The organism is Viridibacillus sp. FSL E2-0187 (assembly GCF_038006425.1).
Classification (GTDB): domain Bacteria; phylum Bacillota; class Bacilli; order Bacillales_A; family Planococcaceae; genus Viridibacillus; species Viridibacillus arvi.
The window spans coordinates 230687-288357 of sequence record NZ_JBBOVG010000002.1; the positions used below are offsets into that span (position 1 = coordinate 230687).

Annotated in this window: 57 protein-coding genes, 2 tRNA genes and 3 rRNA genes (2 of these 62 running past the window's edge); 58 read left to right on the forward strand and 4 right to left on the reverse strand. The window is 38.3% G+C overall.

Going from position 1 to position 57671, the window contains the following annotated elements:
- The 15 genes from recR to rsmI all read left to right on the forward strand — a co-directional run.
- Positions 1 to 515: the 3' portion of a recombination mediator RecR gene (gene recR, locus MHH85_RS20245; RefSeq protein ID WP_038181014.1), read on the forward strand. Its footprint begins 82 nt before the window's first position; the window shows 515 of its 597 coding nt (coding positions 83–597); the start codon falls outside the window, past its left edge; the stop codon is at positions 513 to 515.
- A 17-nt stretch (positions 516 to 532) separates the two neighbouring features.
- A complete protein-coding gene (locus MHH85_RS20250; protein WP_081730036.1) occupies positions 533 to 748 on the forward strand; it encodes a YaaL family protein in 216 nt (71 codons plus the stop codon).
- Positions 749 to 807: 59 nt separating this feature from the next.
- Positions 808 to 1086 carry a pro-sigmaK processing inhibitor BofA family protein gene (locus tag MHH85_RS20255; protein WP_038181008.1) on the forward strand — a complete coding sequence of 93 codons (279 nt, stop codon included), beginning with the start codon at positions 808 to 810 and terminating at the stop codon, positions 1084 to 1086.
- Positions 1087 to 1473: 387 nt separating this feature from the next.
- A 16S ribosomal RNA gene (locus tag MHH85_RS20260) occupies positions 1474 to 3026 on the forward strand.
- 184 nt (positions 3027 to 3210) lie between these two features.
- Positions 3211 to 6140 (forward strand): 23S ribosomal RNA (locus MHH85_RS20265).
- A gap of 63 nt (positions 6141 to 6203) precedes the next feature.
- Positions 6204 to 6319 (forward strand): 5S ribosomal RNA (gene rrf / locus MHH85_RS20270).
- The 16S, 23S and 5S rRNA genes sit together here, the layout of an rRNA operon.
- Positions 6320 to 7073: 754 nt before the next feature.
- Entirely contained in the window at positions 7074 to 7700 is a 627-nt protein-coding gene (gene tmk / locus MHH85_RS20275; RefSeq protein WP_193737873.1) for a dTMP kinase, read from the forward strand.
- Between the two features lie 72 nt (positions 7701 to 7772).
- The gene (locus MHH85_RS20280) at positions 7773 to 8102 is read left to right on the forward strand and encodes a cyclic-di-AMP receptor (protein WP_193737872.1); all 330 of its coding nucleotides are present in this window, start codon (positions 7773 to 7775) and stop codon (positions 8100 to 8102) included.
- 19 nt (positions 8103 to 8121) lie between these two features.
- On the forward strand, positions 8122 to 8559 hold the full coding sequence (locus MHH85_RS20285; RefSeq protein WP_053418393.1) for a YaaR family protein: 438 nt from the start codon (positions 8122 to 8124) through the stop codon (positions 8557 to 8559).
- Between the two features lie 67 nt (positions 8560 to 8626).
- Positions 8627 to 9631, forward strand: coding sequence for a DNA polymerase III subunit delta' (holB, locus tag MHH85_RS20290; RefSeq protein ID WP_340708534.1), 1005 nt, complete (start codon positions 8627 to 8629; stop codon positions 9629 to 9631).
- Positions 9624 to 10442: a PSP1 domain-containing protein gene (locus MHH85_RS20295; RefSeq protein WP_193737870.1), complete on the forward strand. Its 819-nt coding sequence runs from the start codon at positions 9624 to 9626 to the stop codon at positions 10440 to 10442. Before holB ends, MHH85_RS20295 begins: the two co-directional genes overlap by 8 nt.
- Positions 10443 to 10464: 22 nt before the next feature.
- On the forward strand, positions 10465 to 10830 hold the full coding sequence (yabA, locus tag MHH85_RS20300) for a DNA replication initiation control protein YabA (RefSeq protein WP_193737869.1): 366 nt from the start codon (positions 10465 to 10467) through the stop codon (positions 10828 to 10830).
- A 65-nt stretch (positions 10831 to 10895) separates the two neighbouring features.
- Complete coding sequence (locus MHH85_RS20305; RefSeq protein WP_340708323.1) at positions 10896 to 11645, forward strand: tRNA1(Val) (adenine(37)-N6)-methyltransferase; 750 nt, start codon at positions 10896 to 10898, stop codon at positions 11643 to 11645.
- Complete coding sequence (locus MHH85_RS20310; RefSeq protein ID WP_193737867.1) at positions 11629 to 11892, forward strand: GIY-YIG nuclease family protein; 264 nt, start codon at positions 11629 to 11631, stop codon at positions 11890 to 11892. Before MHH85_RS20305 ends, MHH85_RS20310 begins: the two co-directional genes overlap by 17 nt.
- Positions 11889 to 12761: a 16S rRNA (cytidine(1402)-2'-O)-methyltransferase gene (rsmI, locus tag MHH85_RS20315; protein WP_340708324.1), complete on the forward strand. Its 873-nt coding sequence runs from the start codon at positions 11889 to 11891 to the stop codon at positions 12759 to 12761. The genes MHH85_RS20310 and rsmI overlap by 4 nt, the downstream gene beginning before the upstream one ends.
- 145 nt (positions 12762 to 12906) lie before the next feature.
- On the opposite strand, the gene MHH85_RS20320 is transcribed toward rsmI, so the two are convergent.
- Positions 12907 to 13185, reverse strand: coding sequence for an AbrB/MazE/SpoVT family DNA-binding domain-containing protein (locus tag MHH85_RS20320; protein ID WP_038179230.1), 279 nt, complete (start codon positions 13183 to 13185; stop codon positions 12907 to 12909).
- A gap of 351 nt (positions 13186 to 13536) precedes the next feature.
- On the opposite strand from MHH85_RS20320, the gene metG reads away from it, so the two are divergent.
- The 23 genes from metG to spoVT all read left to right on the forward strand — a co-directional run bounded on the left by metG (position 13537) and on the right by spoVT (position 36407).
- A complete protein-coding gene (gene metG / locus MHH85_RS20325; protein ID WP_340708325.1) occupies positions 13537 to 15504 on the forward strand; it encodes a methionine--tRNA ligase in 1968 nt (655 codons plus the stop codon).
- A 341-nt stretch (positions 15505 to 15845) separates the two neighbouring features.
- Positions 15846 to 16616: a TatD family hydrolase gene (locus MHH85_RS20330; protein WP_340708326.1), complete on the forward strand. Its 771-nt coding sequence runs from the start codon at positions 15846 to 15848 to the stop codon at positions 16614 to 16616.
- 130 nt (positions 16617 to 16746) lie between these two features.
- Positions 16747 to 17796 carry a 3D domain-containing protein gene (locus MHH85_RS20335; RefSeq protein ID WP_340708327.1) on the forward strand — a complete coding sequence of 350 codons (1050 nt, stop codon included), beginning with the start codon at positions 16747 to 16749 and terminating at the stop codon, positions 17794 to 17796.
- 178 nt (positions 17797 to 17974) lie between these two features.
- The gene (rnmV, locus tag MHH85_RS20340) at positions 17975 to 18541 is read left to right on the forward strand and encodes a ribonuclease M5 (protein ID WP_340708328.1); all 567 of its coding nucleotides are present in this window, start codon (positions 17975 to 17977) and stop codon (positions 18539 to 18541) included.
- Positions 18534 to 19415: a 16S rRNA (adenine(1518)-N(6)/adenine(1519)-N(6))-dimethyltransferase RsmA gene (gene rsmA / locus MHH85_RS20345; protein ID WP_053418382.1), complete on the forward strand. Its 882-nt coding sequence runs from the start codon at positions 18534 to 18536 to the stop codon at positions 19413 to 19415. The genes rnmV and rsmA overlap by 8 nt, the downstream gene beginning before the upstream one ends.
- A 157-nt stretch (positions 19416 to 19572) precedes the next feature.
- Positions 19573 to 19836: a biofilm formation stimulator Veg gene (veg, locus tag MHH85_RS20350; protein WP_038179237.1), complete on the forward strand. Its 264-nt coding sequence runs from the start codon at positions 19573 to 19575 to the stop codon at positions 19834 to 19836.
- A 129-nt stretch (positions 19837 to 19965) separates the two neighbouring features.
- The gene (locus MHH85_RS20355) at positions 19966 to 20148 is read left to right on the forward strand and encodes a small, acid-soluble spore protein, alpha/beta type (RefSeq protein WP_053418381.1); all 183 of its coding nucleotides are present in this window, start codon (positions 19966 to 19968) and stop codon (positions 20146 to 20148) included.
- Between the two features lie 237 nt (positions 20149 to 20385).
- The gene (gene ispE, locus MHH85_RS20360) at positions 20386 to 21252 is read left to right on the forward strand and encodes a 4-(cytidine 5'-diphospho)-2-C-methyl-D-erythritol kinase (protein WP_193737860.1); all 867 of its coding nucleotides are present in this window, start codon (positions 20386 to 20388) and stop codon (positions 21250 to 21252) included.
- 56 nt (positions 21253 to 21308) lie between these two features.
- Positions 21309 to 22121, forward strand: a complete 813-nt coding sequence (purR, locus tag MHH85_RS20365) for a pur operon repressor (protein ID WP_038179243.1) — start codon at positions 21309 to 21311, stop codon at positions 22119 to 22121.
- 17 nt (positions 22122 to 22138) lie between these two features.
- On the forward strand, positions 22139 to 22513 hold the full coding sequence (locus MHH85_RS20370) for a RidA family protein (RefSeq protein WP_053418379.1): 375 nt from the start codon (positions 22139 to 22141) through the stop codon (positions 22511 to 22513).
- Positions 22514 to 22789: 276 nt separating this feature from the next.
- A complete protein-coding gene (spoVG, locus tag MHH85_RS20375) occupies positions 22790 to 23086 on the forward strand; it encodes a septation regulator SpoVG (protein WP_053418378.1) in 297 nt (98 codons plus the stop codon).
- A gap of 477 nt (positions 23087 to 23563) precedes the next feature.
- Positions 23564 to 24934, forward strand: a complete 1371-nt coding sequence (gene glmU, locus MHH85_RS20380) for a bifunctional UDP-N-acetylglucosamine diphosphorylase/glucosamine-1-phosphate N-acetyltransferase GlmU (protein ID WP_340708329.1) — start codon at positions 23564 to 23566, stop codon at positions 24932 to 24934.
- 22 nt (positions 24935 to 24956) lie between these two features.
- On the forward strand, positions 24957 to 25916 hold the full coding sequence (locus MHH85_RS20385) for a ribose-phosphate diphosphokinase (protein ID WP_038179251.1): 960 nt from the start codon (positions 24957 to 24959) through the stop codon (positions 25914 to 25916).
- An 84-nt stretch (positions 25917 to 26000) separates the two neighbouring features.
- Positions 26001 to 26612: a 50S ribosomal protein L25/general stress protein Ctc gene (locus MHH85_RS20390; RefSeq protein WP_340708330.1), complete on the forward strand. Its 612-nt coding sequence runs from the start codon at positions 26001 to 26003 to the stop codon at positions 26610 to 26612.
- Between the two features lie 232 nt (positions 26613 to 26844).
- A complete protein-coding gene (locus tag MHH85_RS20395) occupies positions 26845 to 26991 on the forward strand; it encodes a teichoic acid D-Ala incorporation-associated protein DltX (RefSeq protein WP_083446292.1) in 147 nt (48 codons plus the stop codon).
- Positions 26992 to 27008: 17 nt separating this feature from the next.
- A complete protein-coding gene (dltA, locus tag MHH85_RS20400; RefSeq protein WP_340708331.1) occupies positions 27009 to 28529 on the forward strand; it encodes a D-alanine--poly(phosphoribitol) ligase subunit DltA in 1521 nt (506 codons plus the stop codon).
- Entirely contained in the window at positions 28526 to 29695 is a 1170-nt protein-coding gene (gene dltB / locus MHH85_RS20405) for a D-alanyl-lipoteichoic acid biosynthesis protein DltB (RefSeq protein ID WP_340708332.1), read from the forward strand. The genes dltA and dltB overlap by 4 nt, the downstream gene beginning before the upstream one ends.
- 17 nt (positions 29696 to 29712) lie before the next feature.
- Positions 29713 to 29946, forward strand: coding sequence for a D-alanine--poly(phosphoribitol) ligase subunit 2 (gene dltC, locus MHH85_RS20410; protein ID WP_038179260.1), 234 nt, complete (start codon positions 29713 to 29715; stop codon positions 29944 to 29946).
- Positions 29943 to 31118 (forward strand): D-alanyl-lipoteichoic acid biosynthesis protein DltD, encoded by a 1176-nt coding sequence (gene dltD, locus MHH85_RS20415; RefSeq protein ID WP_340708333.1) that lies wholly within the window; start codon positions 29943 to 29945, stop codon positions 31116 to 31118. Before dltC ends, dltD begins: the two co-directional genes overlap by 4 nt.
- A 150-nt stretch (positions 31119 to 31268) precedes the next feature.
- Positions 31269 to 31826 carry an aminoacyl-tRNA hydrolase gene (gene pth, locus MHH85_RS20420; protein WP_053418372.1) on the forward strand — a complete coding sequence of 186 codons (558 nt, stop codon included), beginning with the start codon at positions 31269 to 31271 and terminating at the stop codon, positions 31824 to 31826.
- 61 nt (positions 31827 to 31887) lie between these two features.
- Positions 31888 to 32115 carry an anti-sigma-F factor Fin family protein gene (locus tag MHH85_RS20425; protein ID WP_053418371.1) on the forward strand — a complete coding sequence of 76 codons (228 nt, stop codon included), beginning with the start codon at positions 31888 to 31890 and terminating at the stop codon, positions 32113 to 32115.
- 145 nt (positions 32116 to 32260) lie between these two features.
- Positions 32261 to 35788: a transcription-repair coupling factor gene (gene mfd / locus MHH85_RS20430; RefSeq protein WP_340708334.1), complete on the forward strand. Its 3528-nt coding sequence runs from the start codon at positions 32261 to 32263 to the stop codon at positions 35786 to 35788.
- 82 nt (positions 35789 to 35870) lie between these two features.
- Positions 35871 to 36407 (forward strand): stage V sporulation protein T, encoded by a 537-nt coding sequence (gene spoVT / locus MHH85_RS20435; protein WP_038179271.1) that lies wholly within the window; start codon positions 35871 to 35873, stop codon positions 36405 to 36407.
- A gap of 40 nt (positions 36408 to 36447) precedes the next feature.
- On the opposite strand, the gene MHH85_RS20440 is transcribed toward spoVT, so the two are convergent.
- Positions 36448 to 36765, reverse strand: coding sequence for a hypothetical protein (locus tag MHH85_RS20440; RefSeq protein WP_193737853.1), 318 nt, complete (start codon positions 36763 to 36765; stop codon positions 36448 to 36450).
- A 236-nt stretch (positions 36766 to 37001) separates the two neighbouring features.
- On the opposite strand from MHH85_RS20440, the gene MHH85_RS20445 reads away from it, so the two are divergent.
- From MHH85_RS20445 to MHH85_RS20470, 7 genes are all read left to right on the forward strand, one after another.
- Complete coding sequence (locus MHH85_RS20445; protein WP_340708335.1) at positions 37002 to 38606, forward strand: putative polysaccharide biosynthesis protein; 1605 nt, start codon at positions 37002 to 37004, stop codon at positions 38604 to 38606.
- A 17-nt stretch (positions 38607 to 38623) separates the two neighbouring features.
- Positions 38624 to 40096 carry a nucleoside triphosphate pyrophosphohydrolase gene (gene mazG / locus MHH85_RS20450; protein ID WP_340708336.1) on the forward strand — a complete coding sequence of 491 codons (1473 nt, stop codon included), beginning with the start codon at positions 38624 to 38626 and terminating at the stop codon, positions 40094 to 40096.
- Entirely contained in the window at positions 40093 to 40383 is a 291-nt protein-coding gene (locus tag MHH85_RS20455; RefSeq protein WP_053418366.1) for an RNA-binding S4 domain-containing protein, read from the forward strand. The genes mazG and MHH85_RS20455 overlap by 4 nt, the downstream gene beginning before the upstream one ends.
- Positions 40384 to 40840: 457 nt before the next feature.
- The gene (yabP, locus tag MHH85_RS20460; protein WP_038179281.1) at positions 40841 to 41140 is read left to right on the forward strand and encodes a sporulation protein YabP; all 300 of its coding nucleotides are present in this window, start codon (positions 40841 to 40843) and stop codon (positions 41138 to 41140) included.
- Entirely contained in the window at positions 41137 to 41601 is a 465-nt protein-coding gene (gene yabQ / locus MHH85_RS22335) for a spore cortex biosynthesis protein YabQ (RefSeq protein WP_193737850.1), read from the forward strand. Before yabP ends, yabQ begins: the two co-directional genes overlap by 4 nt.
- Before the next feature lie 78 nt (positions 41602 to 41679).
- Positions 41680 to 42102: an FtsB family cell division protein gene (locus tag MHH85_RS20465; RefSeq protein ID WP_340708337.1), complete on the forward strand. Its 423-nt coding sequence runs from the start codon at positions 41680 to 41682 to the stop codon at positions 42100 to 42102.
- Positions 42103 to 42227: 125 nt separating this feature from the next.
- Positions 42228 to 42659, forward strand: a complete 432-nt coding sequence (locus MHH85_RS20470; protein ID WP_193737848.1) for a S1 domain-containing RNA-binding protein — start codon at positions 42228 to 42230, stop codon at positions 42657 to 42659.
- 243 nt (positions 42660 to 42902) lie between these two features.
- Here the strand turns inward: MHH85_RS20470 and MHH85_RS20475 are convergent.
- Together MHH85_RS20475 and MHH85_RS20480 are read right to left on the reverse strand one after the other, a co-directional pair.
- A tRNA-Glu gene (locus tag MHH85_RS20475) sits at positions 42903 to 42974 on the reverse strand.
- 40 nt (positions 42975 to 43014) lie between these two features.
- Positions 43015 to 43088 (reverse strand) — tRNA-Met (locus MHH85_RS20480).
- 183 nt (positions 43089 to 43271) lie between these two features.
- Here MHH85_RS20480 and MHH85_RS20485 point away from each other — a divergent pair.
- The 13 genes from MHH85_RS20485 to folK all read left to right on the forward strand — a co-directional run.
- Complete coding sequence (locus tag MHH85_RS20485) at positions 43272 to 45686, forward strand: SpoIIE family protein phosphatase (RefSeq protein ID WP_193737847.1); 2415 nt, start codon at positions 43272 to 43274, stop codon at positions 45684 to 45686.
- Between the two features lie 16 nt (positions 45687 to 45702).
- Complete coding sequence (tilS, locus tag MHH85_RS20490) at positions 45703 to 47115, forward strand: tRNA lysidine(34) synthetase TilS (RefSeq protein ID WP_340708338.1); 1413 nt, start codon at positions 45703 to 45705, stop codon at positions 47113 to 47115.
- A 29-nt stretch (positions 47116 to 47144) separates the two neighbouring features.
- Entirely contained in the window at positions 47145 to 47687 is a 543-nt protein-coding gene (gene hpt, locus MHH85_RS20495) for a hypoxanthine phosphoribosyltransferase (RefSeq protein WP_053418361.1), read from the forward strand.
- Positions 47688 to 47816: 129 nt separating this feature from the next.
- On the forward strand, positions 47817 to 49838 hold the full coding sequence (ftsH, locus tag MHH85_RS20500; RefSeq protein WP_053418360.1) for an ATP-dependent zinc metalloprotease FtsH: 2022 nt from the start codon (positions 47817 to 47819) through the stop codon (positions 49836 to 49838).
- Positions 49839 to 49958: 120 nt separating this feature from the next.
- A complete protein-coding gene (locus tag MHH85_RS20505) occupies positions 49959 to 50723 on the forward strand; it encodes a type III pantothenate kinase (protein WP_193737845.1) in 765 nt (254 codons plus the stop codon).
- 18 nt (positions 50724 to 50741) lie between these two features.
- A complete protein-coding gene (gene hslO, locus MHH85_RS20510; protein ID WP_193737844.1) occupies positions 50742 to 51623 on the forward strand; it encodes an Hsp33 family molecular chaperone HslO in 882 nt (293 codons plus the stop codon).
- A 364-nt stretch (positions 51624 to 51987) separates the two neighbouring features.
- Positions 51988 to 52917, forward strand: coding sequence for a cysteine synthase A (gene cysK, locus MHH85_RS20515; RefSeq protein WP_340708339.1), 930 nt, complete (start codon positions 51988 to 51990; stop codon positions 52915 to 52917).
- Positions 52918 to 53134: 217 nt separating this feature from the next.
- A complete protein-coding gene (locus MHH85_RS20520; protein WP_340708535.1) occupies positions 53135 to 54514 on the forward strand; it encodes an anthranilate synthase component I family protein in 1380 nt (459 codons plus the stop codon).
- Positions 54511 to 55104, forward strand: coding sequence for an aminodeoxychorismate/anthranilate synthase component II (pabA, locus tag MHH85_RS20525; protein ID WP_193737842.1), 594 nt, complete (start codon positions 54511 to 54513; stop codon positions 55102 to 55104). Before MHH85_RS20520 ends, pabA begins: the two co-directional genes overlap by 4 nt.
- A complete protein-coding gene (gene pabC, locus MHH85_RS20530; protein ID WP_340708340.1) occupies positions 55104 to 55940 on the forward strand; it encodes an aminodeoxychorismate lyase in 837 nt (278 codons plus the stop codon). The genes pabA and pabC overlap by 1 nt, the downstream gene beginning before the upstream one ends.
- Complete coding sequence (gene folP, locus MHH85_RS20535) at positions 55940 to 56791, forward strand: dihydropteroate synthase (protein WP_340708341.1); 852 nt, start codon at positions 55940 to 55942, stop codon at positions 56789 to 56791. Before pabC ends, folP begins: the two co-directional genes overlap by 1 nt.
- Before the next feature lie 50 nt (positions 56792 to 56841).
- Positions 56842 to 57210: a dihydroneopterin aldolase gene (gene folB / locus MHH85_RS20540; RefSeq protein WP_053418353.1), complete on the forward strand. Its 369-nt coding sequence runs from the start codon at positions 56842 to 56844 to the stop codon at positions 57208 to 57210.
- A protein-coding gene (gene folK, locus MHH85_RS20545) for a 2-amino-4-hydroxy-6-hydroxymethyldihydropteridine diphosphokinase (protein WP_340708342.1) crosses the window boundary here: on the forward strand, positions 57207 to 57671 show its 5' portion. Its footprint extends 57 nt past the window's final position; the window shows 465 of its 522 coding nt (coding positions 1–465); the start codon lies at positions 57207 to 57209; its stop codon lies beyond the right edge, outside the window. Before folB ends, folK begins: the two co-directional genes overlap by 4 nt.

Here is a 57671-nt window from a genome sequence, read left to right on the forward strand (position 1 = left end):
TGGCGTTTTTTGTGTTAACAATGAAAGAAGATACCGTTCTATCTTTTGCAAAGGCGTTAGTCGATGCTAAACGCAACTTAACTTATTGTTCAGTTTGTGGCCATATTACTGATGTGGATCCATGTCATATTTGTCAGGACAAACAACGTGATGCTTCGACTATCTGTGTTGTTCAAGATCCTAAAGATGTGATTGCCATGGAAAAAATGCGTGACTATCACGGTCTATATCATGTACTTCATGGTGCAATCTCACCGATGGATGGCATAGGCCCAGAAGACATTAATGTACCTACTTTATTGAAAAGATTGCAAGATGATCAAGTACAAGAATTGATTTTAGCTACAAACCCTACTATAGAAGGTGAAGCTACTGCAATGTACATTTCGCGCTTAGTGAAACCGTCGGGTATACGTACAACTCGTATAGCTCATGGTTTACCTGTAGGTGGCGATTTGGAATATGCGGATGAAGTAACTTTATCAAAAGCGTTAGAAGGAAGACGTGAACTGTAAAGTAAGGGGCGAACATGATGTTTTTTCGTAAACAAAAGCTACGTCAAGAGTTTGATGAGAAGTTAGTAGTTCTTATGAGAGAAACTAAAGAAGATTGGCAGCAGACGCAAGAAATTGAAGGTTTGCTAGATGATTATGATCTAGATACAATCGCGCAGCGTAAAATTGCCGAAAGTAAACACTTCTATCTATTTAAAGAAGCGCGTATTCGAAAAATCTTATTAAGAAAATGAATTAAAAACAGCATCCCAATCATATATTTCACTACTATCTTAAAAGGAGTTGGATATATATGATGTGGAAACCGATTGTTGGTTTCGTAGGGGTGTTGTTTTTTTTCTTCCTATTAATGAGAACGAGAAAACACTGGGGTAAAGCAATTGAGTGGTTATCAATTTTTTGGTTCCGTATAGCATTTTCTTTTGTACTATTGTTTGCGCTACACTATTTATTAGGTTTTGCAGGATTGTTTGTTCCTATTAACTTTTTCTCTAGCTTGTTGGTTGCGCTATTAGGTATACCAGGAGTAGCCTCTGTATTAGCAATTTCAATCTACTATAACTTTTTTTAAAAATGCACTTGCGCACGCTTCTAAAGCGTGTTATATTAGTTAGGTTGCTAATTTAAGTAACACATCAACTTTAAAACAACTTCAAAAAAGTTGTTGACACTGAGAAGTGAGGTTGATATAATATAAAGGTTGCTACAGAAATGAAGCGACTTATCAGGACAATAACTAAAAAGAAATTTTAAAAAGTTGTTGACAACGAAATGTTATCTTGATATAATATTATAAGTCGACTAGACGTCGGCACAACACAATGAACCTTGAAAACTGAACATGCAAGACGTTAATCAATAAGTGTTTTTGAACATCAACTCTGTTGGTGGATCAAAACAAAAATAGATATCATCTTCGGATGATACGCTAGCAAAGCTAATGAGCTTTCAAACTACTTTTATGGAGAGTTTGATCCTGGCTCAGGACGAACGCTGGCGGCGTGCCTAATACATGCAAGTCGAGCGAATGATGAAGAAGCTTGCTTCTTCTGATTTAGCGGCGGACGGGTGAGTAACACGTGGGCAACCTACCTAGTAGATTGGGATAACTCCGGGAAACCGGGGCTAATACCGAATAATCCATTTTGTCACATGGCAAAATGCTGAAAGGCGGTTTCGGCTGTCACTACTAGATGGGCCCGCGGTGCATTAGCTAGTTGGTGGGGTAATGGCCTACCAAGGCAACGATGCATAGCCGACCTGAGAGGGTGATCGGCCACATTGGGACTGAGACACGGCCCAAACTCCTACGGGAGGCAGCAGTAGGGAATCTTCCACAATGGACGAAAGTCTGATGGAGCAACGCCGCGTGAGTGATGAAGGTTTTCGGATCGTAAAACTCTGTTGTAAGGGAAGAACAAGTACGTTAGTAACTGAACGTACCTTGACGGTACCTTATTAGAAAGCCACGGCTAACTACGTGCCAGCAGCCGCGGTAATACGTAGGTGGCAAGCGTTGTCCGGATTTATTGGGCGTAAAGCGCGCGCAGGTGGTTTCTTAAGTCTGATGTGAAAGCCCACGGCTCAACCGTGGAGGGTCATTGGAAACTGGGAGACTTGAGTGCAGAAGAGGAAAGTGGAATTCCAAGTGTAGCGGTGAAATGCGTAGAGATTTGGAGGAACACCAGTGGCGAAGGCGACTTTCTGGTCTGTAACTGACACTGAGGCGCGAAAGCGTGGGGAGCAAACAGGATTAGATACCCTGGTAGTCCACGCCGTAAACGATGAGTGCTAAGTGTTAGGGGGTTTCCGCCCCTTAGTGCTGCAGCTAACGCATTAAGCACTCCGCCTGGGGAGTACGGCCGCAAGGTTGAAACTCAAAGGAATTGACGGGGGCCCGCACAAGCGGTGGAGCATGTGGTTTAATTCGAAGCAACGCGAAGAACCTTACCAGGTCTTGACATCCCAATGACCGCTCTAGAGATAGAGTTTTCCCTTCGGGGACATTGGTGACAGGTGGTGCATGGTTGTCGTCAGCTCGTGTCGTGAGATGTTGGGTTAAGTCCCGCAACGAGCGCAACCCTTGATCTTAGTTGCCATCATTTAGTTGGGCACTCTAAGGTGACTGCCGGTGACAAACCGGAGGAAGGTGGGGATGACGTCAAATCATCATGCCCCTTATGACCTGGGCTACACACGTGCTACAATGGACGATACAAAGAGTCGCTAACTCGCGAGGGTATGCTAATCTCATAAAATCGTTCTCAGTTCGGATTGTAGGCTGCAACTCGCCTACATGAAGCCGGAATCGCTAGTAATCGTGGATCAGCATGCCACGGTGAATACGTTCCCGGGCCTTGTACACACCGCCCGTCACACCACGAGAGTTTGTAACACCCGAAGTCGGTGAGGTAACCTTTATGGGGCCAGCCGCCGAAGGTGGGATAGATGATTGGGGTGAAGTCGTAACAAGGTAGCCGTATCGGAAGGTGCGGCTGGATCACCTCCTTTCTAAGGATAATTACGGAAACAGATCTTGGATCTGTCGATTAACGTCTTGCGTTCAGTTTTGAAGGCTCATTGTAAAATGATCTTCAAAACCTTGTTCTTTGAAAACTGGATAAAACGACATTGAAGCAAATTAAGTAACACATTTTTTATTATTAAGTTTTTTAGGCTTAATAACTAACTTTTAGGTTAAGTTATTAAGGGCGCATGGCGGATGCCTTGGCACTAGGAGCCGAAGAAGGACGGCACTAACACCGATATGCTTCGGGGAGCTGTAAGTGAGCTTTGATCCGGAGATTTCCGAATGGGGGAACCCACTGTTCGTAATGGAGCAGTATCTTGACGTGAATACATAGCGTCTTGATGGCAGACCCAGGGAACTGAAACATCTAAGTACCTGGAGGAAGAGAAAGAAAAATCGATTCCCTGAGTAGCGGCGAGCGAAACGGGAATAGCCCAAACCAAGAGGCTTGCCTCTTGGGGTTGTAGGACACTCTATATGGAGTTACAAAGGAATGAGTTAAACGAAGCGGTCTGGAAAGGCCCGCCAGAGCAGGTAACAGCCCTGTAGTTGAAAGTTCATTCTCTCTTGAGTGTATCCTGAGTACGGCGGAACACGTGAAATTCCGTCGGAATCTGGGAGGACCATCTCCCAAGGCTAAATACTACCTAGTGACCGATAGTGAACCAGTACCGTGAGGGAAAGGTGAAAAGCACCCCGGAAGGGGAGTGAAATAGATCCTGAAACCATGTGCCTACAAGTAGTTAGAGCCCGTTAATGGGTGATAGCGTGCCTTTTGTAGAATGAACCGGCGAGTTACGATTACATGCGAGGTTAAGTTTTAGAAGACGGAGCCGTAGCGAAAGCGAGTCTGAATAGGGCGAATGAGTATGTGGTTGTAGACCCGAAACCAGGTGATCTACCCATGTCCAGGGTGAAGGTAAGGTAACACTTACTGGAGGCCCGAACCCACGTACGTTGAAAAGTGCGGGGATGAGGTGTGGGTAGCGGAGAAATTCCAATCGAACCTGGAGATAGCTGGTTCTCTCCGAAATAGCTTTAGGGCTAGCCTCGTGATAGAGAATCCTGGAGGTAGAGCACTGTTTGAACTAGGGGTCCATCCCGGATTACCGAATTCAGACAAACTCCGAATGCCAGTGATTTATGCACGGGAGTCAGACTGCGAGTGATAAGATCCGTAGTCAAAAGGGAAACAGCCCAGACCACCAGCTAAGGTCCCAAAGTAATTGTTAAGTGGAAAAGGATGTGACGTTGCTTAGACAACCAGGATGTTGGCTCAGAAGCAGCCATCATTTAAAGAGTGCGTAATAGCTCACTGGTCGAGTGACGCTGCGCCGAAAATGTATCGGGGCTAAACAATTCACCGAAGCTGTGGATGGACATCTTAGATGTCCGTGGTAGGAGAGCGTTCTAAGTGCTGTGAAGTCAGACCGGAAGGACTGGTGGAGCGCTTAGAAGTGAGAATGCCGGTATGAGTAGCGAAAGACGGGTGAGAATCCCGTCCACCGAATGACTAAGGTTTCCTGAGGAAGGCTCGTCCGCTCAGGGTTAGTCGGGACCTAAGCCGAGGCCGATAGGCGTAGGCGATGGACAACAGGTTGATATTCCTGTACCACCTATTTACCATTTGAGCAATGGGGGGACGCAGTAGGATAGGGTAAGCATGCTGTTGGTTATGCATGTTCAAGCAGTGAGGCGTGAAATGAGGCAAATCCCATTTCTATAACGTTGAGCTGTGATGACGAGGACGTATGTCCGGAGTTCCTGATTTCACACTGCCAAGAAAAGCCTCTAGCGAGGTAAAAGGTGCCCGTACCGCAAACCGACACAGGTAGTCGAGGAGAGAATCCTAAGGTGTGCGAGAGAACTCTCGTTAAGGAACTCGGCAAAATGACCCCGTAACTTCGGGAGAAGGGGTGCTCTAGTAGGGTGAAAGCCCGAGAGAGCCGCAGTGAATAGGCCCAGGCGACTGTTTAGCAAAAACACAGGTCTCTGCAAAACCGTAAGGTGACGTATAGGGGCTGACGCCTGCCCGGTGCTGGAAGGTTAAGAGGAGTGCTTAGCGCAAGCGAAGGTGCGAATTGAAGCCCCAGTAAACGGCGGCCGTAACTATAACGGTCCTAAGGTAGCGAAATTCCTTGTCGGGTAAGTTCCGACCCGCACGAAAGGCGTAACGATCTGGGCACTGTCTCAACGAGAGACTCGGTGAAATTATAGTACCTGTGAAGATGCAGGTTACCCGCGACAGGACGGAAAGACCCCGTGGAGCTTTACTGTAGCCTGATATTGAATTTTGATACATCTTGTACAGGATAGGTAGGAGCCAGAGATTCCGGAGCGCCAGCTTCGGAGGAGGCGTTGGTGGGATACTACCCTAGATGTATTGAACTTCTAACCCATGCCCCTTAGCGGGGTAGGAGACAGTGTCAGGCGGGCAGTTTGACTGGGGCGGTCGCCTCCTAAAGAGTAACGGAGGCGCCCAAAGGTTCCCTCAGAATGGTTGGAAATCATTCGTAGAGTGTAAAGGCATAAGGGAGCTTGACTGCGAGACCTACAAGTCGAGCAGGGTCGAAAGACGGGCTTAGTGATCCGGTGGTTCCGCATGGAAGGGCCATCGCTCAACGGATAAAAGCTACCCCGGGGATAACAGGCTTATCTCCCCCAAGAGTCCACATCGACGGGGAGGTTTGGCACCTCGATGTCGGCTCATCGCATCCTGGGGCTGTAGTCGGTCCCAAGGGTTGGGCTGTTCGCCCATTAAAGCGGTACGCGAGCTGGGTTCAGAACGTCGTGAGACAGTTCGGTCCCTATCCGTCGTGGGCGTAGGAAATTTGAGAGGAGCTGTCCTTAGTACGAGAGGACCGGGATGGACACACCGCTGGTGTACCAGTTGTTCTGCCAAGGGCATCGCTGGGTAGCTATGTGTGGACGGGATAAGTGCTGAAAGCATCTAAGCATGAAGCCCCCCTCAAGATGAGATTTCCCATTACGCAAGTAAGTAAGATCCCTCAAAGACGATGAGGTAGATAGGTTCGAGGTGGAAGTGTGGCGACATACGGAGCTGACGAATACTAATAGATCGAGGACTTAACCAAATTTTACTTAACTAACTTCAATGTAATTTATCCAGTTTTGAGAGAACAAGTTCTCTAATATAGTCTAGTGATGATGGCAAAGAGGTCACACCCGTTCCCATGCCGAACACGGAAGTTAAGCTCTTTAGCGCCGATGGTAGTTGGGGGTTTCCCCCTGTGAGAGTAGGACGTTGCTAGGCACATTAAAGCACAGCTGATTTAATCAGTTGTGCTTTTTTGATTTTGAAAAATATAATAGATTTATCAAATAGACTGTTACGATAGCCTTAGCGATTTAATTAGAAGAAGTTTTGAATCTTCTAGTCCTACAGAAAAAATTAATGAACGAAAAAGAAATAAAGAACTTAGTATTATACATTACAGGTGAACCAACAATAGGTATGACAAGGTTCGCCGTTATTATTGATGGGGCTATACCACCCAGTAATATGTTAAAAGAGTAGCTTTAAGTCGATTATAAATTCGCTTAAAGCTTTTTTGTTTGTTTAAAACATTTCAATTAGTGGTATTGAGTCTTAAAAGACTAATATAATGCATTAGTGTAATATGTATAATTTGGTCGGGGGAATTGAATGGTTTCATCTTTAGAAAAAGATTAGTGATTTTGTCTATTTTAATTGAGAATAATAATTGCTTGTTTTAATACATTATATATAGAAGGTTATTAAAATACCCATTGCATTATGGATTAAACAATATGATAGTATTTGTATTATCTATGAGTAAAAGATTTTCATCTCCTTAAAAAATGAAGAGTAATTTATGGGCGTTCCAAAATATGGAACATCGTGTTTTTAAAATCTATCTAATGTTTAATTGGACTTTTTGATTGGTGAAATTACGAATGAGTGACGGGTTTTATGAATAGATATTGTATAATAGAGTAAATCGAAATTAATCGAAACTAATCCGTTATCGGAGGAACATATAATAATGAAGAAAAATTTATTTATAACATTTGAAGGACCAGAAGGAGCAGGGAAAACTACGGTTTTGAAAATGGTTGTTGAAAGGCTAGAAAGGGAGGGCAAGAAGTTCGTTGCAACCCGTGAACCTGGAGGCAACGAAATAGCTGAAAAGATTCGCGATATCATTTTAAATCCTGCCCATACAGCAATGGATGCACGTACGGAGGCTCTATTATATGCAGCTGCTCGCAGCCAGCATTTTGCGGAGAAGGTAGAACCAGCTTTAGCTTTAGGCATCCCGGTTTTATGTGATCGTTTTATTGATTCATCATTAGCTTATCAGGGACATGCTAGAGGTCTTGGGATGGAAGGGGTGCGTTCTATCAATGAGTTTGCTATTGGGGATAGAATGCCTGATCTGACGATATTATTTGATCTAGAACCAGAAGTGGGCCTTGCACGAATTAATGCGCATAGTGAACGTGAAATAAACCGTTTAGATGTGGAGAGTTTAGCATTCCATACAAAAGTTTGTGAAGCTTATAAAATATTAGCCGATCAAAATCCAGAACGTTTTCGTATAATAGATGCAAGTAAAAGTTTAGATGAAGTAGTGGAGAGTGTTTGGGAAATTTTGAAAAATGAATTATAAAGAAAATGAAGAAATTAGCTTGTTTGTGTTATAATTATTTAAAGAACCTATTTAATTAAGGGGTGAGTGCCGATGAAATTAGTTGTAGCAGTTGTACAAGATCAGGATAGTAACCGTCTTTCAAACGCTTTGACGAAAAATGAGTTTCGTGCAACAAAATTGGCAAGTACTGGAGGGTTCCTGCGCTCAGGAAATACAACATTCCTTATAGGTACTGACGATTCATTGGTTCCAAAAGCTTTAGATATCATTCGTGATAACTGTCGTGCTCGTGAGCAAATGGTAGCACCAATATCACCGATGGGTGGGAATGCGGATTCGTATATCCCATATCCTGTAGAAGTTGAGGTTGGGGGAGCTACAGTTTTCGTATTACCGATTGAACAGTTCCACCATTTCTAGTAATGGAGGCGACTGGTAATTGAAAATTAATCAAGACTTACGAACTGGCTTAGATCAATCACGTCAGCCGCTACAAAATCATCAACCTGTAACACGTTTTGGTGATGTGGTAGTGAAGCAGGGGCAGCGATTGCAAACAGAGCAACTAACAAGACTATTAGGTGATATTTCAACAGCTGGCGATCGCATTGCCAAATCTCGTAATTTACGTGACTTAGCTAAATTTAAAATGCTTGTAAAACGCTTCTTACAAGAGGCAGTTGATTATGGTATGGAGCTTAAACAATCGCATACATGGAATCGTTTTGGTGAAGGTCGACGATTGAAGGTTGTATCAACAATTGATGAAAAGCTTATCGAATTGACAGAGGACATTTTAGACCAGGAGAAAGACTCCGTTGACTTATTAAGTAAAATAGGCGAAATTAAAGGGTTGTTAATCAACTTATATACGTAAATAAACCCCGTGCCTTTCGGAACCCCGGAGCACGGGATTTTTTCAAACAATGAAAAGGTGATGAATGATGGTGCAGACAGCTGAAGAGCTACTGAAATTACAACCTGTAGTGATGAAGCAGCTCCAAACAATTTTCGATAAAAAAAGACTGGGTCATGCTTACATATTTGAAGGTGGAAAAGGCTCTGGAACTGAAGCTATAATGCATTTCTTTGTGCAATTAATGTTTTGTGAGGAACCTCGGAAAAATGTTCCATGTGAAACATGTCGAAATTGTCAGCGTATTAAATCAGGAAATCACCCAAATTTCCACCAAATATACCCGGATGGTCAATTTATTAAAGTAGCAGCCATAGAGGCTTTGTTACATGAAATGAATAAGACAGGCTTAGAAGCAGGGCGGAAGGTATATGTCATTCATGAGGCTGACCGTCTAAATCCGCAATCTGCCAATAAATTATTAAAATTTCTTGAAGAGCCTGAAGGTATTGTGACGGCAATCTTCATTACAGATAATATAAATGCTATGTTGTCGACTATTCGTTCACGTTGCCAACATATAAAGTTTCAGGGAATATCGAAGGACTCTATGATTAAAGAGCTTGTAGCAGAGGGAATTACGCTTTCAATGGCTGCTACGGTAAGCATGGTAACAAGTGATTTAGAGGAAGCTTTTTCTCTATCAAAAGAAGATGAGTTTGCGCAGGCCCGAAAAACAGTGTTAAAATTGGTTGAAGCAACCTTTACTAATGTGCATGAATCTATGTTATCAGTACATGAAGATTGGCTGCCGCTATTTAAAGAGAAAGAGCAAATGGAGTTGGCATTAGATTTACTGCTATTTGCATTTCGTGACATTGTTGCGATTAAAGCAAATCCCGAAGCAGTGTGTACGTATCCGGATTGGTTATCGTACTGGAAGAAAGTTGCATTGCAGACGACATATGCTCGTTTATCGACGCAGTTACAAGCGATATTACAAGCTCGTCAGCAATTACAGCGCAACATGAACCGAACGCTGATGATGGAGCAGCTTATGCTGAATCTGCAGGAGGGAAAATCCTTTGTATAATGTAGTTGGTGTCCGCTTTAAAAAGGCGGGTAAAATATATTATTTTGATCCTGGGGAGTTTTTATTAAGTAAGGGTCAATATGTGATTGTCGAAACTGCGCGTGGTATTGAGTATGGCAAAGTTGTTGTTCCAATGAAACAAGTAGGAGAAAGCGATGTTGTACTACCATTAAAGCAAGTCGTACGTCCAGCTGATGAACGCGATCGATTCCAGGTTGATGAAAATGCTATAGAATCTAAACGTGCTTTTGAATCGGCAACAGAAAAAATTTCAGAACATGAACTAGAAATGAAATTAGTTGATGTTGAATATACATTTGACCGCAATAAAATTATTTTTTATTTTACAGCGGAAGGTCGAGTAGATTTCAGAGAGTTAGTAAAAGATTTAGCTGCTATTTTCCGCACACGAATTGAACTTCGCCAAATTGGTGTGAGAGATGAGGCGAAGATGCTTGGTGGTATAGGTCCGTGTGGAAGAATGTTATGTTGTTCTACATTTTTAGGTGATTTTGAGCCAGTTTCTATAAAAATGGCTAAAGATCAAAACTTATCGCTTAACCCTTCTAAAATTTCAGGGTTATGTGGTCGTTTAATGTGTTGCTTGAAATATGAAAACGACGAGTATGAAGAAGCAAGAGAGCAAATGCCTGATATTGGTGCTGTAATTACAACACCAGATGGTAGTGGAAAAGTAGTAGGTATGAATATATTAGAACGCGTGCTACAAGTAGAGCTTTCTGAGCAACAACGTATTTTGGATTATACATTGGAAGAAATTTTACAACACGAAAAAAGTTCTGTCCAATAGTGGAAATAATGAGGTGGCTTGAGTGGAGGACCGTAATTTCTTAGATACTGTTATGGAGTTCGAACAACAGCTAGAATCGATGCAAAAACAATTTGAGGCACTGAAGAAATTCGTTGCACTCATGATGGAAGAGCATCAAACACTCCAAATGGAGAATCGTCATCTTCGCACACGTCTAGAGGAAGTACTCTCTTCTAAACCTGAGGGGAAGGTTATTAAAGACGTTTCGGCGAAAAAAGTAGAAATCCTTGATGTCGGTGAAGGTTATGATAACTTGGCACGACTTTATCATGAAGGATACCATGTATGTCATGTCCATTTTGGAGGATCACGTAAAGGCGAGGATTGTTTATTCTGCCTATCATTTTTAAATAAACAAAACGGCTAAACAAAGACTGATTCCATTTTCTTAAAAAGTGGAGGTCAGTCTTTTGCTATGTTGGAGGTAATTATATGGAACAGTGGTTGAAAGAAGATGAGAGACTTGATTATCTTTTAGCAGAGGAATTACGCATTATCCAGAGTCCGTCGGTGTTTTCATTTTCTCTTGATGCAGTGTTACTTGCAAAGTTTGTGAATGTACCGTATCAAAGGGGAAAGCTTGTTGATTTATGTGCTGGTAATGGAGCTATTCCTTTGTTCTTGAGTGCTCGGACAAAAGCGCATATTACTGGCGTAGAATTGCAAAGTCGTCTTGTTGATATGGCCAATAGAAGTGTTCATTACAATAAATTAGAACAACAAATTGAGATTATGCAAGGTGATGTGAAGACAATTGCATCTGTATTAGGCGCAGAAAAGTATGATGTTGTGACATGTAATCCACCTTATTTCCCTGCGCATGAAGCGAGTGATAAAAACTTGAAGGAGCATGTCGCGATTGCTAGACATGAAATCCATTTAACATTAGATCAAATGATTTTTTCCGCAAGCAAATTGTTAAAGCAGGGTGGAAAGGTAGCATTTGTCCATCGCCCGAGTCGTTTACTTGATATTATAACGGCGATGCGTGCAAATCGATTAGAGCCCAAACGCATCCGCTTTGTTTATCCGAAAGCTGGTAAAGAAGCGAATACATTATTAATAGAAGGAATTAAAGATGGCAAGCCAGATCTAAAGGTTTTACCCCCACTTTATGTATATGGAGAAGATGGTGAATATACAGCTGAAGTGAGAGAGATGCTATATGGAAAAGAACAATAAACATCTCATGTATGTACTAGAATGTGGTGATGGGACTTACTATACAGGTTATACAAATGATTTAGAACATCGACTTGGTGTGCATAATCAAGGAAAAGGTGCCAAGTATACGAGGGCACGTTTACCTGTACGTTGCATTTACTTTGAAGAATACGAGACAAAGCAAGAAGCGATGCGAGCTGAATACGCATTTAAACAATTAACACGTAAACAGAAGATCGACCATATAAGGAGCGGAAAACTGTGAAATCACAAAAAAGTACCATGCATGAAAATACGAGTTGCTTATATTTAGTCGCTACACCTATTGGCAATTTAGAAGACATGACTATGCGAGCTATTCGTATCCTAAAAGAAGCGGATGTCATCGCAGCAGAAGATACGCGTAATACTAAGAAACTTTGTAACTACTTTGAAATTGCTACACCTCTTGTTAGTTACCACGACCACAACAAAGAGTATGGTGGTGAAAAGCTTCTTAATTATTTACGTGAAGGTAAAACAGTAGCATTAGTAAGTGATGCAGGGCTACCGTGTATTTCAGATCCAGGTGCAGATATTGCTGCAAAGGCAATTGACGAAGACTTTGCGGTCGTACCGATACCTGGTGCTAATGCGGCTATCACCGCTTTAATTGCTTCAGGTTTAATTCCTCAACCATTTTTCTTCTATGGATTTTTGAGTCGTCAAAAGAAGGAACGAAAAGAAGCTTTAGAAAATTTGAGTAAGAGACAAGAGACGATTCTATTTTATGAAGCTCCTCACCGTTTGAAAGATACATTAAAGGATATGCAAACGATTCTGGGTAATCGTCGGATTGTTTTAGCACGCGAATTGACTAAGAAATTTGAAGAGTTTTTAAGAGGTACAATTGATGAAGCTTTAGAGTGGGCAATTGAAAGTGAAATTCGCGGAGAATTTTGTATTGTTTTAGAAGGTAATGTAAATGCTGATGAAGAAGAGGAAGCAACTTGGTGGGATGAGCTAACGGTTGTCGATCACATAAATAAGCTAATAGAAGAACAGCAACTATCTTCTAAAGATGCTATAAAAGAAGTGGCAAAAGTAAGAGGTCTTGCAAAGCGAGAAGTGTATCAAGCCTATCATGTGGAATAATAAGGTCTATTAATTAAAAAAACATCCGAAATGGCGAATATTTCGGATGTTTTCTATATATGAAATCACATTTGAAAAACAAGATAGGTAATAATCTATTTGTTATTGTATAACTTGTTACTCGAATATAATTAAATCCTCTAAATTATTTAGTTAATTTAGATTGGATTTCTTTTACAAGGATTTCAGCGCCTTCAGGGCTTAGGATTAAGCTACCACCAGCAAGACGGAAGTTATCATCAGATACTTCGCCTGTTACAGCGCAAGTCATATTAGGTAAGTATTTTTTTAAGATGATTTTATCATCATCAACGTAGATTTCAAGAGCGTCTTTTTCTGCAATGCCTAGAGTACGGCGAAGTTCGATAGGAATAACCACGCGACCTAATTCATCAACTTTGCGGACGATACCAGTAGATTTCATGACAAGAATTCCTCCTATATTATTATGATTTTTCGTCAAATTTCGACATATATTCTGTGTCTGTTGAATATCATACCAACTAATGCCATAAACGTCAATTATTTTTGTTTGAAAAATGATATTTTATTTCAAATATATTCCGTTCTTTAAGTAGAATTTACATACGAATTTGATTAATTTCCTCGAAAATGCATAAATAGCATGAGTTTTTTGCTATATTTAAGTATCTTGAATTCGAAATGTAATATTCGACATTTTTCGTCAAAAAGTCATTTAATAAACTTTGATTGAAAGGTTTTTCGTACTTGGTTAGAATAGAAAGTATACTGTAGAACACTGGAGGAAGTTTTCGTGGACAATCAAAAGAAAACATTCTATATAACAACACCTATTTATTACCCTAGTGGTAAATTTCATATTGGAACTGCATATACAACTGTAGCTTCTGATACGATCGCACGCTATAAACGTTTGAGAGGATATGACGTACGTTTCCAAACGGGCATGGACGAGCACGGGCAAAAAATTCAAGAAAAAGCAGCTGAGGCTGGCAAAGAACCACAGCAATATGTAAATGAAATTGCTGAATCAGCAAAATCCGTTTGGAAGTTAATGGACATCTCTTATGATGATTTTATCCAGACAACTGAAAAACGACATACAGACGCTGTCGAAAAGATTTTCCAAAAATTCTTAGACAACGGTGATATTTACAAAGGGGAATATGAAGGTTGGTATTGTACACCATGTGAATCATTCTTTACTGAGTCACAATTGGACAATGGTAACTGTCCTGATTGCGGTCGTCCTGTTCATAAGGTAAAAGAAGAATCGTACTTCTTTAATATGAAGAAATACGCTGATCGCCTTTTGAAATATTATGAGGATAATGTTGAATTTATCGAACCAGAGTCTCGTAAAAACGAAATGATTAATAACTTTATTAAACCTGGTTTAGAAGATTTATCTGTTTCTCGTACTTCTTTCGACTGGGGAATTAAAGTTCCAGGAGATCCAAAGCACGTTATTTATGTATGGGTTGATGCTTTAACAAATTATATTACAACGTTAGGCTATTTATCTGATGACGATACATTATTTAAAAAGTACTGGCCAGCAGATGTACATGTAGTTGGTAAGGATATAGTACGTTTCCATACAATATATTGGCCAATCTTCTTAATGGCTTTAGATTTACCATTACCTAAAAAAGTATTTGCACATGGTTTCATTATGATGAAAGATGGTAAAATGTCGAAATCTAAAGGTAATGTTGTATATCCTGAGATGTTAGTTGAGCGTTATGGATTAGATGCAACACGTTACTTCTTACTACGTGAGCTACCATTTGGATCAGATGGGGTATTCTCACCTGAATCATTTGTCGAACGTACAAACTTTGATCTTGCTAATGACCTTGGTAACTTATTAAACCGTACTATTTCTATGATGAACAAGTATTTCGATGGACATATACCAACTGAAGGTTTAGAACCAACAGAATTTGATGCAGCATTAATCGCACAAGCTACGGATACAAAAGTGAAATATGAAGAAAACATGGAAAAAATGCAATTTAGTGTAGTTCTTTCTGACATATGGGCATTAGTTTCACGTACAAACAAATATATTGATGAAACAGCACCATGGGTATTAGCAAAAGATGAAGCACTAAAAGGTCAATTAGCAACTGTAATGGCTAATTTAGCAGAAAGCTTACGACAAATAGCTGTTATGATTCAACCATTTATGACAATTGCACCAAAGCAAATTATGGAACAGCTTGGATTAGATGAAGAATTATTGGCTTGGGATACACTAGATACATTTGGTGCAATACCATCTGGTAAAAAAGTCATTGAAAAAGGTGTGCCAATTTTCCCTCGTCTAGATAATGAAGTAGAAGTTGGCTATATTCGAGAACAAATGCAAGGTTCAGTTAAGCCAATTGAAGAGCCTAAAAAAGATGTTGTAGCAAAAAAAGAAGAAGATGTACCTGAAATTTCTTTTGAAGATTTCATGAAAGTGGATCTTCGTGTTGCAACTGTCATTGCATGCGAAAAAATTCCAAAAGCAGATAAATTATTAAAGTTACAATTAGAGCTAGGATATGAGCAACGCCAAGTTGTATCAGGTATTGCTGAGTATTACAAACCGGAAGAATTAGTTGGGCGTAAAGTAATCGTTGTTGCTAACTTAAAACCAGTAAAACTTCGTGGTGAACTTTCTCAAGGTATGGTTTTGGCAGGAAGTAAAGATGGTGTTTTAACTTTAGCGACTGTCGATGAAAAACTAGAAAACGGCGCAAAAGTAAAATAAAAATTTAATAACAACTAAAGAATCATCTTATTGATAATGAAGGAAGTCTAAATTTCCCTAAATATCGCGATTTTTCTTAAGTTTACTGAAAAACCAAGAGCCTACTGTATGAAATAGTAGGCTCTTGGTTCTATTTATGGATATGATATTTTTTTGTGGAACTGCATTTCAGGGATCTGTTATTAGTATAAAAATAACACAGTGAAATTTTAATACCTATAAATATCCCTTTTAATGGTTAATGAAATAATCCAGAGAGCCTTGTAATCAAATTGTAATATAAATGACAACTCTGAAATCTGTTCTTTGTCTAAAATAAAACTACTGTGAGGAGAATGACGATGTTTATCGATACACATGTGCATTTGAATGCTGACCAATACGAAGAGGATATACAAGAAGTGATCCAACGCGCATTAGATGCTGATGTAAAAGAGATGGTTGTCGTAGGTTTTGACAGACCAACAATTAAGAAGGCGATGAAATTAATTGATGAATATCCATTTTTGTACGCAGCAATCGGTTGGCATCCTGTAGATGCAATTGACTGCACAGAAGCGGATTTACAATGGATTGAGGAATTAGCAGCTCATCCAAAGGTAGTTGCAATCGGTGAAACAGGACTTGATTATTATTGGGATAAATCTCCAAAGGAAATACAACAGGAATTATTACGTAAACAAATTCGATTAGCACAAAAATTGGATTTACCAATTGTCATTCATAATCGTGATGCAACAGAAGATTGTGTGCGCATCTTGAAAGAAGAACATGCAGAAATTACGGGTGGAGTTATGCATTGTTATAGCGGAAGTGTAGAAATTGCAAAAGAGTGTATTAACATGAATTTCATGATTAGCTTAGGTGGTCCCGTTACTTTCAAAAATGCAAAAAAACCAAAAGAAGTTGCAACAGAAATTCCACTTGAGTATTTGATGATTGAAACGGATGCTCCTTACTTGGCACCTCACCCACATCGAGGTAAAAGAAATGAGCCATCTTTAGTACCGCTAGTAGCGGAAGAAATAGCGCGCCTAAAGGAAATATCGGTAGAAGAAGTAGCATCGGCAACAACTGCCAATGCCCACCGTTTTTATAAAATTACGAAATAAAATGCAAGGTCGCCTCCCTTACTTCGGATAGGAAAACTTGCTTAGTTGTCAAAATTAGGTAAAAACCTTAGGTGTTGACAGCTAAAAAGAAGGTCTATATAATCCAACGAGTGATAAGGAGGCGTTTTTCATGACAAAAAATTCCATGAAAAACCTGTTCTCAAGATCATTGAGGAATAAGCAAACAGTGATGATGGTATTACCAATCGCACTAGTAATTGCTTTCGTAGCTTCGAATTTATTCGAAAGTACAAATACAGCCGTGGTAAACGGTGATCATCGAGAAGTTACAGCACAAAACAATATTGTTGGTGTTAAAGCATCTGACAATGATATAATACAAACCTCAGTGAATACGAATTTTAAAACTAATAATACAAATTCGTATGAACAGGCATTAAATTTAACCATCCAAGGTGATGGTAGCAACAAGATAGCAGGAACCACTTCGACTACGGTCGCTGACTTTTTAAAGCAACCAATAGTTGAGTCAGGCGAGATAGGACGCGCTCAACAAAATACTAAGGCGCTAGCTAAAACACCTAACACAACGGCTTTTGATGATGTTCGAGTACAAAAAGTCACCGATGTGGTGGAAGGCTCTAAAGGCTCCACAACTGACGTTAGTAACATGAAAATTACACAAGTTAGCAAAGCCAAAACCTATAAAACTAAAGGTCGTCTTAATTTACGAAAAGGTGCAAGCACAAAATATAAAGTGCTTCTGACGATTCCTAAAGGTAAAAAAGTGACGTACAAAGGCAAAAAAGGCTCTTGGTATAAGGTGAAATATAAAAGTAAAACGGGTTATGTTTCATCAAAATATTTAACATCAATTAAAAAAGTTTCAAAACCTAAGACACCATCTCGTTCAGATGAGCCGTCTAGTGGTCGAACTATGTATGTAACAGCTACAGCTTACACTGCTTTCTGTAATGGTTGTTCTGGTAAAACCGCTACAGGTATCGACTTACGCAAGAATCCAAATATAAAAGTAATTGCTGTTGATCCTAAGGTTATTAAATTAGGTTCTAAAGTTTGGGTAGAAGATTACGGTTATGCGGTTGCTGGGGATACTGGCGGCGCAATTAAAGGCAACAAGATCGATGTCTTTATTTCAAATAAGCAATCTGTTTATAATTGGGGTCGCAAAAGAGTTAAAATAAAGGTATTAAACTAATACATGTCGTTTAACATATAGATATGAAAAGCTTTCCTTGCAATTGTAGGGAAAGCTTTTTTTATAGGGACAGTCTTACTGATTGAAAACGAGCCTTCTTACTTAAGCTACTGTACAATATAAGTAATATAGCAGTAAAATAGTCAAAGGACGTTTTAGAAAAGAGGATAAGGTATCCGTGGAAATAAAAGAATTTATTGTGGTTGAAGGAAAAGATGATACGACAGCAATTAAACGGGCTGTTCATGCAGATACAATCGAAACGAACGGTTCTGCTATTTCAGAGGAAGTTCTACGACGAATTCAACATGCCCAAGAAAAAAGGGGAGTTATCGTCTTTACGGATCCGGATTATCCAGGGAGACGTATTCGGGCAATTATTGAACAAAGAGTGCCAGATGTAAAACATGCGTTTTTGCCGAAAAAGAAAACTATTGCTAAAAACGGAAAAAGTCTTGGTATAGAACATGCAAAAGACGGTGATATCCGTTATGCCCTCTCAAACGTTTATACACCTAGAGTGGCATCAGAGGACGTGCAGATTATCACATTAGATGATTTAATCGTAGCTCAACTACTGTCACATCCTAATGCGAAGGCACGTAGAGAACGTTTAGGTGAGTTATTAAATATAGGTTCAACTAACGGCAAACAATTGCACAAGCGATTACAAATGTTTCAAATAACTTTAGAGCAATTCGGTGAAGCGATTGCACAGATAAATCAGGAGGAACAAAATGCATAAAGATATTGCAACGCCTTTACGCACGCAAGAGATTTTAAAGAAATATGGTTTTTCATTCAAAAAAAGTTTAGGGCAAAATTTTTTAATTGACCCTAATATTCTTCGTAACATTGTGAGCTACGCTGATTTAACAGAAGATAGTGTGGCAATTGAGGTTGGTCCAGGTATAGGTGCTCTGACAGAGCATTTAGCTCGCTCTGCAGGCCAGGTTGTATCATTTGAGATTGATCAACGTTTATTACCAGTTCTAGAAGATACATTAAGCCCATATGATAATGTGAAAGTTGTTCATTCGGATATTTTAAAAGCGAATGTAGCTGAGGAGTTAAGTTCGGAGTTTGCGAAGTATAAAGACATTATGGTAGTAGCAAATTTACCTTATTACGTAACAACTCCAATTTTACTAAAATTATTAATGGAAAAATTACCTATACGCGGTATGGTTGTGATGATGCAAAAAGAAGTGGCAGATCGTATTTCTGCAAATCCTGGTACAAAGGCGTATGGTTCACTTTCGATTGCTATCCAATATTATATGAAGGCTGAAGTAGTGATGACTGTACCGAAAACTGTCTTCATGCCACAGCCGAATGTAGATTCAGCTGTTATTCGCCTAACTCGTCATGCAGAGCCACCAGTGCATGTAATCGATGAAGAATTCTTATTTGAAGTATCGAGAAGTTCTTTTGCGCAACGTCGTAAAACAATATTAAATAACTTACAATCGCAGTTACCAAAAGGTAAAGAAAAGAAAGAAAAAATTCTGGAAGCACTAGCTGAGTGTGGTATTGATCCAACTCGCCGTGGTGAAACTTTGTCTATTATTGAGTTTGGTCAATTGGCTGATGCACTTTATCCTACCTTCCGTCAATAAACGTTTCTGTTACATTCTTAGCACACTCGTAAAAAAAATATAGATTTTCGAATAAAAAACAATTGACATCACTAAGATGGATTGATAAAATAATTTATTTAACTTGACGAATTAAACATCCTCATGTATAATGGTTTATAGTGAGGTGTAAGCGAAAATGCCAAAAACTTTAGCCGACATTAAGAAGTCGTTAGATTGTCATTTGGGTAGACGTTTGCAATTAAAAGCAAACGGTGGTCGCAAGAAAACGGTTGAGCGCGCTGGAATATTACGTGAAACATATCGCGCAGTATTTGTAGTTGATCTTGATCAAGATGAAAACGCCTTTGAGCGAGTTTCTTACAGCTACACAGATATTTTAACAGAAGCAGTAGAGATTACATTTGACGATGACATCAAAGAATTGGTCATTGCCAAGTAAGTGCATTTATAATCGAATATTTTTTTTCGGACACTTGTAACGTATTCTTTGCGTAAGAATATTTTATGAGTGTTTTTGTTTTTTTATTGAACATACTATAACAGTCAGTCATCTAAGGAGGAATTTCGAATGGCGAGAAAACGTATCATGTCGGATCGTTTGAAAGAAGAAATCGCAAAAGACCTTGGATTTTACGATGTAGTAGAGCGAGAAGGATGGGGCGGGATCAAATCACGAGATGCCGGTAATATGGTCAAAAGAGCAATCGAAATGGCACAACAGCAATTAGCTGAAGAAGCAAAAACAAAGTAGATTGATGATTGTCCAAAATTGATGAACTGACAATTGGCTGCCTCACAGCTTGAGCTTTCAACTGTGAGGTAGCTTTTCGTTTTTAATATAAAGGTTTATAGGCATAAAAATCTCCCGATTGGAAAGGTAGAAGCTTATTTACAAAGGTCTTCCTGTGGTAGAATAATAATCAGTGAAAAAAGCACGAATAATAGAATCGCTTTTTGTATAAAAACCTGCTAGGAAGGGGGCAGCGTTATGCTTTACGTAAAAGCACCTGCCAAGATTAATTTAACATTAGATGTACTCTACAAACGTCCCGATGGTTATCATGAAGTAGAGATGATTATGACAACGGTTGATCTCGCTGATAGAGTCGGCCTTAGAAGTAGAAAAGATGGGCTTATTAAAATTCATTCGACAGATCGCTTTGTACCTGATGATCAAAGAAACCTAGCTTATCAAGCAGCTAAGTTATTAAAAGATACATACAATATAGATAAGGGTGTATCTATTACTATTGATAAACATATTCCAGTAGCAGCTGGACTAGCTGGAGGTAGTAGCGATGCTGCCGCAACTTTGAAAGGTTTAAATACATTATGGAATTTAAACCTAACTATGGATGAAATCGCAGAATTAGGAGCTAAAATTGGTTCTGATGTATCTTTTTGTGTTTACGGTGGCACTGCACTTGCAACAGGTCGAGGAGAGCGTATACAGGCGATTTCAGCGCCTCCAAGTTGCTGGGTAGTATTAGCTAAGCCAACTATTGGTGTCTCAACAGCGGCTGTTTATGGTGGTTTAAACATGGATGATGTTGTCCATCCGAATACACAACAGATGATTCAAGCCATTGAAGAGGATGATTATGAATTACTTTGTGATACTGTAGGGAATGTACTAGAAACGGTTACATTAAAATTACATCCAGAAGTAGCAGTGATTAAAGAACAAATGAAGCGTTTTGGAGCGGATGCCGTATTAATGAGTGGTAGCGGTCCAACGGTGTTTGGCCTCGTGCAGAATGAGGCTCGTGTAAGTCGTATTTACAATGGATTAAGAGGCTTTTGTGATGAAGTATATGCAATTCGTATGCTTGGAGATCGCGATTCCCTTGATTAAATACGTATAATTGTGGTATTTTTTGTATAAATCATTCGTGTTCAGGAGAGGATTTCATGAAATGGAAGCGTAGCGAACGTCTTGTAGACATGACGCATTATTTATTGGAGCATCCACAGCAGTTGATCCCTCTAACGTTTTTCGCAGAATTGTATCAATCGGCCAAATCTTCTATTAGTGAGGATTTATCGATTGTTAAAGATACATTTGAGGAAAGAGGGATTGGCCTTCTTGTGACTGTTCCAGGAGCTGCTGGGGGAGTGAAATATATTCCTAAAATGCCAGAAGAGGCTGTTAAAGAAGTTATGCAAGAGCTCTTAAAAGAGTTAAGTCATTCAGATCGACTATTGCCAGGTGGATACTTATTTATGACAGATTTACTCGGTAATCCCGAATTAATGAATCGCGTCGGAAAAGTATTTGCTTCGGCATTTTGCGATAAAGAAATTGATGTTATTATGACAGTTGCAACAAAAGGTATTTCAATTGCCCATGCTATTGCGAGACATTTGAATGTACCTGTAGTTGTAGTACGTCGTGATAACAAGGTAACAGAAGGCTCCACTGTAAGTATTAACTATGTATCTGGATCGTCGCGTCGTATTCAAACGATGGTGCTATCAAAGCGTAGCATGCAAAGTGGCCAACGTGTACTTATTACAGACGACTTTATGAAAGTTGGCGGTACAATGAATGGCATGAAAAACTTGCTAGAAGAATTCGACTGTACACTAGCTGGCATCGCTGTGTTAGTAGAGGCAGAACATCTAGACGAGCGCTTAGTAGATGATTATTATTCACTTGTAAAATTAAAAGAAGTGAATGAAAAGGATCGTACAATTGCTTTAAGTGAGGGAAACTATTTTTAGAAGGGTGGAAATGAAAGATGGAAGTAGTAGCAACAAAAAATGCGCCAGCTGCAATTGGCCCATACGTACAAGGTATGATTTTAAATAATGTTTTTTATAGCTCAGGTCAAATTCCTTTAACACCAGCCGGAGAGTTTGTAGATGGTGACATCACTGAACAAACAAACCAAGTTTTTGAGAATCTAAAAGCAGTTCTTAAAGAAGCGGGCACTTCTTTAGAAAAAGTAGTTAAAACAACAGTATTTATCGCAGATATGAATGACTTCGTAGCGATGAATGAAGTTTATGCTGCACACTTCGGAGAGCATAAACCTGCTCGTACAACAGTAGAAGTTGCGCGTCTACCTAAAGATGCAAAAGTAGAAATTGAAGTCATTGCAGTAATTGACTAAGTAAAGAGTAGTTTTAAGAAACGATGAAATATAAAAAGACTATCAATGAGCTAGTAAGCTTATTGATAGTCTTTTTTTTGTCTATAATCATTTTGTTTGTAAAAATTGGACGTAATAGATATGTGAATTAAAGACAATTAGTAACTAATGTACAATAGGATTGTAAACATTCTAAATTTTTAAAAAATAAATAAGGAAAAAGAAGGAATCTATAAATTTACATAGAATAAAGTAGATAGAGTCATTTTGGCATCTTAGATGAGAGGTGGTGAGAGAATGGAAGTTACAGATGTAAGATTACGTCGTGTACAAACTGATGGACGTATGCGCGCCATTGCTTCCATCACACTTGACAACGAATTTGTAGTGCATGATATTCGAGTCATTGATGGTAACGCAGGGCTATTCGTAGCAATGCCTAGTAAGCGCACTCCAGACGGAGAATTTCGTGATATTGCACATCCGATTAATTCTGGAACTCGTACGAAGATTCAAGAAGCTGTACTTAAGGCTTATGAAGAGTCGAGTGATGAAGATGCGACGGTTTATGAAGAACACCAAGAAATTCAATAACCCGTAAATTTAGAGCCTATTCATATTGAATGGGCTCTTTTTTGTATATATCAAACCTTTTCGTTTGCTAGTTTAGTAAATAGAGGAGTGGGAATCTGAAACATACAAAGGTAAGAAATAATTGATAGATTTACATACTGGTAATATTACAAAATGGGAAATTATATGAAAGAGTTAGTATCAAAAATTCCTCGTTTTTGAGCTTTACACTTAATTTATTTCTTAGGCATATATATAAAGGAGTAAAGGGGACAGATTAGGAAAGTTTATTTGAATGTGGCTTTTTATTGGGAGGCTGTTAATTAAAAAGTTTGTTTTTACTTAAAAGTATAGCTACTGGAATTTTTTTATAAAAAAACAAAAGATTTTAATAATAAATTGTTTGTCATAGTTTTGTCAAGTGAGGAAGTCTTGAAAATTAACTAAATTTGCTTTATAGTCAAAAGAGAAAATCAGCTAAAATGGAGGACTTGCGAAATGACGAATGTTTATGCCGTTATACTGGCTGCTGGCCAAGGTACGCGTATGAAGTCCAAATTATATAAAGTTCTTCATCCGGTTTGTGGAAAACCAATGGTTGAACATGTAGTTGATCATATTCAAACATTAGATGTAGAACGTATAGTAACAATCGTAGGTTATGGTGCCGAAAAGGTAAAGGAACAACTTGGTGAAAAAAGTGAGTATGTATTACAAGCTGAACAGCTTGGTACTGCACATGCAGTTCAACAGGTGGAACCGATCCTTGGAGAATTAGAAGGCACAACGATTGTTATTTGTGGGGATACACCTTTAATTCGCCCCGAAACAATGAAAGCGTTGTTCGAGCATCATGAGTCAAATCATGCAAAAGCAACAATTTTAACTGCTATCGCTGAAGACCCTACTGGCTATGGTCGAATTCTTCGCTCTAAAGATCAACAGGTTGCTCAAATTGTTGAACAAAAAGATGCAACACCTGAACAACGACAAGTAAAAGAAATCAACACTGGCACATATTGCTTTGATAATAAAGCGTTATTTGCTGCGTTGAAACTTGTGAAAAATGATAATGCACAAGGTGAATACTATTTACCTGACGTCATTGAAATTTTACAAAAACAAGGTGAAGTAGTTGCAGCATATGTAACTGAAAACTTTGCTGAAACGCTTGGTGTTAACGACCGTATTGCTTTATCTCAAGCTGAAGAAACAATGCGTGCTAGAATTAACGAACAACATATGCGTAATGGGGTGACGATTATTAACCCTAATAACACATATATAAGTGTTGATGCACAAATTGGTCGAGACACAGTCATCCAACCTGGAGTTATCATTGAAGGTGCTTCTAGCATCGGAGAAGATTGCATCATTGGTCCAAATAGCCAAATTCAAAATAGTCGTATTGGAAATCGTACGACTGTCCATTCTTCTGTAATACGTGAAAGCGTCATCGGTGAGGATACAGCTGTTGGTCCATTTGCGCATATCCGTCCAGATTCTGATCTGGGCGATCATGTGAAAATTGGAAACTTCGTTGAAGTGAAGAAAACAAAGATAGATAATGGTAGTAAAGTGTCTCACCTATCGTACTTAGGAGATGCTGAAGTAGGTACTGAGGTCAATATAGGTTGCGGTACTATTACTGTCAATTATGATGGTAAAAACAAGTTTAAAACAGTGATTGAAGATAATGCTTTTGTGGGTTGTAACTCTAATTTAGTTGCACCCGTAACGGTAGGAAAAGGCTCATTTGTAGCAGCTGGCTCAACAATTACAAAAGACATACCCGCTGACGCACTAGCAATTGCACGTTCTAGACAAGAAAACAAAGATAATTATGTTACCAAACTAAAATTAAAATAATTAAAATTACCAGGAGGCCATCATGCCGTATCAATATGCCAACTCAAAGTTAAAAATCTTTTCATTAAACTCGAATATACCATTAGCTGAAGAAATTGCTAAAGAAGTAGGTGTCGAGCTAGGAAAATGCTCCGTTAAACATTTCAGTGACGGAGAAATTCAAATTAATATTGAGGAAAGTATTCGTGGTTGTGACGTATTTATCGTACAGTCTACTTCAGCTCCAGTAAACGAAAACTTAATGGAATTACTTATTATGGTTGATGCCGTGAAACGTGCTTCAGCGCGCACAGTAAACGTAGTATTACCTTACTATGGTTATGCTCGCCAAGATCGTAAAGCACGTGCACGTGAACCAATCACGGCTAAATTAGTGGCTAACTTACTAGAAACTGCAGGAGCTACTCGTGCAATCGTTCTTGACTTGCATGCTCCACAAATTCAAGGTTTCTTCGACATCTTAATGGATCACTTAATCGGTGTACCGCTATTATCTGATCATTTCAAAGCAAAAGGCTTCAAATCAGAAGACGTTGTTATCGTATCACCAGACCACGGTGGTGTAACACGTGCACGTAAAATGGCTGATCGCTTAAAAGCTCCAATAGCTATAATCGATAAACGTCGTCCACGTCCAAACGTTGCAGAAGTTATGAATATTGTTGGTAGTGTTGATGGTAAAGTTGCAATCTTAATCGATGATATTATTGATACGGCAGGTACAATTACAATTGGTGCTGACGCGTTAGTTAAAGCAGGCGCTAAAGAAGTTTACGCTTGCTGTACACACCCTGTATTATCAGGGCCAGCTATCGAGCGCATTGATAACTCTGTAATAAAAGAATTAGTGATTACAAACTCTATCCAATTACCGGATGAGAAAAAATCACCGAAAATTAAACAACTATCTGTTGCAACTTTATTAGCTGATGCAATTGTAAGAATCTACGAGAACAAATCAGTAAGTACTTTATTCGATTAATAATGGTAAATGTTTGAATTCCTAGCCAACAGGGTACATATATTAATGTGACTATGTTAACTAGGAAGGGAGACATGTATCTATATGAGTACTGTAGTTCATGCAAAAAAGCGTAAGGTTGAAAATCATTCTGCACTAACTGAACTTCGACAAAGAGGTTTTGTGCCAGCTGTGGTATATGGTTATAAAACAGAGGCAACTCCGATTACGATTAATGCAAGAGAGTATGAAAAAGCATTACGTTTAGATGGTAAAAACTCCATAGTAACATTAGAAATTGATGGTAAAAAATTAAATGCCGTATTAAATGAAGCTCAAAAATGTGCATTGAAGGGAACATTAGTTCACTTAGATTTTTTAGTGGTTAATATGTCTGATGCTTTAGAAGTAAGTGTACCAGTAAATCTAACTGGCGATTCAGTAGGAGTAAAAGAAGGCGGCATTCTCCAACAACCTAATCGTGAAGTAACAGTTAAGGTAAAACCATCAGATATTCCAGAATCAATAGAGGTTGATATTTCAACTTTAGAAATAGGTGACACTTTAGCTGTTGGTGATATTCGTAGCACGTCAACATTCGAAATTCTGGATACGGATGACTTTCTTCTTGTTACAGTATCTGCGCCTACAGTTGAGGTTGAGTCAACAGAAGTTGATGAAAAAGCAACTTCTGAAGAGATTATCGGTGCTAGATAAAATAAATTTCAAAAAAAGGGCTTACCATCTATAGATAACGATGGTAAGCCTTTTTCTTTACCCTTGCTACTATTTATTTGAAAAAATGTAGTCTTTAGGTCTTCTTCTTGTTGAGGGTAGGAACAACTTTTGCTATATTACGTCTAATGTAATGGTATTGACATGTTATTGTAATAATAGATGAAATGGTGTATCGTAAATGATTAAATTGTAGAAATGTGAGGTAAATAGGATGGAGAAAGTAAGAAAGCTTTGGAATCATACTGTAACGTATGTGGGTATGCGGACGATTTATTACTTGGCGATTCTCATTTTACTCGTTCTCTTATATGGTTTTCATGATATGAATGCCGGTCCATTCATATATACAGAATTTTAAAGTGAGGAGGGTTTACATTGAATATACTTTCGGCTATTCAAAATATAGCCTTAGATAATGAAGATTCTATCGCATTTCAGAATGGAGATGCGACATTAAGTTACGGAGATTTATGGAAACAGTCAGAATCATTAGCCACGTATTTAACCACATTAAATCTCCCGAATAAAGCACCTATTATAGTATATGGTCATATGGCACCCATGATGGTTAGCTCCTTTTTAGGAGTAGTAAAATCAGGTCACCCATATATTCCGGTAGATGTATCAATTCCAAAAGAACGCATTCAAAAAATTATAGAGTGCTCAGGTGCAGCTTTTCTCATTGAAACAGAGAATCTAGAAAGAGATTCACTTCAGCAGTCATCAATTCCGTATATGTCTGAAGGTCAATTAGCAAATATAGTTGCTGAACACTCCAATGGATCATCAACATCTACTTGGGTGAAAGAGAATGATAACTTTTATATTATTTATACTTCAGGTAGTACAGGAAATCCTAAAGGCGTTCAAATTTCAGCTCGAAATTTAGAGAGCTTTGTTAGTTGGATGCATGAAGATTTCCCGATAACAGAGGGCAAGGTATTTTTAAATCAAGCACCATTTTCATTTGATTTGTCGGTAATGGACCTTTATCCTGCACTAACGACAGGTGCTACATTATTCGCAATTACAAAAGAGATGATAGCAAACCCTAAGATTTTATTTGAGCAATTAGCACAGTCAAAAACAAATGTTTGGACATCTACGCCATCATTCGTACAAATGTGTTTAATGAATCCTGAATTTACTAGTGAGATGCTGCCATCATTAAATACGTTCCTGTTTTGTGGGGAAGTATTGCCGACAGAAGTTGCAAATAAGTTATTGAAATTGTTCCCGGACGCACGGATTTTCAATACATATGGACCAACAGAGGCAACAGTAGCAGTTTCAGCAATAGAAGTAACCGAAGAATTATTAAATGATCATATTTCTTTACCAATAGGTTATATAAAAGGTGATACTCAAATGCTTATTATAGATGAGGATGATCAAATATTACCTGATGGTGAAAAAGGTGAAATGATTATTGTTGGACCGAGTGTTAGTAAAGGATATTTAGGAGAAGAAACACTAACTGAAAAGGCCTTTTTTGAATATAAAGGACAACAAGCGTATCGAACAGGTGATGTTGGATATCAGAAAAAAGGATTACATTTTTATAGTGGGCGTGCAGATTTCCAAGTGAAAGTTCATGGCTATAGAATGGAAATCGAAGAGATCGAAAACAATTTATTGCAATGCCAGTATGTAGATTCATGTGTAGTTGTACCAGTTTATAAAAATGAAGCTATTGATTTTTTAGCAGCATATATCGTGCCTAAAGAACATTCTTTTGAAAAAGAATATCAATTATCGAGCGCTATAAAAAAAGAACTAGCAAAAAGTTTACCAGCATATATGATTCCGAGAAAATTTAATTATTGTGATCAGTTACCTATGACATCTAATGGTAAAATAAATCGAAAACAATTAATAGCTGAGGTTATGGTATGATTCCATATGGCTCGTTTATATTTTTCTTTTTAATTGGTATTCTTCTTTTACCTACTATCGTTCTTGGGTTATTAGGTAAATCATCAAAAATTTATAATATGCTTGTGTCTATTGTTGTATTGGCCGTCATCTTTGGTAATTCAAAGACCGGTGCAATATCTATTATTTTGTTTACGATTTTTCAAATTGTTTTAATTAAAGGTTACCATCATTATAGAAAAGAACGTAATAATACAGTTGTATTTTGTATGATGGTTATATTAGCGATATTACCATTAGTGCTTGTGAAAGTACTACCATTACTCGGTTTGAATCATGTATTTGGATTCCTGGGTGTTTCTTATATTACATTTAAGTCCGTACAGATAGTTATTGAAACACGAGACGGCATGATGAAGAAGCAGACACTACCGATCGGTGAGCTTATTTACTTCCTACTATTTTTCCCGACTGTATCATCAGGTCCAATTGATCGTTGGAGAAGATTTGAAAAGGATGTTAATAAGACCTTTTCAAAAGAGGAGTATAAAGAGCTTTTATATTTAGGGATTAATAGTATTTTCCGAGGGTTTTTATACAAATTTATTTTAGCATTTTTAATTTACAACAAAATTCTTGTTTACTTACCAGATCACGCAACATATATTCATTCTCCATTTTGGGCTAATGTAGCGTATATGTATACTTACAGCTTTTATCTATTTTTCGACTTTGCGGGTTACAGTGCCTTTGCTATAGGGGTCAGCTACTTGATGGGAGTTAAAACACCAGAAAACTTCAACATGCCATTCATTAGTAAAAATATTAAAGACTTTTGGAATCGTTGGCATATGAGTCTATCATTTTGGTTTAGAGACTATGTATATATGCGTTTTGTATTTTGGATGACGAAGAAAAAGTGGATTAAAAATCGCTATACAGTTTCTAATATTGGTTATTTCCTATTATTCTTCATCATGGGTGTTTGGCATGGATTAGAATGGCATTTTATTATTTATGGCTTGTACCAAGCAGCCCTAATCATTGGATATGACTTCTTCGATCGATGGAATCGAAAACATAAACTATGGCCGAAAAATAAATTTACACATGTTATATCCGTGTTTATAACATTTAACTTTATTTGCTTTGGATTTTATATTTTCTCTGGACAACTATTTAAATAATAAGGAGTTAGATTAAGATGGAAAAACAAAAAGTATATGAATTATTAGCAGAGGTATGTCAGGAAGATGTTGTTGTTGAACAACCTGATATCGATTTATTTGAAGAAGGTTTACTAGATTCGTTTGGTATCATTACGTTTCTAGTTGAAGTAGAAGAGAAGTTTGGTATTTCAGTTTCAATTACAGAGTTTACGCGCGAGGAGTGGAATACACCGAATCGTATCGCAGAGCAGTTAGCTGAGCGTGTATGAGAAAGTATGCCTTCTTACCGCTCTTCATTGCGGTAATTCTGTTTTTAATATTTTTATTTATACCGAATAAATGGCTTGGGTTTTTAATCTCAGATAAAGATGTAGAACATGCGAAAACAGCTCTGAATCCTCTAATGTTCCAAGGGGAGTATTTCCAAAATCGTTTACTACAAGAGCCGAACATGTTCCCGATATATGGATCGTCTGAGTTGAATCGCTTTGATCCGTTCCATCCATATAACTATTTTAAAGCGAATGATGAAGGCTTTACGACATATTTATATGGCCGTGGTGGTACACAATCGATTCATCATTTTTTGAACTTTGCTGCGCAAGAGGAAAATTTAAAAAATAAGAAATTAGTATTTATTATTTCACCGCAATGGTTTACAGAAACAGGCGTTGATGAGTTCCATTTCTCACCTAACTATTCAATGTTGCAGTCTTACGATTTAGCGTTAAATAATAAGATGGACCCTCAGTTGAAGAAAAAAGCTATGGAGCGTCTTTTGCAGTTTGATAGTGTACAAAGAGACTTTGTTTTATCAACAATTTATGAAAATGAAGTAACAGATGGTGCAAAATATCCGATAAAAGCAACTTTAGCAAAACCAGTGGCTTTAATAAATAAAAAGTTAATGGAGAAAAAAGATTTGTATTACTCCATCATGGCAAAGCCGCGTGAAAAATTGCATGCAAATCCAGAAATGGTTGCGGGAAAATCTTTTGAGCAGTTGACGAAGTATGCAGATGAATATGGTGGTCAGCGGATTACAACAAATAATTTATCTATTAACGATAAATATTATAAAAAGAAAATAGAGTTTAAGTTAGATGAACTTAAAGGCTTCCGTAAACACGAAAGCTATACAGAGTCGCCTGAGTATAAAGATTTTCAAATGGTCTTGGATGTATTAAAGGATACTGGTGCTAAGCCAATGTTCGTATCTATTCCTGTGAATGGGAAATGGTATGATTATGCAGGCTTCCCACAAGACCGTCGACAAGAATATTATGCGAAAATTAATAAGCAGGTGCAAAGTGCTGGTTTCCCGCTTGTTGACTTTACTGGTTACGAGTACGAGCCACATTTTATTAGTGATACAATTCATATTTCTTGGAAAGGTTGGGTATATCTCGACCGAGAAATGGCCGATTATTGGAAACAATAGTCGAATAGAGAAAATCGCTTTATCATTTTATGATAGAGCGATTTTTTTCTTAGGAAAAAGTCGAAAAACCACTAATAATTGCATTTTTTCATAATATCCAACGGTATGTGATAAAATAGCATGGATTAGGCAGAAAAGGAAGATGCTATTATGAAACTAATAATTGGTCTCGGCAATCCGGGCAAAACATATGAACATACACATCACAATGTCGGTTTTGATACCATCGACATATTAGCAGCTAAATGGGGCGTATCATTAAATCAATCAAAATTTAATGGTATGTACGGTACTATTCATCGTCCAGAAGGTAAAGTCATGCTATTGAAGCCGCTTACGTATATGAATATTTCTGGTGAATGTGTGGGTCCGATCATGGATTATTTTGATATCGATGTAGAGGATATCATTGTTATTTATGATGATTTAGATTTGGATAAAGGAAAATTACGTTTGCGTCAAAAAGGCAGTGCGGGCGGTCATAACGGTATAAAATCATTAATCCAGCATTTAGGTACTCAAAACTTTAACCGTATTCGTATTGGTATTAGCCGCCCACCTGCTGGTATGAAGGTTTCGGATTATGTTCTTGCAAGATTTTCGAAGGAAGACCAGCCTGTAATGCAAGATGCTTTTGAAAAAGCGGCGGATGCTTGTGAGTATGCACTGAACAAGCCGTTTATAGATGTTATGAATCAATTTAATTAATGAATGAGCATAAATTGCTATGTGACTGTCTATACTTTTTATAAAGGAGGGCATGTTGCATATGGCAATTCATTATCGCTGTCGGCACTGTGAAACTGAGGTTGGGCTACTGCCTTTCGATTCAGAGGAAAGTGTCCGCAAGTTACATCAATTAAATGAAGAAGAGGCAGAACAATACATTCATAAAGACCATAATGGAGATACAACGGTCGATTGTATTTGTGAACACTGTGAAGAATCTTTAAAACAATTTCCAGACTATTACGCGTTAAAAAAATGGCTACAATAACGAAAGATGCTTTGGCGCGCTATGCGTCCAAGGCCTTTTTCTGTATAGGAATGAAAAGAAATATGAAATAGATAGACTATTTACTCGTAAAATATAGATAGAGCAAATAGTTTCATTATATTTTTTGAAGGAAGGAGGGCTTCATTTGGAGATATTACGTAAATTGTTCTCTCAAGATATGCATATAACAAAATTATTGGAAGATTTGCAGCAAAATAATGGTCCTCAGTTAATTACGGGCCTTTCTGGGAGTGCGCGTCCAGCTTTTTTAGATACGATTTATGGGGCGATAGAAAAACCGGTGTATATCATCTCGCCAAATCTATTGCAAGCGCAGAAAATGTATGATGATTTAGTGAAGTTAATGGGTGAGGAGCTTGTGCATTATTATCCAGCTGATGAATTTATTGCAGCTGATATGTCGATAGCAAGTCCTGAGTTAAGAGCGCAACGAATTGAAACAATTGACCATATGTTACATGAACAAAAGGGAATTTACATTATTCCAGTAGCAGGTCTACGTAAAATGATGTCTCCAAAAGAGCAATGGCTTGATTTACGTCTTCAAACGGCAATTGGTGACGATGTCGATGTAGAAGCTTGGTTGAATCAGCTTATTGTAATGGGCTATACACGTGGTCAGATGGTGACAACACCAGGAGAATTTGCATTACGTGGTGGTATTTTAGATATTTATCCACCTTATATGGAAGTGCCAGTGCGTATTGAATTGTTTGATACAGAAGTAGATTCAATCCGGACATTTTCAGCTGATGATCAGCGTTCAATTGATAAACTACAAGATGTACGAATTCTGCCTGCGACAGAATTCGTTTTAACGCAAGCCGATAGAGTAATACTGGCTGGAAAACTAGAGAATGCGTTGGCAGAAAGTTTACGTAAAGTGAAAGCGCAAGATGTTAAAGAAGCACTCTATCAAAATATCCAAGCAGATATTGAAATGCTAAAGCAAGGTAACTTACCTGATTACGCCAATAAGTATGGCTCGCTTTTATATGATAAGCCATCTTATTTAGGCGATTATTTTGCCCAAAATGCTCTCGTTGTATTTGATGAATTAGGCAGAGTTCAAGAAGTAATGGATGCGTGGGAGAAAGAAGAGAAAGAATGGTTCTTGAGCCTTCTAGAGGAAGGGAAAATGGTGCATGCCGTGAAACCTTCATATTCACTAAAAGAAATTTTAGCGATGCTAAAACAACCGAAGCTATTCTTTGCCCTATTTACGCGTGCATTTTCTGGTGTGCAGTTTAAGAAAACTACAAGTTTTTCATGCAAACCAATGCAACATTTCCATGCACAAATACCTTTATTGAAAAATGAGATGGAGCGATGGGAGCAAGGGAAATTTACGGTGCTCTTTGTGGCGGAAGGTAAAGATCGTCTACGAAAAATGCAAACAGTGCTGGATGATTACGATATTCATATACAACTGGGGGAACCGAATGGAGCGGGTGTTTATGCAATTGAAGGTGCATTGACAGCTGGCTTTGAACTCCCGTTACAGCGTTTAGCGATTGTTACGGAAGAGGAACTCTTTAAACAAAAGCAAAAAAAGAAATCGCGCCCTAAAAAAATGACAAATGCCGAGCGTATAAAAAGTTATACAGAAATCAAACCAGGAGATTATGTCGTTCATATTCACCATGGTATTGGGAAATATATCGGTATCGAAACTTTAGAAGTAAAAGGGTCACATAAAGATTATTTGCACGTCCGCTACCGAGCAGATGATAAACTATTCGTACCAGTCGATCAAATTGATTTAATCCAAAAATATGTTGCTTCTGAAGACCGTGAACCGAAGCTACATAAACTAGGTGGAGCAGAGTGGAAACGTGCGAAAAGTAAAGTTTCATCTGCGGTACAAGATATTGCCGATGATTTAATCAAACTATATGCAAAACGTGAAGCTGAAAAAGGTTTTGCCTTTACTCCAGATGGCGATGAACAACGCACCTTTGAAGCGGCATTTCCATATGAGGAGACGGAAGATCAATTACGTTCTATTCGTGAAGTCAAACACGATATGGAACGTGAGCGCCCAATGGATAGACTTGTCTGTGGTGATGTTGGTTATGGTAAAACTGAGGTTGCCATTCGTGCAGCCTTTAAAGCAATTATGGATGGGAAGCAAGTAGCTTTCCTTGTACCTACAACCATTTTAGCTCAGCAACATTATGAAACGATGGTAGAACGTTTCCAAGAGCAGGCAGTTTCTATTGGTTTACTTAGTCGCTTCCGTACAAAAAAACAGCAAGCAGAAACACTAAAAGGATTAAAAGACGGCACGATAGATGTTGTTGTGGGTACGCATCGTCTCTTATCTAAAGATGTGGTGTATCGTGACTTAGGATTACTCGTAGTCGATGAAGAACAACGATTTGGTGTGACGCATAAAGAAAAGATCAAACAATTAAAAACGAACGTTGATGTATTAACGTTAACAGCAACACCAATACCTCGTACATTGCATATGTCGATGGTTGGTGTTCGTGATTTATCTGTTATAGAAACACCACCTGCAAATCGCTTCCCAGTCCAAACGTATGTCATGGAGCATAGTGGTGCGCTGGTGCGTGAAGCTATTGAGCGTGAAATGTCACGCGGTGGGCAAACGTTTTATTTATATAATCGTGTTGAAGATATGGCGAAAAAGGTGCAAGAGATTCAAGAGCTCGTACCTGAAGCGCGTGTTGGCTTTGCACATGGCCAAATGACTGAGTCTGAGCTAGAATCTGTTATTCTTGGATTTTTGGATGGAGATTATGATGTGTTAGTCACGACGACAATTATTGAAACAGGTATGGATATTCCTAATGTGAATACATTAATTGTACACAATGCGGATCGTATGGGTTTATCACAGCTTTATCAATTACGAGGACGTGTTGGGCGTTCCAATCGAGTAGCCTACGCTTATTTCATGTATCAACGTGATAAAGTACTGACAGAGGTAGCTGAGCAACGTTTGCAAGCGATCAAAGAATTTACTGAACTTGGCTCTGGATTTAAAATTGCCATGCGTGATTTATCAATTCGGGGTGCAGGAAATTTACTTGGGTCTCAACAACACGGCTTTATCGATTCTGTCGGATTTGACTTGTACTCACAAATGCTTGAAGAAGCAATAGAAGAACGACGTAGTGGTACGAAAAAAGAAGATATACCTGAAATTGAAATAATTTTACCGTATGACGCATACATTCCAGATCAATTTATTCCAGATGGCTATCAAAAAATTCAAATGTATAAACGTGTAAAAGCGATGGAAAATGAAAATGACTATCTTGAAATCATTGATGAATTGCAAGATCGATTTGGTGATATACCTTTTGAAACCGAACGTTTATTACGTATTGCGCGAATGAAAGTTTGGGCGAAAGAAGCAGGGGTCACTTCAATTAAGGAAACGAATAAAGTGATTACTATTCAAATTTCAGAGCAGGGTACAGCGAATATAGATGGCGCGAAAGTTGTCTCAGAATCATTGAAGTTCGGGCGGGCTGTGGGCTTCCGGATGGATGGGCAACAGCTATTACTTACAATAGATGAACGCAAAACGGATAAACAATTACCGTTTGATATTTTAGAAGAAATTATGAAACTTTTGCCGACTGCAAAAAGGGAAGAATCTGCACCTGTTGCAGAGTAATACCCTTTTTGCATAGATTCCCCATTTGTGAACCATACTAGGACAAGTATAACTATATTTTGTCGAAAGTGAGGCAACACGAATGAAAGCAACTGGCATTGTACGACGTATTGATGATTTAGGGCGCGTCGTTATCCCAAAAGAAATAAGAAGGACTTTACGCATTCGTGAAGGCGACCCGTTAGAAATTTTCACGGATCGCGAAGGGGAAGTTATTTTAAAGAAATATTCACCTATTAGCGAATTGAGTGACTTTGCTACTTCGTATGTAGAAACGTTATATGAAACGTTGGGTACTGCTGCTTTAATTAGTGATCGAGATGAAATGATTGCTGTAGCAGGTGTATCAAAGAAGGATTATGTTAATAGACAACTATCGTCATTTGCTGAAGAAAGTATTATGCAACGATCCATTCTTGTAGAGAAGCATGAAAGCTCTGTAGAGTTAGTTCCAGGTCAAGTTGAGCAAATAAAATCTTACTGTGTGGCACCAATTATCGTGTCAGGTGACCCAATTGGCGCTGTTTATATATTGTCAAAGGTACACTTTATTGGCGACTCGGAGCAAAAAGTAGCTGAAACTGCAGCTCACTTTCTTGCGAAGCAAATGCTTGATTAACATGAAAAAAGTCTTCCTCGCAAAAGCGAGGAAGACTTTTTTATTTTATCGTTTTAATATTAGGAGGATGTATATTTGTTGAAAAATTAAGCAACTTCATTAAATCATTGGTATTTGATTCATTATGAATAGGGGCCTGTTTTGTGGTATCTTCCCGCATTTCGGAAATTAATATTTTAGTGCCATCTTCTTTGACGAGATACTGGCGTACATAACCATTTTCTTTTTCAGTTATAACTTGATTTTTTTTGGATTTTGATTTTAATGCAGCATAGATATATGAGCTTTGTAGTATATGTGGCTGATTAAATTTCGCCGCGTTATGAAATGTTTTGATATTCGTGACATTCATCTTCAAAGTAATCTCTCCTCTATACTCTTTAATTAAGGATTTTATCGGATTCTTTTACTGAAATTGAACTAAAAGTCACTTATTTATAATCCATTACTATATAAAGAAATGATTCTCTAATAAGTATAGTCCTTGGGATATACGTTAACCTGCTTTTTATGGATATGCATCAATATGCTATACTGATGACATTTAGATTATTATGGATTTTAGTGAACGATGTATAGGAATGAGGATTTGAAATGCCTGAGAAGTGGGGAATGAAGGTATATGTGAAGGGAGTCGCGTTATTAACGCTTGCTGCTCTTTTTGTCAAAGTACTGAGCATGTTGTACCGAGTCCCTTTCCAAAATTTAGTGGGGGACCAGGGGTTTTATATTTATCAACAAGTGTATCCATTTGTAGCAATTTTCGTTGTTTGGACCTCGAGTGGTTTTGCTGTCGCTATTTCTAAAATTCTTGCTGAGGCTGAAGAGCGTGATGAAGAATGGCGTAAAGAATTATTACGAGTGGTATTTTATTATTTAAGTTTCTTATCCATCCTTTTCTTCGTAATTTTATTTGGTGGCGCTGATCTATTCGCAAAATGGATGGGAGATCCGGAATTGGCTTCCCTTTTACGTACAGGAGCGTTTGTTACGTTATGTATGCCAGCAATTGCTGTTTATAAAGGGTTCTTCCAAGCGCGCGGTATGATGACTCCAGTTGCCTATGCACAAGTGGTAGAACAAACTGTACGTGTCCTTGTAATCTTAGGTGGCACATGGCTTGTGATGACGACAACCTCTTCCCTTTATCAAGCTGGACAAATGGCTATGGCAGGCACTGTTGTTGGTGAATTGGCAGGTATTATTTTATTGTGGATATATTATAAAAAGGTTAAGCAGAGGGACAAAATAGTTGTAAGGAAAAAGATATCCATATTTCCTGTAGTAAGGGAATTGACAGTTTTAAGTATTACGGTCAGCATGAGTGGACTTTTACTATTGTTTTTTCAACTAGTTGATTCATTTACTGTTTTTGAAACTCTTACGAAGAGTGGCGTACCAACCATTGAGGCAATGGAAACGAAGGGGATTTATGATAGAGGGCAGCCACTTGTACAAGTAGGACTTGTCATCGCGACATCGCTATCCCTTGCCATTGTACCTCTTGTTGCTCATACATCAAAAAAGGACAATGGGCGAAGAACTGAACGGTTTATTCAACTGACCTATCGCACATCCTTGTTATTTGGTTTTGCTGCGACGCTTGGTTTAATGCTTGTTATGCCTTATGTAAATGAGATGCTATTTGAAACACGTGAATTATCTAACGTACTAATAGTATTTGTGGCGCAAATTATATGGCTGTCGCTTATTTTAACATTAACAGCTATGCTTCAAGGGTTAGGGAAATTAAAAATACCGACTTTAATATTAATAGTGGGCTTTATAGTTAAAGTGATTTGTAATGAGTTGTTTATTATAAGATGGGGTATCATAGGCGCGGTGTATGCTAGTAATTTAGGTTTAATATGTTCAGCTATTGGGTTGATCTATTATTTTAAAAAAATTAGACCAATTCGCTTCGCACCTTCACGTTTTTATATATGCACGGGATTTGCTTCAGTCGTCATGATAGCTTTTGTGGTGTTTTGGAGTTATTTTGCTGAGCAGATGCTCTTTGCATCTTTATCTTCCCGATTGAATGCTGCGTTGACTGGTAGTTCAGCAGCGTTGATAGGAGCCTTTGTCTTTTTGACAATCATTGCAAAGTATAGAGTTCTAACAAGTAGGGATTGGTTTTTACTACCGTTCGGGCGCAGAATGGCTAGTTATCAATTATGGCTTCAAAGAAAGAAATAAGGATAGGTGGAAAAATTATGCATCAATTAACAATAATCGGTCTCGGAGCTAGTGACTTTGAGCAATTACAAATAGGTGTTTATCGCAAGCTACAGCAGGCTAAGAAAATATATGTACGAACGATAGACCACCCAGTATTAAATGAGTTAGCAACTGAAGGGGTCGAATTTGAAAGCTTTGATCATGTTTATGAAAAGCACGATGATTTTCGACCAGTTTATGAAGAAATTGTAGCAACTCTTTTAAGTTACGTGGAGAAAGAAGATATAATGTACGCAGTACCTGGACATCCACTCGTAGCAGAGTTAACTGTTCAACTTTTAATCGAAGCTGAAAAAGAAGGGAAAGTAAAACTGAATATTGAGGGAGGTCAAAGTTTCCTAGATCCAATCTTTGGCGCATTACGTATCGACCCAATCGATGGCTTCCAACTGGTAGATGGAACAACTTTCTCAGCACATGAAGTGAATATGAAGCAACATCTATTAATTGCACAAGTGTATGATACTTTTAGTGCTTCAGAAGTAAAACTGACTTTGATGGAAAAATACAGTGAGGATTATCCAGTTACAATTGTTACTGCAGCAGGCTCAAAAGATGAAAAGCTACGTACAGTTCCTTTATACGAATTGGACCGTGCAGCCGAAATTGATAACTTAACAACTGTCTACGTACCTCCAGTAACGAATCGTGATGAAGCCCTTCGTGAATGGTCGACTTTCCGTGAGATTATTTCAACATTACGTGGCCCTAATGGTTGTCCTTGGGATCAACAGCAAACGCACGAAAGTTTGAAAAGATATATGCTAGAGGAAGTGCATGAGTTCTTACAAACGATCGATGAGCAAGATGATGAGCATTTGATTGAAGAACTTGGCGACGTTCTACTACAAGTATTTTTACACGCACAAATCGGTGAAGATGAAGGATTCTTCAACCTTGAAGATATATTAGAAGCTATAAGCACAAAGATGATTCGTCGACATCCTCACGTATTTAGTGATGCTACTGTAGATAGTGTGGAAGAAGTAAATGCTAACTGGGAGAAAATTAAAAGTAAAGAAAATGTTAATGGTGAGATATCGGAACCTTTATTGAAGGGTGAGTACCGCGCAACATCTTCCCTACAAACGTCTTATAACTATCAAAGACGAGCGGCAAAAGTTGGATTTGAGTGGCCTTCGGCAGATGGTGTGTGGGAAAAATTCTCCGAAGAATGGAAGGAATTCCGAGCTGAGGTAACGAATGGAACGAATGAAACACGTCTCGATGAATTTGGCGATGTGCTATTTACATTAGTGAATATCGCACGTGTCTATAAAATTTCAGCTGAAGATGCCATGCTCCATGCTAACAGAAAATTTGCTAGTCGCTTTGGGTATGTTGAAGCTCAAGTAATGGCTGGAAAAAAGGATTTTAAAGCGTATACGTTTGAAGAGCTAGATGCCTTTTGGAACGAGGCAAAATTACAGGGAGGGAATAAAATATGAGATTAGATAAATTTTTGAAAGTATCGCGTTTGATTAAGCGTCGTACATTAGCAAAAGAGGTTGCTGATCAAGGTCGTATTACAATTAATGGTAAGGTAGTGAAGGCAAGTACTGCTGTAAAAGCAGGTGATGAGCTCGCAATCCGCTTCGGTCAAAAAGTAGTAACAGCGCGTGTTGAAGAGTTGAAAGATACAGTGAAAAAAGAAGACGCTGCAAGAATGTTTACTATTTTAAAAGAAGAAAAATTAGAGAAGATTGAACCGCAATTTATCGATGATGAGAACTAGCTGGTTTTGAGAGAAGATGTTGCTTATAGAGAAGAGTATATTAAGCATTGATCTATGTTTTATTTGAATGATCTTATATGAGGTTGCCCTGAAAATTAGTATGCGCTAAATTTTAGGACAACCTTTTTAATTACAATTCCAAGCTAATTCTTCAAAGTATCACTGACCAGTAAATATGATAGGGTAGAAGTTACAAATTATTAATGGATAAGAATATCTTATATAAGGATCCATAGAAATGAGCAGCTATATGCAGTAATGCATCATTATAGGGATTTCTTCTATCTATGTGAAGAGTGAATGTTGTAAGTTCTAACGTTAAAATTGTATAGAAGTACCTGCAAATCGGTAAGGAAAAACTATCTATAAACAAATTTCTGAATGGAAATTAGCAGTTTTATCATAAAGGGTTTGTCCGCAGCATATAGTTTAAAGACAGGACAAGGGAGGGGAATCATTGACGTTACAGCCGGATAATGCAACGTACACAATTCCAACAGGGGATCATTTGCTAACGGTCAGAAATCGCAAACGAATGGATGTCACTTCGGTGAAATCAATCGAGCGCTTTGATCAAGAAGAGTTTTTAGTGCACACTTCGCAAGGACATTTACTCATCAGAGGTGAGGAATTACGTATTGTCCATTTGGATGTAGATAAGGGTTTATTGACACTTGAAGGAACAGTGAAGACGCTACAGTATGATGACGAAGACAACGGCTTGTCTAAAAGCTTCCTTCATAAAATATTTGGATGACCTTAACAGCGCAATTTCTCAGCCTTCTCGTCATGATTGCTAGTGGAATTGTAGGAGCAGCATGTATAGACCTTGTACGTACGATTAAATATTATGCACCGCCGCGGTCATTCAGAAGAAAAGGCTATATTGCGTTAGAGTTGATAACTTGGCTTATACTCGGTATAGCTAGTTTTTATTTACTATTTAAAGTGCGAGCTGGTGAATGGCGTATTGTTGATCCAATAGCACAGCTCGCAGGTTTTTATTGTTATCAATTATACTTCCAATCGGTATTTCGCTTTGGAGGTCGTCTAATATACATCATTTTGCTTAGGCCATTATGGTTGATTTTTAATTTTTTCGTTTCGATCATAAGGTGGATAATCCGCGCCCTAATGCGTGTTGTAAGGCTCCTGCTGTTACCATTTAGGCCATTGGTTAAAAAAACTAAACAGTTAAGACTTAAAAAAAAAGGGTAAATTCGCTATAATGGAGAATACACATACAATAACAACTAAGAAGCTAGAAGTATTATTAATTGGGGAGGGATAACGAGGATGAATAATCGTAACAAAAAAGCTAGTGGGGAAAATTCAGTTGCTGCCATTCGTCGAGAATACATCGAGTCCATAGAACGGCAGGAAAAGAAAAAAAGAGCCATGAAAATACGTCTTTATCGAAGACTGGCGCTTTTCGCAATCGCGTTTGTTCTCGTTATGGGGTCCCTAATATTTACATTAATAAATCAAAAGAAGACGCTCGCTATTAAAGAACAAAAAAAAATCGAGCTAACCCAAAAACTTTCAGACGCCCAAGACCAACAAGAGGAATTGGAAATTCAAATTTCGAAGCTAAATGACGATAATTATATCGCCAAACTAGCACGTAAAGAACTTTTCCTTTCTGAAAAAGGTGAAATCATTTTCTCAATTCCAGAAAATACTGAAAAAGATGAGAAAAATGGGAAATCGAAAGAGTAGTCTTATTGACACTCTTTTTTTGTTGGCTATAATTAGAAGTGAGAATCTAACCTTTTTTTAAGATTCATAAATTGATTACATGACTTACAAAGTCGCTTTATTTAATAAGGAGGAGCATTTTTTTTATGTCAATTGAAGTAGGCAGCAAGGTACAAGGTAAGATAACAGGTATCACAAATTTTGGAGCATTCGTAGAGCTGCCAAATGGCTCAACAGGTCTGGTGCACATTAGTGAGGTTGCAGACAATTATGTAAAAGACATCAACGAACATTTGAAAGTTGGAGAAATGGTTGAGGTTAAAGTAATGAATGTCGAAGCGGATGGCAAAATTGGTTTGTCTATTCGAAAAGCAAAACCTCAAGCAGAACGACCAGAGCGTCCTCAGCGCCCACGTCATAATAATCGTTCAAATGATCGCAATGATAATCGTCATCAACCGAAGGAAAATTTTGAACAGAAAATGGCACGTTTCTTAAAAGACAGTGAAGATCGTCTTGCAACATTAAAACGCGCTACAGAATCTAAACGTGGTGGCCGTGGCGCAAGAAGAGGGTAACTTGCTGGCTATTTTAATCGTAGAAAAAGTGTGAAATAGATTTTTGAGCAATCCAAGTACTTCGTGGATTGCTTTTTTATTGTTTATACCTGACGAATTGTACTATTAAATGCAATACGAACAAACTAAAATTCGCCAATAACGACACCTCTGCAGATGATTTGCCACTTATATTTATATATCGTACTTAATTTGACAAACAAAAAAGCAACTTTCTTATGATAAGAAAGTTGCTTATTATGATGACCCCTACGGGATTCGAACCCGTGTTACCGCCGTGAAAGGGCGGTGTCTTAACCGCTTGACCAAGGGGCCAAAAAAATATTGGCACAGATGGCCTAAATGAAAAAAATTATGGCGGCAGAGGGGATCGAACCCCCGACCTCACGGGTATGAACCGTACGCTCTAGCCAGCTGAGCTACGCCGCCGTTCTAAACAACATAATAAATAATACAAGATAAAGTATGTAAGTGTCAAGCTGTTTTATGAAAATATTTTCTTAAAAAAAGCAATTTCTCGTCGAAAAGTTTTTTTTCATGAAAACACAAAAAGACAAACTTTCTGGAATATTCAGTCTATAATGATGGCAATGTTCAGGAGGAGGTTGTTTTATGAAGATGTGGCATGAAGGAATAGCGCAAAATCAAGCAATTAAGAATACATGGGCAAGTGTAGCTAAGAGAAAATACCGAATATGGCTATCTGTTTTGTTTTTATTTTGTTCCTTTTACTTATCTCAAGCCGTGTTATTTGAAGCAACGGTACCATTCTTCCTACCAATTGCAGCAATTGCATTTACTAGATATCCAAGGTGGATGAGTTGGACATTAGTAGGGGGATTATGTGGAAGTCTTACATTAGGTTTCGGGCAAACAACAATTCATGTATTGGAATTGTTGTTTTTATTACTCCTTTTAAAAACCCCTTTTAAACGATTGCCACTTCCTGTAATAGTCGGATTTAGTATTTTGACGGTTCAAATAGTTTGGCAATATATTTCGTACAGTGGGCATCCTCCAATTCTTGTATGGCTATACGTCGGATATGAAGGTGTACTAGCTATCTTTATGACACTTTTTTTGGGTCTCATTTTCTTACCGATGCATCAGTTAATGACGGCCAAATGGTCTTTTGAGCGACTCGGTGCAGCATTGATCGTAGGCGCTGTGGTATTAACGGCTATGGATGGTGTTGTACTTAGCTTCTTATCAGTATCGCGTATTGCCATGCATTTACTCATACTTGTATCAGCATTAGTTGGTGGTGTCACATTAGCGACGGCTGTTGCAGTACTAACCGGTATGATACTTAGTTTATCTCAATTATCTTTTAGTGGAATGATGGCGGTTTACGCGGTAACAGGGTTATTTGCAGGAGTTTGTAAAAATGTTGGTAGGTTTTGGATTGCCACAGGTGGCATAATGGCTAGCGTCTTTTTTGCATTGTATGATGCGACACTACCACTTGATTACACATTTTTTATGTCTATTGCATTTGCTACATTACTATTTTTTATCTTCCCACAGAAATGGGTTTTGTATTGGCAAAATCAACTATATCCAAATAGGGATGAAGTACTTTTAGAAAGGCAGAAGTGGTTAACGGAAAGGCTCAATACAAAGCTTGAAGATTTTCATCACTTCGTAGATTTTATGAAAGAGCTTGTACATGACCGTTTTGGGAATGTGAATAAACATGTAGCGGAAGAGAGGCAAGAGCAGCCGCTCGCAGTTTGCCAATCTTGTTTTAAGTATGACAAGTGTTGGAGCAATAGTAAAAGTGAGATGCCAGACCTAACGCAGAGATGGCTTGATGCAAGTGCTACTGCAAATGCAGCTACAAGGCTACAGCTTGATGAGAAGATTCGTTATAAATGTGTGAAGTCCGCTCCATTTTTGTCAGCGCTTGAGGAAAAAGTTTCGAAAAAACAACTTAGTGGTCAGTTTTACCACGGCCGTAAGATGATTGCTTTGCAATTGAGAGATATGTGTCAGCATATCGATATGGTGATGAATGATATGACGGGAGAAGCAGTGTCTTTTCAACATAAAGAGGACGAGCTATCAGAAGAGCTAAAGCTTGCTGGTATCGAACATTTTCAAGTAGATATTTTATCAAATGAGGCAGGTAATCGAAAAATTGTTTGCTGTTTACCAGAGAAAAAGGCTATGTGGGAAACAGATCAAACATTAGCAGAACGCTTAGTATTACCTATTCTACAAAGTGTGTTTAATGAGCCGTTTGAAATCGCGCGAACTGCTATGAAGGACAGTCCGTATCCACATTTACAGATGACCTTCCAATCTTCGGTTCGTTTCCATATGTCTTATGATGTATATACGTCTTCGAAGCAGAATACGATTTACTCTGGTGATTCACACGCCGTTTTTCCACTTCATCAAGGGCTTACGGCCGTTATGTTATCAGACGGAATGGGACATAGTAAAAAGGCGCATCAGGAGAGCAGACGTCTCATTCGATTAATGCGTGAATGCATGCATCATCAAATGGCACCCGAAACAGCGATGCATACATTGCATTATGTCATGTCTTTGAAAAATGATAGTGATATGTACGCGACAATGGATTTTGCGCTTGTTGATTTACAAGTAGGAACCTTATGGTCTTGGAAAGCAGGAAGTATGGCAACTTATTTAGTACGAGGGGAAAAGTGTATTCGACTAGAGAGTAAGAGTGAGCCAGTAGGATTTTTAACATCCTTTTCAGTAGAAGCAGATCAAGTGTCGCTAAAGGCAGGAGATATTATTTTTATGTGTACTGATGGTCTGTTCTTTGAAAATAAGCCTTGGGAAGAGCAAGAAAGTAAACTGATTCGCCATTTACGCGAGCTAGAGAATTGTCCAGCTGAGGAAATGTGTGCATCTATTGTTCGTGCGTTTCGAGGTCCGGATGTACCGAATGATGATTGTACACTCGTCGCAATCCGCATTGAACACAAAATATCGAATTGGTCTTTATTTAAACCATCTTCGGCGGCTATTTCTGAGCAAAGAATGGTAAGATAGTGAATGAGGTGAGAAGATGGAACAACTCGAACAAAAAGCTTATCAATACATGAAACAGTATCATTTATGTAATGAAGGTGACCGTCTTCTCGTAGCTTGTTCGGGAGGTGCTGATTCAATGGCACTTCTGCATTTTTTGTATAAAGAGAAAGACCGTCTGGGTGTCTCTGTTGCAGCAATTCATGTGAATCATATGTTGCGTGGGGAAGATGCTGAGGGGGATCGTCGATTTGTTGAAGCTTTTTGCCAAGAACGAGAGATTCCTGTTTATGCTATTGACATACCTATTCCTGAAATTTTACAACATGAGAAAGGGAATCTACAGGCTATATGCCGTAGAGAGCGTTATAATTATTTCGAGAAAATCATGTTAGAAAGTTCAAGTACGCATCTTGTTGTTGCTCATCATGCAGATGATCAAGTAGAAAGTGTCATAATGGCGCTTACAAGAGGCACAAGTGCTTCTGGTCTAACGGGTATTAAAAGAGAGCGTCCATTTGCAAACGGGCATCTAATACGTCCATTTTTAGCAGTCACAAAGAATGACATTCATACTTATTTACAACGAAATGAACAGGCTTATCGAGAAGATTCTAGTAACAAAAAGGATTCTTATACACGTAATCGAATTCGCCATCATGTTGTGCCGTTATTAGAAGGTGAAAATCCACGTGTTGCTGATGCAGTTCGTCAGTATACCGAGAAGGCACAAGCAGATGAAGATTTATTGCAAAGTTTAGCGCACGATGCTTTTCATGAAGTTGTGGCTAAAATAGATGAAGATTCATGGAGAATTTGCATAAAAGCATTCCAAAATAAGCCACTCGCTTTACAAAGAAGAATCATTCTACTACTATTAAAATATCTATATAAAGATACAACCATTGTACAAAGTTATACACTGTGGAACTCTATTCTCGAACAGACTTCATCGACGGCTGGAAATGCAATTTTGCATTTACCAAAAGGTGTTGTAGCAATTCGTCAATATGATGAGCTAATTATCAAGAAAAAACAAATTTTAAGTGTAGAAAAGTCGCCTTTAATGGTTACGCTTAATGCATGGACGAATTTGACGAACAATTTGCGTGTATACATAGGAAAGCTATCTGATGAAAGGCCATCTGATACTACCCCGTCCGCAAAGACGTATTTTTTTCAAATTGAACTGCTGTCATTGCCGTTATATGTCCGAACGAGAATGAATGGAGACCGCATCAATTTACTTGGTTTGAATCAGCATAAGCGCATATCTCGTATTTTTATTGACGAGAAGGTACCAATGGCACTTAGAGATGAATGGCCAGTTATTGTTACGCAAGAAGATGAGGTCATTGCACTTCCTGGTCTTCGTATAGGTAATTGTTTTTCTTATTGCGAACGATCTACTGATGATGCGTTCTTCATCGTAGATCAACAAACTTTGTAGTGTCTATATACAATCAAGGAGGAACTAAGATGCTTCAAAAAGACATCGAAAAAGTATTAATTTCAGAGGAAGATTTACAAATTAAAATTCGTGAGATTGGGGAATCCTTAACGGAGGAATATCAAGAGAAGTTTCCTTTAATGATTGGTGTACTAAAGGGTGCAATGCCATTCATGGCTGACTTAATGAAACGAATCGACACTTACGTTGAAGTAGATTTTATGGATGTAACTAGTTACGGTAATGCTACTGTATCTTCTGGTGAAGTGAAAATCGTTAAAGACTTAAACACAAGTGTTGAAGGTCGCGACATTTTAATTGTAGAAGATATTATTGATAGTGGTCTAACGCTAAGCTACTTAGTAGACCTTTTCAAATATCGCAAAGCAAAATCAATTAAAATCGTTACATTATTAGACAAACCAACTGGTCGCAAAGTAGACTTAAAAGCTGATTTTGTAGGTTTTGAAGTACCAGATGCATTTGTTGTAGGATATGGATTAGATTACGCAGAAAAATACCGTAACTTACCATACATTGGGGTGCTAAAGAAAGAAGTTTATTCATTTTAATAACAATGTTAAAATTTTGACAATTTTACATTGAAACTTCTTTTTGCAAATGCTTTTCGTTGTACGCCTTAATGTTCATATGTTAAGATTTACTATAGTTTTTCTGTTTACCTTGTGAGGAGGCTGGGGATGAATCGAATATTTCGATACACCATATTATATTTATTAATTTTCCTCGTGATCATCGGGATTTTTGGTACGTTTAATAACTCGAACCAACCGACGAAAGAAATACAGTATCACGAGTTTATAACAGCACTAGATAAAGGCAAAGTAACCCGTGCGGAGTTACAGCCTGACAAATTGGTTTATGTCGTTAAAGGTGAATTAGAGGGTTACAAAAAAGGTGAATCTTTTGTAACAAATGTACCTCGTGATAACCAAGCAGTAATGGATAAAATTGATGCTGCGGCAAAAAACAACTCGAAAATCAACTTTTTACCTGCTCCTGAAACGAGCGGATGGATTCAGTTCTTTACTGGGATTATTCCATTCATCATCATCTTTATCCTGTTCTTCTTCTTATTGAATCAGGCACAAGGTGGCGGTAATCGTGTAATGAGCTTCGGGAAAAGTAAAGCTAAGCTGTATGACGATCAGAAGAAAAAAGTTCGTTTTACAGATGTAGCTGGTGCCGACGAAGAAAAACAAGAGCTTGTTGAAGTAGTGGACTTCTTAAAAGATCCTACTAAATTCAATGATATTGGAGCGCGTATTCCGAAAGGGATTCTACTTGTAGGACCTCCTGGTACTGGTAAAACTTTACTAGCACGTGCGGTAGCCGGTGAAGCTGGTGTACCATTCTTCTCTATTAGTGGTTCTGACTTCGTTGAAATGTTTGTTGGTGTGGGGGCTTCACGTGTTCGTGATTTATTCGAAAACGCGAAGAAAAACGCACCATGTATCATATTCATCGATGAAATTGATGCAGTTGGTCGCCAACGTGGCGCAGGCTTAGGTGGCGGTCATGATGAACGCGAACAAACATTAAACCAATTACTTGTTGAAATGGATGGTTTCGGTGAAAACGAAGGTATTATTATCGTCGCTGCAACGAACCGTCCGGACATTCTAGATCCTGCATTATTACGTCCAGGTCGTTTTGACCGTCAAATTACTGTTGGGCGCCCAGATGTAAAAGGTCGTGAAGCTGTTCTTAAAGTACACGCTCGTAAAAAACCTTTAGATGAATCAGTGGACTTAAAAGCAATTGCTCAACGTACACCGGGATTCTCTGGTGCGGATTTAGAAAACTTATTAAACGAAGCTGCGCTTGTCGCTGCTCGTACGAATAAGAAGAAAATTGACATGGGAGATATCGATGAAGCAACTGACCGTGTAATTGCTGGTGTTGCTAAAACGAGTCGTGTCATTTCACAAAAAGAACGTAATATTGTTGCATACCATGAAGCAGGACACGTTGTTATTGGATTAATATTAGATGAAGCTGAAAAAGTTCATAAAGTAACAATTGTACCTCGTGGTCAAGCTGGCGGTTACGCTGTAATGCTTCCAAAAGAAGATCGTTACTTCATGACAAAACCGGAACTTCTTGATAAAGTAGCAGGTTTACTTGGTGGACGTGTAGCTGAAGATATCGTCTTTGGTGAAGTTTCAACAGGAGCTCATAATGACTTCCAACGTGTAACTAGTATTATTCGCTCAATGGTTACTGAATACGGTATGAGTGATAAACTTGGTCAATTGCAATTTGGTTCAAGCCAAGGAGGCAACGTCTTCTTAGGTCGAGATATCAATTCTGAACAAAACTATTCAGATAAAATTGCTTACGAAATTGATCAAGAGATGCAAAGCATGGTAAAAGAGCAATATGACCGTACAAAACGTATTCTTACTGAAAATCGTGATCTTCTAAATTTAATTGCTACAACTTTACTTGAAGTTGAAACATTAGATGCAGAACAGATTCAACATCTAAAAGAGCACGGAACATTGCCAGACAGACCTTATAACCAAAGTAATGGTAAAAAGGCTGATCTAGTAATTGAAAGTAATGAATCTAAAAATGTAACTTTAGTTAAAGAAGAAAAGCTTGATGTGTTTGGAACTGCTGATCCAACGTCAAGTGACCTACCTACTGAAAAGCAGGATGGAACATCAAATGATGGTATTCAAGAAGAACGAAAATAATAGCTATTAAATTAGAAGCTGATTGACCTTTGCTCTCGCATAAGGCAATCGGCTTCTTTTATTAGTTCTATATATGGTATGATTCTTTCAGAAAACTGTATGTAAGTGAGGCTAGGTTCGATGATTTTAGTAATGGATACAGGGAATACAAATATTTCCCTTGGTATATTTAATGATGACAAACTTATGCATCATTGGCGTATGGAGACTGACCCGCATAAGACAGAAGATGAATATGCAATGCAGGTTAAATCGTTATTTACACATGTAGATTTATCTTTTGATGATATAGATGGTATTATTATTTCCTCAGTAGTGCCTCCGATAATGTTTTCATTAGAGGCAATGTGTCGAAAGTATTTTTCGCTAGAGCCTTTGATTGTTGGGCCAGGTGTGAAGACGGGTCTGAATATCAAATATGAAAATCCTAGAGAAGTTGGTGCTGATCGTATCGTGAATGCTGTAGCTGCACTTCATGAGTATGAATCGCCACTGATTATTGTGGATTTCGGTACGGCAACAACCTATTGTTATTTGAATGATAAAGGTGACTATATGGGTGGGGCGATTGCACCGGGAATTAATATTTCTACAGAAGCGTTATTTGCACGGGCTTCTAAATTGCCGCGTGTTGAAATTATGCGACCGGGTAATGTTATTGGAAAGAATACGGTATCTGCTATGCAATCCGGTATCGTTTATGGTTATGTTGGACAAGTAGAAGGTATCGTTAGTCGAATAAAGATGCAGAGTAAGAAGGAACCGCTTGTAATTGCAACTGGTGGACTTGCTTCATTAATTGCGAAAGAATCCACAATTATCGATATTGTTGATCCGTTTTTAACTTTAAAGGGATTGCGTATAATATATAAGAGAAATCAATAAGAAAAGAGGAATATTAGAGTGGGAGATTATTTAGTAAGAGCATTAGGATTTAATAATAGTGTACGTGCATTTGCGGTGAGTACTACTGAAACGGTTGGGGAAGCGCAACGTCGTCATGATACTTGGCCTACAACTTCTGCGGCACTTGGTCGTACAATGACTGCATCAGTGATGATGGGTGCTATGTTAAAAGGTGAAGATAAAATCACTGTTAAAGTTGAAGGTAATGGACCAATTGGTTCGATGATCGTAGATGCGAATGCAAAAGGTGAAGTTCGTGGTTATGTTACAAATCCGCATGTAGAATTTGATTTGAACCCACAAGGAAAACTGGATGTTCGCCGTGCTGTTGGTACCGAGGGAGCATTAACAGTTGTAAAAGACTTAGGCTTACGTGATTTCTTCTCTGGACAAGTGCCGATTGTTTCTGGGGAAATTGCAGAAGACTTCACATATTATTTTGCTACATCTGAACAGGTACCTTCATCAGTAGGTCTTGGTGTATTAGTAAATACAGATGATTCTATTCTGGCGGCTGGTGGATTTATCATACAACTGTTACCTGGTGTAGATGATGAAACGATTACGCAAATTGAAAATCAATTATCGAAAATCGAACCGGTTTCTAAAATGATTCAAAAAGGGTTAACTCCTGAAGAAATCTTAAAAGCTGTGTTAGGTGAAGATAATGTTCAAATGCTAGATACATTACCGGTGAAATTTGAATGTAACTGTTCCAAAGAGCGTTTTGGTGCGGCGATCATTAGTTTAGGCGAAAAAGAAATTCGTGATATGATCGAAGAAGATGGAAAAGCAGAGGCGCATTGTCACTTCTGTCAAGAAAAGTACCAATACTCAAAAGAAGAATTAGAAGGATTCATAACAGAAATTAATTCTTAAAATGTTAGTAAATCTATTCTGAAGAATGTAATTTAAGTTAGTCTGTATCTTAATTAAATGCCTAAACATTTATATTGTGAAGACATATTGATACATGTTAAAGACTTTTAAAATAATGATATCTAGACTACTCTACACATACTAATTGTAGAGTAGTCTTTTTTATTTTACATGAGTGGAATGAATATACACGTCTATAAGGAATAATCTTTAGGGTTTATTGGGTGGGATTTGTTACTTAGGAATATAGTTTATATTTTTAGTAGAGTAAATAGTTTTTTGTTTGACAAACATAACCAATAGGTTGTAAAATTAAGATAATTTAAAACCTATAAAATTACTAGGAATTAGGAGTGAGTAAAAGATGAGTAGATTAGTTAATTCAGTAACAGATTTAATTGGTAAAACACCAATCGTGAAATTGAATAATGTTACAGGGCCAAATGACGGTAATGTTTACGTTAAACTAGAATACTTTAACCCGGGCAGTAGTGTTAAAGATCGTATTGCTTTAGCGATGATTGAAGCTGCTGAAAAAGCGGGTAAGTTAAAAGAAGGAAGCACATTAATTGAGCCGACAAGTGGTAATACTGGTATTGGTCTTGCAATGGTAGCAGCTGCTAAAGGATACAAAGCGGTGTTAGTAATGCCTGATACAATGAGTATGGAACGTCGCAATTTACTACGTGCTTACGGAGCGGATCTTGTTTTAACACCTGGCGCTGAAGGGATGAAAGGTGCAATTGCAAAGGCGAATGAGCTTTCTGAACAAAATGGCTGGTTTGTTCCTCAACAATTTGAAAATCCTTCAAACGCTGAAGTTCACCGTTTAACAACTGGTCCAGAAATAGTTGAAGCATTTGATGGTTTAAATCTTGATGCATTTATTGCGGGTGTTGGTACTGGTGGTACAATTACAGGTGTAGGAGAAGTATTAAAAGAAAGATATTCTGAAATTGAAATTATCGCAGTAGAACCAAAAGATTCTCAAGTTTTGGCTGGGGCACAACCGGGACCTCATAAAATTCAAGGGATCGGAGCAGGTTTTGTTCCTAAAGTGTTGAATACGGAAATCTATACTTCGATCTTCCCGGTAGAAAATGACGCTGCATTTGATACAGCGCGTAAAATTGCTAAAGAAGAAGGCGTATTAGGTGGTATTTCTTCTGGTGCAGCTATTTTCGCAGCAATCGAAACAGCAAAACGTCTTGGCAAAGGTAAAAACGTTTTAGCTATTCTTCCATCGAATGGTGAAAGATACTTAAGTACGCCACTTTACCACTTTGACGACTAATTCAACTTCATTAAATTCTAAGCGGGGCATTTATGTGCTCCGTTTTTTTATTTTTGTCTAAATTTTCTCTAGAACTTTGCTCTCTGACTTTCATTTTCATATACTGTTAGATGTTGGTGCAATTTTAAAAACAAAATTTGTGAAATTAAAATATAGATTTAATTAATTGGAGGAAGAGTTCTTGAGCTTATCGTTAATCAATTACCCATCTTTTTCGATGGACAAGCAGTCATTCTTTTATGCGTTTAAGGAACTTGTAAAAAGTGAGCAATATCATTTGCTATTAGAGAGTGGCCGCGGTGGGCAGCAGTCAGTGGCAGGGTGGAACCCAATGGCTGTAGTACGTTCGACAGATGATGGAATACTTATTTCTTGGCGTGATGGACAAGAAGAGACACGGGTAGGGGAATCGCTGCATTTGTTGGAAGATTTAATAGCAGAATATAAATTGCCTGCTAATGTAGATTTTCCGGATTTTCAGGGTGGTGCAGCAGGATTTATCTCATATGATTATGCACGAAAAATAGAGAACCTACCAAATCTAGCAGAGGATGATCTGCAAATACCTGATTTATATTTTTATCTATTTGATGAATGGGCTGTATTTGATGTAGTAGAGGAACAAGTTCATTTGATGAAGCTATCATCTAGCAATGTAAATCTTGAACAACGTGCGCGCGATTGGCAACATGCTGTAGAAAGTGGTCTGAAATCGCAGATGTTTGCGGAGGGAGCTGCTACTGATGTTGTGCATGATGTAACAAAGCTACAAGTATCACTATCGTCAGATGTTTTTGAAGAGGCTGTCCATAAAGTGCAAAATTATATTGCGCAAGGTGATGTGTTCCAAGTGAATCTTTCTGTTAGACAAGCAAAAGAGCTTGGTGCAGAACCTATGCAAATGTATGAGGCGCTACGTTCGTTTAATCCTTCTCCGTATATGGCATTTATCCATTCCCCTGAATTTGCAGTTGTTTCAGGTTCTCCTGAATTACTTGTGAAGAAAAAAGGGCGGGAGCTTTCAACTCGACCGATAGCTGGGACTCGTCCGAGAGGGAAGGATTTCGTTGAAGATGAACGATTGGCACAGGAATTAATTGATAATGAAAAGGAGCGCGCTGAACATGTTATGCTCGTTGATCTAGAGCGTAATGATTTAGGTCGTGTCTCAAAATATGGAAGCGTTGAAGTAAATGAGTTTATGGTGATTGAGAGATATTCGCACGTTATGCATATTGTTTCAAATGTAAGAGGCATTGTAGACGAAAATTGTTCAAATGCAGATGTTGTAAGAGCGCTATTCCCTGGTGGCACAATAACAGGTGCACCTAAAATTCGTACGATGGAAATTATTGAGGAGCTGGAAACGGTTCGTCGGGGATTATACACAGGGTCAATCGGTTGGTTAGGATACAATGGTGATTTAGAACTTAACATCGTCATCCGTACGGCTTTTATTAAAGAAGAGGTGGCATATATACAAGCGGGTGCAGGTATCGTGATAGATTCTATTCCTGCAAATGAATATATTGAATCGCTAAACAAGGCAAAAGCTTTATGGCAAGCGAAGGCGATGGCGGAGGAGTGTAACGTATGATTTTAATGATTGATAACTACGATTCATTTACCTATAATCTTGTGCAATATTTTGGTGAATTTGGACAAGAGCTTATTGTGAAAAGAAATGATGAGCTAACAGTGCAGGAGATTGAAAAACTTTCGCCTGCTATGATTGTCATCTCTCCTGGACCTTGTAGTCCAAATGAAGCTGGTAGAAGTTTAGAAATCATTGCTCATTTTGCGGGGAGCATTCCGATTTTTGGTGTCTGTTTAGGGCATCAAGCGATTGCTCAAGTATTTGGTGGGAAGGTTATTCGTGCAAAACGATTAATGCATGGTAAAACGTCGCCTGTACAGCATGATAGTAAAGGTGTAAATAGAGGGCTACCAAATCCGTTTCAAGCAACGCGTTATCATTCATTAATTGTTGAACGTGAAACTTTACCTGACTGCCTAGAAATTACTTCGTCGACAGCAGAAGGTGAGATTATGGGGATTCGTCATAAGGATTATCCGATTGAAGGTGTTCAGTACCATCCGGAATCGATTATGACAGAGGATGGTAAGAAGATATTAAAGAACTTTATTGAGTGCTATTGCGAGGTTACTGAAGGAAGTGGTAACTAATGTGGTGTTGGATGAACGGGGAGTATGTGCAGAGTGAGGATTTAAGGATTTCGCCATTTGATCACGGCTTTTTGTATGGATTAGGATTTTTTGAAACATTTCGTACGTATGACGGGGATGTATTTCTATGGGAAGATCATTGTAAAAGGCTGCAACGAGCATTAGATGATTACCATATCATTTTACCTTATAGCTTTGATGAATTGTTAGCAGTTATTCGTGAGTTGGATAAACGTTGTGATGGAGAAGATGGTTATTTTCGTTTGAATGTTTCGGCGGGGGTGCATGATATTGGATTAAAACCAACAAGTTATACTGAACCGACTGTTATTGTATTCCGTAAGCCTTTACCTAAAATGGTGAGAGGGGAAGAGAAATCAGCGGTATGGTTGAATACAGAACGCAATTCACCGGAGCAATCAATCCGCCATAAATCCCATCATTATGCGAATAATGTAATAGCTCGATTTGAAGTACCATCTTTAGCAGAGTTGGAAGGTTTTTTTGTGAATGGAGATGGCTTTGTAGCGGAAGGTATTACGTCAAATATTTTTTGGGTGACGGATGGTAAGGTATACACACCTTCTATTGAAACAGGTATTTTACCAGGCGTTACGCGAGGGCAAGTGATGCAGCAAATTACTGTTTTAGAAGGATTCTATACTCGAGAGCAGTTAGAACAAGCGGATGAATGCTTTATAACAACTTCTATTCAAGAGCTTATCCCAATCCGTTCTTTACAAGGTAAAAATTTCCTAGGAAATAACGGGCCGGTTTACAAAGCTCTTCATGAGCAGTATGTTAAAAGCATAAATGATGTGAAAGGGAGATCTTGATGAACCTAGACAATTACACAACACCATTAACTATCGACGGGCATATACTCGACTTCCATAAAGAGACATTTGTGATGGGGATATTAAATGTAACACCAGACTCTTTTTCAGATGGCGGAAAATATAATGATTTAGAAGCAGCGGTAGCTCAAGCAAAGCAAATGGTCGCTGATGGTGCAAAGATTATTGATATCGGCGGCGAATCAACTCGCCCTGGACATACTCAAATCTCAGTCAAAGAAGAATTATCTCGTGTTATACCTATTATTAAAGAGCTTCGTAAAGAGGTACATGTATTAATCTCAATTGATACATATAAAGCAGAAGTAGCAAGACAAGCTGTTTTAGCAGGAGCACATATAATTAATGATATTTGGGGAGCTAAGTACGACCCTGAAATTGCTAGTGTGGCTGCAGAATTAAATGTACCAATTATTTTAATGCATAACCGCGAAAATGAAGAATACGGGGTAAACTTTTGGGAGGTAGCCAAAGCTGATTTAGAAAAGAGTTTGCAAATCGCCAAAGCTGCTGGGGTACCTGATGCACATATTTGGCTAGACCCAGGGATTGGATTTGCGAAATCGCACCATGAAAATATATTGATGATGCAATCTTTACCGCAATTAGTAGAGATGGGTTATCCTGTATTACTTGCGACGTCTCGCAAAAGAATAATTGGAAATGTCTTAGACCTCCCTGTTACAGAACGGGTGGAAGGTACGGGTGCTACAGTCTGCTTTGGAATCGATAAAGGTTGCCATATGGTACGTGTACATGATGTTAAGGAAATCACCCGTATGACAAAAATGATGGATGTCTTATTAGATAAACAACCAAATGTAGAATGATAAGGTTTAGTTTAAAGTAATATTTCTAATTATGAAGTGGAGTGTTAACTATGGATTATATCCATGTAAAAGATATGGAGTTTTATGGCTATCATGGTGTATTGGCTGCCGAAACCGCTATTGGTCAGCGCTTTAGGGTGTCGATAACACTAGCGGTAGATTTACATCAAGCTGGTGAGACAGACGAGCTTGAATATACGGTGAACTACGCGGAAGTTTATATGATTTGTAAAGAAATAGTTGAAGGTGAACCATATAAATTAATCGAAGCTGTAGCAGAGCAAATTGCGACACGCATTCTGGCTACATATGAGGGACGAGTAAAAGGGTTGCGTGTTGAAATGATTAAACCTGACCCACCGATTCCAGGTCATTACCGGGAAGTATCTGTAGAGTTGACAAGAGGTGAGTTTCAATGAACGAAGCCTTTATTTCTCTAGGCTCAAATATAGGAGACCGGTTGCGAACTTTGCAACATGCAGTCAAGTTACTAACTGAGCATCCAGAAGTGGAAGTTGTTGCTGTGTCTTCTGTATATGAGACTGATCCTGTTGGTTTTGCAGACCAGGATGCATTCCTTAATATAGTTGTGCAAATTCGCACTTCGTTGAATCCAGAAAAAACACTTGAATTGTGCCAAACAATCGAGAACGAGTTAAAGCGTGTTCGCGTAATCCGTTGGGGTCCAAGAACTATAGACCTTGACATTTTGCTTTATAATTACGAGAAAATTGAAACAGAGACACTAATTGTTCCGCATCCTAGAATGCATGAACGTGCTTTTGTTCTTGTACCATTATTGGAAATCGCTCCAGATCTCATTTATCCTAAAACAAACGAAGCGTTGCAATCAATGCTATCTAGTGTTGGGAAAGAAGGC

Bases quoted from the DNA above. Each gene is read 5' to 3' on its own strand.
- rsmA (WP_053418382.1), top strand. From the start codon at position 18,534: ATGCATAAAGATATTGCAACGCCTTTACGCACGCAAGAGATTTTAAAG.
- veg (WP_038179237.1), top strand. From the start codon at position 19,573: ATGCCAAAAACTTTAGCCGACATTAAGAAGTCGTTAGATTGTCATTTG.
- pabA (WP_193737842.1), top strand. From the start codon at position 54,511: ATGATTTTAATGATTGATAACTACGATTCATTTACCTATAATCTTGTG.
- MHH85_RS20465 (WP_340708337.1), top strand. From the start codon at position 41,680: ATGAATAATCGTAACAAAAAAGCTAGTGGGGAAAATTCAGTTGCTGCC.
- folP (WP_340708341.1), top strand. From the start codon at position 55,940: ATGAACCTAGACAATTACACAACACCATTAACTATCGACGGGCATATA.
- MHH85_RS20310 (WP_193737867.1), top strand. From the start codon at position 11,629: ATGGAAAAGAACAATAAACATCTCATGTATGTACTAGAATGTGGTGAT.
- MHH85_RS20305 (WP_340708323.1), top strand. From the start codon at position 10,896: ATGGAACAGTGGTTGAAAGAAGATGAGAGACTTGATTATCTTTTAGCA.
- MHH85_RS20425 (WP_053418371.1), top strand. From the start codon at position 31,888: ATGGCAATTCATTATCGCTGTCGGCACTGTGAAACTGAGGTTGGGCTA.
- pth (WP_053418372.1), top strand. From the start codon at position 31,269: ATGAAACTAATAATTGGTCTCGGCAATCCGGGCAAAACATATGAACAT.
- mazG (WP_340708336.1), top strand. From the start codon at position 38,624: ATGCATCAATTAACAATAATCGGTCTCGGAGCTAGTGACTTTGAGCAA.
- ftsH (WP_053418360.1), top strand. From the start codon at position 47,817: ATGAATCGAATATTTCGATACACCATATTATATTTATTAATTTTCCTC.
- tilS (WP_340708338.1), top strand. From the start codon at position 45,703: ATGGAACAACTCGAACAAAAAGCTTATCAATACATGAAACAGTATCAT.
- dltB (WP_340708332.1), top strand. From the start codon at position 28,526: ATGATTCCATATGGCTCGTTTATATTTTTCTTTTTAATTGGTATTCTT.
- dltD (WP_340708333.1), top strand. From the start codon at position 29,943: ATGAGAAAGTATGCCTTCTTACCGCTCTTCATTGCGGTAATTCTGTTT.
- MHH85_RS20255 (WP_038181008.1), top strand. From the start codon at position 808: ATGATGTGGAAACCGATTGTTGGTTTCGTAGGGGTGTTGTTTTTTTTC.
- MHH85_RS20320 (WP_038179230.1), bottom strand. From the start codon at position 13,185: ATGAAATCTACTGGTATCGTCCGCAAAGTTGATGAATTAGGTCGCGTG.
- tmk (WP_193737873.1), top strand. From the start codon at position 7,074: ATGAAGAAAAATTTATTTATAACATTTGAAGGACCAGAAGGAGCAGGG.
- MHH85_RS20390 (WP_340708330.1), top strand. From the start codon at position 26,001: ATGAGTACTGTAGTTCATGCAAAAAAGCGTAAGGTTGAAAATCATTCT.
- ispE (WP_193737860.1), top strand. From the start codon at position 20,386: ATGCTTTACGTAAAAGCACCTGCCAAGATTAATTTAACATTAGATGTA.
- MHH85_RS20250 (WP_081730036.1), top strand. From the start codon at position 533: ATGTTTTTTCGTAAACAAAAGCTACGTCAAGAGTTTGATGAGAAGTTA.
- holB (WP_340708534.1), top strand. From the start codon at position 8,627: ATGGTGCAGACAGCTGAAGAGCTACTGAAATTACAACCTGTAGTGATG.
- spoVG (WP_053418378.1), top strand. From the start codon at position 22,790: ATGGAAGTTACAGATGTAAGATTACGTCGTGTACAAACTGATGGACGT.
- MHH85_RS20330 (WP_340708326.1), top strand. From the start codon at position 15,846: ATGTTTATCGATACACATGTGCATTTGAATGCTGACCAATACGAAGAG.
- MHH85_RS20505 (WP_193737845.1), top strand. From the start codon at position 49,959: ATGATTTTAGTAATGGATACAGGGAATACAAATATTTCCCTTGGTATA.
- yabQ (WP_193737850.1), top strand. From the start codon at position 41,137: ATGACCTTAACAGCGCAATTTCTCAGCCTTCTCGTCATGATTGCTAGT.
- MHH85_RS20385 (WP_038179251.1), top strand. From the start codon at position 24,957: ATGCCGTATCAATATGCCAACTCAAAGTTAAAAATCTTTTCATTAAAC.
- pabC (WP_340708340.1), top strand. From the start codon at position 55,104: ATGTGGTGTTGGATGAACGGGGAGTATGTGCAGAGTGAGGATTTAAGG.
- dltC (WP_038179260.1), top strand. From the start codon at position 29,713: ATGGAAAAACAAAAAGTATATGAATTATTAGCAGAGGTATGTCAGGAA.
- purR (WP_038179243.1), top strand. From the start codon at position 21,309: ATGAAATGGAAGCGTAGCGAACGTCTTGTAGACATGACGCATTATTTA.
- MHH85_RS20470 (WP_193737848.1), top strand. From the start codon at position 42,228: ATGTCAATTGAAGTAGGCAGCAAGGTACAAGGTAAGATAACAGGTATC.
- MHH85_RS20355 (WP_053418381.1), top strand. From the start codon at position 19,966: ATGGCGAGAAAACGTATCATGTCGGATCGTTTGAAAGAAGAAATCGCA.
- MHH85_RS20370 (WP_053418379.1), top strand. From the start codon at position 22,139: ATGGAAGTAGTAGCAACAAAAAATGCGCCAGCTGCAATTGGCCCATAC.
- MHH85_RS20455 (WP_053418366.1), top strand. From the start codon at position 40,093: ATGAGATTAGATAAATTTTTGAAAGTATCGCGTTTGATTAAGCGTCGT.
- MHH85_RS20280 (WP_193737872.1), top strand. From the start codon at position 7,773: ATGAAATTAGTTGTAGCAGTTGTACAAGATCAGGATAGTAACCGTCTT.
- cysK (WP_340708339.1), top strand. From the start codon at position 51,988: ATGAGTAGATTAGTTAATTCAGTAACAGATTTAATTGGTAAAACACCA.
- glmU (WP_340708329.1), top strand. From the start codon at position 23,564: ATGACGAATGTTTATGCCGTTATACTGGCTGCTGGCCAAGGTACGCGT.
- MHH85_RS20445 (WP_340708335.1), top strand. From the start codon at position 37,002: ATGCCTGAGAAGTGGGGAATGAAGGTATATGTGAAGGGAGTCGCGTTA.
- MHH85_RS20520 (WP_340708535.1), top strand. From the start codon at position 53,135: ATGGACAAGCAGTCATTCTTTTATGCGTTTAAGGAACTTGTAAAAAGT.
- spoVT (WP_038179271.1), top strand. From the start codon at position 35,871: ATGAAAGCAACTGGCATTGTACGACGTATTGATGATTTAGGGCGCGTC.
- folB (WP_053418353.1), top strand. From the start codon at position 56,842: ATGGATTATATCCATGTAAAAGATATGGAGTTTTATGGCTATCATGGT.
- hpt (WP_053418361.1), top strand. From the start codon at position 47,145: ATGCTTCAAAAAGACATCGAAAAAGTATTAATTTCAGAGGAAGATTTA.
- MHH85_RS20335 (WP_340708327.1), top strand. From the start codon at position 16,747: ATGACAAAAAATTCCATGAAAAACCTGTTCTCAAGATCATTGAGGAAT.
- MHH85_RS20395 (WP_083446292.1), top strand. From the start codon at position 26,845: ATGGAGAAAGTAAGAAAGCTTTGGAATCATACTGTAACGTATGTGGGT.
- MHH85_RS20485 (WP_193737847.1), top strand. From the start codon at position 43,272: ATGAAGATGTGGCATGAAGGAATAGCGCAAAATCAAGCAATTAAGAAT.